The 42,230-nt window shown below is 70.0% G+C and carries 42 protein-coding genes and 1 pseudogene; 35 read left to right on the top strand and 8 right to left on the bottom strand.

Annotated elements, in window-relative coordinates:
- Window positions 1–87 precede the first annotated feature (87 nt).
- On the bottom strand, window positions 88–789 hold the full coding sequence (locus ACWDXC_RS44760) for a DUF5667 domain-containing protein (protein ID WP_449993105.1): 702 nt from the start codon (window positions 787–789) through the stop codon (window positions 88–90).
- Between the two features lie 71 nt (window positions 790–860).
- Entirely contained in the window at window positions 861–1,499 is a 639-nt protein-coding gene (locus tag ACWDXC_RS44755; RefSeq protein WP_219504424.1) for a sigma-70 family RNA polymerase sigma factor, read from the bottom strand.
- A gap of 178 nt (window positions 1,500–1,677) precedes the next feature.
- Between ACWDXC_RS44755 and ACWDXC_RS44750 the strand changes: the two genes are divergently transcribed.
- A complete protein-coding gene (locus tag ACWDXC_RS44750; protein WP_449993103.1) occupies window positions 1,678–3,132 on the top strand; it encodes a putative quinol monooxygenase in 1,455 nt (484 codons plus the stop codon).
- Here the strand turns inward: ACWDXC_RS44750 and ACWDXC_RS44745 are convergent.
- Window positions 3,129–3,365, bottom strand: coding sequence for a glutaredoxin family protein (locus ACWDXC_RS44745; RefSeq protein WP_219504426.1), 237 nt, complete (start codon window positions 3,363–3,365; stop codon window positions 3,129–3,131). The two genes, ACWDXC_RS44750 and ACWDXC_RS44745, sit on opposite strands and share 4 nt — an antisense overlap.
- Window positions 3,366–3,490: 125 nt before the next feature.
- Here ACWDXC_RS44745 and ACWDXC_RS44740 point away from each other — a divergent pair, with 125 nt between their 5' ends.
- The 7 genes from ACWDXC_RS44740 (at window position 3,491) to hemL (ending at window position 10,925) form a co-directional block, all read left to right on the top strand.
- Window positions 3,491–4,168: a redox-sensing transcriptional repressor Rex gene (locus tag ACWDXC_RS44740; RefSeq protein WP_219504427.1), complete on the top strand. Its 678-nt coding sequence runs from the start codon at window positions 3,491–3,493 to the stop codon at window positions 4,166–4,168.
- Window positions 4,165–5,421 (top strand): glutamyl-tRNA reductase, encoded by a 1,257-nt coding sequence (locus tag ACWDXC_RS44735; RefSeq protein ID WP_449993100.1) that lies wholly within the window; start codon window positions 4,165–4,167, stop codon window positions 5,419–5,421. The genes ACWDXC_RS44740 and ACWDXC_RS44735 overlap by 4 nt, the downstream gene beginning before the upstream one ends.
- Complete coding sequence (gene hemC, locus ACWDXC_RS44730; RefSeq protein ID WP_219504431.1) at window positions 5,418–6,338, top strand: hydroxymethylbilane synthase; 921 nt, start codon at window positions 5,418–5,420, stop codon at window positions 6,336–6,338. The genes ACWDXC_RS44735 and hemC overlap by 4 nt, the downstream gene beginning before the upstream one ends.
- Window positions 6,335–7,879 (top strand): bifunctional uroporphyrinogen-III C-methyltransferase/uroporphyrinogen-III synthase, encoded by a 1,545-nt coding sequence (locus ACWDXC_RS44725; RefSeq protein WP_357584707.1) that lies wholly within the window; start codon window positions 6,335–6,337, stop codon window positions 7,877–7,879. The genes hemC and ACWDXC_RS44725 overlap by 4 nt, the downstream gene beginning before the upstream one ends.
- Window positions 7,876–8,859 carry a porphobilinogen synthase gene (gene hemB, locus ACWDXC_RS44720; RefSeq protein ID WP_219504435.1) on the top strand — a complete coding sequence of 328 codons (984 nt, stop codon included), beginning with the start codon at window positions 7,876–7,878 and terminating at the stop codon, window positions 8,857–8,859. Before ACWDXC_RS44725 ends, hemB begins: the two co-directional genes overlap by 4 nt.
- Before the next feature lie 129 nt (window positions 8,860–8,988).
- Entirely contained in the window at window positions 8,989–9,618 is a 630-nt protein-coding gene (locus tag ACWDXC_RS44715; RefSeq protein ID WP_449993097.1) for a bifunctional DNA primase/polymerase, read from the top strand.
- A gap of 17 nt (window positions 9,619–9,635) precedes the next feature.
- The gene (hemL, locus tag ACWDXC_RS44710) at window positions 9,636–10,925 is read left to right on the top strand and encodes a glutamate-1-semialdehyde 2,1-aminomutase (RefSeq protein ID WP_219504446.1); all 1,290 of its coding nucleotides are present in this window, start codon (window positions 9,636–9,638) and stop codon (window positions 10,923–10,925) included.
- Window positions 10,926–10,987: 62 nt separating this feature from the next.
- On the opposite strand, the pseudogene ACWDXC_RS44705 reads toward hemL, so the two are convergent.
- A pseudogene (locus ACWDXC_RS44705) lies at window positions 10,988–11,683 on the bottom strand (EamA family transporter); the annotation flags it as partial.
- 249 nt (window positions 11,684–11,932) lie between these two features.
- Here ACWDXC_RS44705 and ACWDXC_RS44700 point away from each other — a divergent pair.
- The 6 genes from ACWDXC_RS44700 to ccsA all read left to right on the top strand — a co-directional run bounded on the left by ACWDXC_RS44700 (window position 11,933) and on the right by ccsA (window position 17,454).
- On the top strand, window positions 11,933–12,853 hold the full coding sequence (locus tag ACWDXC_RS44700; protein WP_219504448.1) for a LysR family transcriptional regulator: 921 nt from the start codon (window positions 11,933–11,935) through the stop codon (window positions 12,851–12,853).
- A gap of 128 nt (window positions 12,854–12,981) precedes the next feature.
- The gene (locus ACWDXC_RS44695) at window positions 12,982–13,623 is read left to right on the top strand and encodes a histidine phosphatase family protein (RefSeq protein WP_449993095.1); all 642 of its coding nucleotides are present in this window, start codon (window positions 12,982–12,984) and stop codon (window positions 13,621–13,623) included.
- Window positions 13,624–13,679: 56 nt separating this feature from the next.
- Window positions 13,680–14,246 carry a TlpA family protein disulfide reductase gene (locus ACWDXC_RS44690; RefSeq protein ID WP_364167882.1) on the top strand — a complete coding sequence of 189 codons (567 nt, stop codon included), beginning with the start codon at window positions 13,680–13,682 and terminating at the stop codon, window positions 14,244–14,246.
- The gene (locus ACWDXC_RS44685; RefSeq protein ID WP_449993093.1) at window positions 14,239–14,961 is read left to right on the top strand and encodes a cytochrome c biogenesis CcdA family protein; all 723 of its coding nucleotides are present in this window, start codon (window positions 14,239–14,241) and stop codon (window positions 14,959–14,961) included. Before ACWDXC_RS44690 ends, ACWDXC_RS44685 begins: the two co-directional genes overlap by 8 nt.
- Entirely contained in the window at window positions 14,961–16,520 is a 1,560-nt protein-coding gene (gene resB, locus ACWDXC_RS44680) for a cytochrome c biogenesis protein ResB (RefSeq protein ID WP_449993091.1), read from the top strand. Before ACWDXC_RS44685 ends, resB begins: the two co-directional genes overlap by 1 nt.
- A complete protein-coding gene (gene ccsA / locus ACWDXC_RS44675; RefSeq protein WP_449993089.1) occupies window positions 16,510–17,454 on the top strand; it encodes a cytochrome c biogenesis protein CcsA in 945 nt (314 codons plus the stop codon). Before resB ends, ccsA begins: the two co-directional genes overlap by 11 nt.
- A 148-nt stretch (window positions 17,455–17,602) precedes the next feature.
- Here the strand turns inward: ccsA and ACWDXC_RS44670 are convergent, their stop codons facing one another.
- The gene (locus ACWDXC_RS44670) at window positions 17,603–17,899 is read right to left on the bottom strand and encodes a PLD nuclease N-terminal domain-containing protein (protein WP_219504470.1); all 297 of its coding nucleotides are present in this window, start codon (window positions 17,897–17,899) and stop codon (window positions 17,603–17,605) included.
- A 123-nt stretch (window positions 17,900–18,022) separates the two neighbouring features.
- Between ACWDXC_RS44670 and ACWDXC_RS44665 the strand changes: the two genes are divergently transcribed.
- Complete coding sequence (locus tag ACWDXC_RS44665) at window positions 18,023–19,105, top strand: hypothetical protein (protein ID WP_449993087.1); 1,083 nt, start codon at window positions 18,023–18,025, stop codon at window positions 19,103–19,105.
- A 10-nt stretch (window positions 19,106–19,115) separates the two neighbouring features.
- Window positions 19,116–19,358, top strand: a complete 243-nt coding sequence (locus ACWDXC_RS44660; RefSeq protein ID WP_219504474.1) for a hypothetical protein — start codon at window positions 19,116–19,118, stop codon at window positions 19,356–19,358.
- 130 nt (window positions 19,359–19,488) lie between these two features.
- Here the strand turns inward: ACWDXC_RS44660 and ACWDXC_RS44655 are convergent, their stop codons facing one another.
- Window positions 19,489–19,710, bottom strand: a complete 222-nt coding sequence (locus tag ACWDXC_RS44655) for a BldC family transcriptional regulator (RefSeq protein ID WP_181616591.1) — start codon at window positions 19,708–19,710, stop codon at window positions 19,489–19,491.
- 257 nt (window positions 19,711–19,967) lie between these two features.
- Here ACWDXC_RS44655 and ACWDXC_RS44650 point away from each other — a divergent pair, with 257 nt between their 5' ends.
- The gene (locus ACWDXC_RS44650) at window positions 19,968–20,186 is read left to right on the top strand and encodes a DUF4229 domain-containing protein (RefSeq protein WP_449993084.1); all 219 of its coding nucleotides are present in this window, start codon (window positions 19,968–19,970) and stop codon (window positions 20,184–20,186) included.
- Here ACWDXC_RS44650 and ACWDXC_RS44645 read toward each other — a convergent pair.
- Entirely contained in the window at window positions 20,183–21,388 is a 1,206-nt protein-coding gene (locus ACWDXC_RS44645) for a hypothetical protein (RefSeq protein ID WP_449993083.1), read from the bottom strand. The genes ACWDXC_RS44650 and ACWDXC_RS44645 overlap by 4 nt on opposite strands.
- A 79-nt stretch (window positions 21,389–21,467) precedes the next feature.
- Between ACWDXC_RS44645 and ACWDXC_RS44640 the strand changes: the two genes are divergently transcribed.
- The 17 genes from ACWDXC_RS44640 (at window position 21,468) to ACWDXC_RS44560 (ending at window position 39,913) form a co-directional block, all read left to right on the top strand.
- Window positions 21,468–22,184, top strand: coding sequence for a demethylmenaquinone methyltransferase (locus ACWDXC_RS44640; protein ID WP_219504479.1), 717 nt, complete (start codon window positions 21,468–21,470; stop codon window positions 22,182–22,184).
- A gap of 149 nt (window positions 22,185–22,333) precedes the next feature.
- Window positions 22,334–23,578: a geranylgeranyl reductase family protein gene (locus ACWDXC_RS44635; RefSeq protein WP_219504481.1), complete on the top strand. Its 1,245-nt coding sequence runs from the start codon at window positions 22,334–22,336 to the stop codon at window positions 23,576–23,578.
- A 67-nt stretch (window positions 23,579–23,645) separates the two neighbouring features.
- Window positions 23,646–24,041 (top strand): NADH-quinone oxidoreductase subunit A, encoded by a 396-nt coding sequence (locus ACWDXC_RS44630; RefSeq protein ID WP_219504483.1) that lies wholly within the window; start codon window positions 23,646–23,648, stop codon window positions 24,039–24,041.
- 2 nt (window positions 24,042–24,043) lie between these two features.
- Window positions 24,044–24,595: a NuoB/complex I 20 kDa subunit family protein gene (locus ACWDXC_RS44625; RefSeq protein ID WP_219504486.1), complete on the top strand. Its 552-nt coding sequence runs from the start codon at window positions 24,044–24,046 to the stop codon at window positions 24,593–24,595.
- Window positions 24,592–25,287 carry an NADH-quinone oxidoreductase subunit C gene (locus tag ACWDXC_RS44620; RefSeq protein ID WP_449993080.1) on the top strand — a complete coding sequence of 232 codons (696 nt, stop codon included), beginning with the start codon at window positions 24,592–24,594 and terminating at the stop codon, window positions 25,285–25,287. The genes ACWDXC_RS44625 and ACWDXC_RS44620 overlap by 4 nt, the downstream gene beginning before the upstream one ends.
- Before the next feature lie 46 nt (window positions 25,288–25,333).
- Entirely contained in the window at window positions 25,334–26,659 is a 1,326-nt protein-coding gene (locus ACWDXC_RS44615) for an NADH-quinone oxidoreductase subunit D (protein ID WP_219504490.1), read from the top strand.
- Window positions 26,656–27,312, top strand: a complete 657-nt coding sequence (gene nuoE / locus ACWDXC_RS44610; protein ID WP_364167872.1) for an NADH-quinone oxidoreductase subunit NuoE — start codon at window positions 26,656–26,658, stop codon at window positions 27,310–27,312. The genes ACWDXC_RS44615 and nuoE overlap by 4 nt, the downstream gene beginning before the upstream one ends.
- A complete protein-coding gene (gene nuoF, locus ACWDXC_RS44605; RefSeq protein WP_375072580.1) occupies window positions 27,309–28,598 on the top strand; it encodes an NADH-quinone oxidoreductase subunit NuoF in 1,290 nt (429 codons plus the stop codon). Before nuoE ends, nuoF begins: the two co-directional genes overlap by 4 nt.
- Window positions 28,595–30,982: an NADH-quinone oxidoreductase subunit G gene (locus tag ACWDXC_RS44600; RefSeq protein WP_449993077.1), complete on the top strand. Its 2,388-nt coding sequence runs from the start codon at window positions 28,595–28,597 to the stop codon at window positions 30,980–30,982. The genes nuoF and ACWDXC_RS44600 overlap by 4 nt, the downstream gene beginning before the upstream one ends.
- Window positions 30,979–32,292, top strand: a complete 1,314-nt coding sequence (gene nuoH, locus ACWDXC_RS44595; protein WP_219504498.1) for an NADH-quinone oxidoreductase subunit NuoH — start codon at window positions 30,979–30,981, stop codon at window positions 32,290–32,292. Before ACWDXC_RS44600 ends, nuoH begins: the two co-directional genes overlap by 4 nt.
- A complete protein-coding gene (nuoI, locus tag ACWDXC_RS44590) occupies window positions 32,279–32,794 on the top strand; it encodes an NADH-quinone oxidoreductase subunit NuoI (protein WP_219504500.1) in 516 nt (171 codons plus the stop codon). Before nuoH ends, nuoI begins: the two co-directional genes overlap by 14 nt.
- Entirely contained in the window at window positions 32,787–33,545 is a 759-nt protein-coding gene (locus ACWDXC_RS44585) for an NADH-quinone oxidoreductase subunit J (RefSeq protein WP_219504501.1), read from the top strand. The genes nuoI and ACWDXC_RS44585 overlap by 8 nt, the downstream gene beginning before the upstream one ends.
- Entirely contained in the window at window positions 33,542–33,838 is a 297-nt protein-coding gene (gene nuoK / locus ACWDXC_RS44580) for an NADH-quinone oxidoreductase subunit NuoK (protein WP_449993074.1), read from the top strand. The genes ACWDXC_RS44585 and nuoK overlap by 4 nt, the downstream gene beginning before the upstream one ends.
- Before the next feature lie 73 nt (window positions 33,839–33,911).
- Window positions 33,912–35,765, top strand: a complete 1,854-nt coding sequence (gene nuoL, locus ACWDXC_RS44575; protein ID WP_219504694.1) for an NADH-quinone oxidoreductase subunit L — start codon at window positions 33,912–33,914, stop codon at window positions 35,763–35,765.
- Window positions 35,765–37,330, top strand: a complete 1,566-nt coding sequence (locus ACWDXC_RS44570; RefSeq protein ID WP_219504504.1) for an NADH-quinone oxidoreductase subunit M — start codon at window positions 35,765–35,767, stop codon at window positions 37,328–37,330. The genes nuoL and ACWDXC_RS44570 overlap by 1 nt, the downstream gene beginning before the upstream one ends.
- On the top strand, window positions 37,327–38,913 hold the full coding sequence (gene nuoN / locus ACWDXC_RS44565) for an NADH-quinone oxidoreductase subunit NuoN (protein ID WP_219504506.1): 1,587 nt from the start codon (window positions 37,327–37,329) through the stop codon (window positions 38,911–38,913). The genes ACWDXC_RS44570 and nuoN overlap by 4 nt, the downstream gene beginning before the upstream one ends.
- Window positions 38,914–38,923: 10 nt before the next feature.
- Window positions 38,924–39,913, top strand: a complete 990-nt coding sequence (locus ACWDXC_RS44560; protein ID WP_449993071.1) for a polyprenyl synthetase family protein — start codon at window positions 38,924–38,926, stop codon at window positions 39,911–39,913.
- On the opposite strand, the gene rarD is transcribed toward ACWDXC_RS44560, so the two are convergent.
- Entirely contained in the window at window positions 39,881–40,807 is a 927-nt protein-coding gene (rarD, locus tag ACWDXC_RS44555; protein WP_449993069.1) for an EamA family transporter RarD, read from the bottom strand. The genes ACWDXC_RS44560 and rarD overlap by 33 nt on opposite strands.
- 114 nt (window positions 40,808–40,921) lie before the next feature.
- On the opposite strand from rarD, the gene msrA reads away from it, so the two are divergent.
- Complete coding sequence (gene msrA, locus ACWDXC_RS44550) at window positions 40,922–41,581, top strand: peptide-methionine (S)-S-oxide reductase MsrA (RefSeq protein WP_449993067.1); 660 nt, start codon at window positions 40,922–40,924, stop codon at window positions 41,579–41,581.
- Window positions 41,582–42,230: the final 649 nt, after the last annotated feature.

The following is a 42,230-nucleotide window of genomic DNA, read 5'->3' as shown; positions in this document are numbered from 1 at the left end:
GGTGTTCAGTTCTGTCGTCACAAACGGATCTTGAACGCCCTCGCTTCATGTCCGCAGCCGAACAGCTGATCTCCCCCTTGGAATCAATCATCTAGGCGGGACGAGCCCCTCGATGTAGTCCAGGTAGCCGACCGCCTGGTCCTGCTGCGGGCCGTCGAGGCGTTCGAGCATCGGCCCGACCATGTTGCGCTGGTCCTCGGCGAACTTGTCGATCTTGGGGGAGCGCGGCTCGGCGCGGCGGAGCCTGCTGATGCCGGCCCGGGTCGCGCGCTCCATGTCCTTGAGCGTCCTGCTGACGAGCGGGCCGGCCTCCGACGAGCCGAGGAGCTGGGCGACCTCCTCGGCGCGCGTCTTGGCCGACACCAGCTCGCGCTCGCCCCGTACGACGTCGTCGGTGCTGAGGCGGACCAGCGTGCTCTCGGCGGCCCGCTTGAGCGGGTAGAGGGCGTCGCCGGGCACCGAGTCGTACGTGACGACCGCGGTCAGCATCATCGCGGTCACCAGCCCGAACGAGACCAGCGCGGAGGCGGGCGAGCGCCGCCGAGGGCGCGGTCTGCGGCGGGAGTGACGCCCGCCGGCCCGGTTCGCCGAGCGCGGCCGGGATGCGGCCCCGGCGGCCCTCGCGGTGGCTGCTGTGGTGGCCGCCGGGGCGGTCGCGGCGCGGGCGGCGGCGAGCTCGTCACGCAGGCGGGAGCGGAAGGCCGGGTCCGGGCCGCCACCCAGCGGGGTCCTGCCGAGCTCGGCGAGATGCTCCAGCACCCGCTCCTGCGATCTGCGCGCCCTACTCATGGCGGCCCCCTGACGCCCCCGCGGCTCGGTCCTGTGGTGATACCTGCCTAACGACGTTCCGTGGCGAAAGGTTACGCAAGGTCGTGTTTGAGCGCCCTGGCCAGCGCACGGACGGCACGGAACTGCAGCGCTTTGATCGCTCCACTCTTCTTCCCCATGATCAGCGCGGTTTCCGCGAGCGACAGGCCGTGCAGGAATCGCAGGACGACGCACTCCTGCTGTTCGGGGTTGAGATCCCGGACGGCGCGCAGCACCCGGTCGTTGATGATGGCGGTGACCACGGCGTTCTCGGGGATGTGCGAGCCGTCCAGGGGGACGTCGAGCACCTCGCCGGTCGGGACCTCCAGGCGGTAGCGTCCGGACTTGAAGTGGTCGGTCACCAGGTTTCTGGCGATGGTCACCAGCCAGGCGCCGAAGTCCCGGCCCTGCCAGGTGAAGTCGGCGATGCGCCGCAGCGCCCGCAGGAAGGTCTCGCTGGTCAGGTCCTCGGCGAGCGGGTGGGAGCCGACCCGGAAGTAGATGTAGCGGTAAACGAGGTCCACGTAGCGGTCGTAGAGCGTGCCAAAGGCGTCCGAGTCGCCGGTCTTGGCGTGCAGGACGAGGGTGCGCAGGTCGTCGGGGAGGTCTTCGCGCACGGCAGGCTCGGTCGCCGGAGCGGGGCCAGCGACTGCTGGCGCGAGCAGCCCGGCGAACGGCCACGAGTCAGGCATCCGTTATCCCTAGGGCGAAGGGGTGCGGCGTGCTCGAACACTCTAGAAATCAACCGGAAATTCCACAATCCGCATCCTGTTGGTAAGACTCCCCGCAATCGGCAGATACGGTGTGGACGCACCCGTTCCCTTTTCGGCTACCGGTTGAGAGGCGTAGTCCGGCAGCATTGGAGTCACCATGGAGATCCTCGTTGCTGTCATCGCCTTCGCCGGAGCCATCCTGGCAGGAGTCGCCTCGGGCGCCCTGGTCAGCCGGTTGCGTGAGGAGCCCGAGGGCTGGCTGATCGCCTGGACCGTTTCAGCGGCGGCGCTCTGCCTCGCGCTGGGCGTGGCGGGATTCGGCCACCTCATGGGGTTCGGGACCGTCACGTTCAAGCTCGTCCAGATCACCGGATCGCTGCTGGCGCCGCTCTGGCTGGCGATCGGGCTGATCCAGCTCCTGGCGGAGAAGACGCCGCCGAAGTTCCTCGGCTGGCTGTTCGGCATCGCCTACACGTTCGTCGCCCTGGTCATCATGGTCGTCGACCCGCTCGTCAGCGACGAGATGGGCAAGTCGCTGCCCGACGCGTCGGCGCACTGGGCGCTCATCCCGTCGTCGCTGCTGACCGGCGTGCACGCGATCGCCGCGCTGATCATGCTGGCGGCGGTGGTGGTCGCCGCGCTGCGCTGGCGCAACGGCGACGAGTACGACACCGACAACCTGCACGCCACCGTCATCATCGCCCCCTCGGGGCTCGCGCTGATGGGCGCGATGCAGTTCCTGAGCAACGGGTTCTTCATCGTCGTGCTGCTCCTCGTCGCCGCCGCGGCGATCTGGTACTGCGTGCTGCGCCCGCTCGCCCCGTACGAGGACGACGACGAGGACGACGAGCTCGCGGCGGCGGAGAGCCGGCGCGCCGAGCGGGCGGCCGGCCACCGTGACGACCGGCCGGTGGCCGGGCACCGCCAGGAGCCGGTGGGCCGCCGGAAGGCGCCGGAGCCGATCGCCGAGCCGGTACGGCCGCGCAAGTCGGGGCTGGGCGACCTGGTGGCCGAGTACCGGGCCACCGACGACGTCGACTACGCCGCCCGCATGTCGCCGCCGTCCGACCCGGGCCCGTCGACCGGCTACATCATGAACGGCGAGCGCGCCGACTACGCCATGCCCGCGCCGAGCGAGCGGCCCGACCCCACGATGCCGTCCACCGGCTCGATGCCCGCCGCCGGCGCCGCCTTCTCGGGCGCCGAGCTGTTCTCCCCGCGCACCGGCCCCCAGTCGGTGCCCCAGCCGGTCGTGCAGCCCGCCCCGCAGACCGGCAGGCTGTCGCCCAGCATCTACGGCATGCTCACCGTCTTCACGCTCATGGACGGCTCGGGCGCGGCCTTCGACCGGCTCGCCGAGCAGACCGTCGAGGCGGTGCGCCGGGGCGAGCCCGACACGCTCGTCTACGCCTGCCACTCGGTCAAGTCGGCGCCGCTGCAGCGCATCGTCTACGAGCTCTACCGCGACGAGGTGGCCTACCGCGACCACCAGCGGCAGCCGCACATCGAGCGCTTCATCGCCGACCGGCAGTCGATGGTGCTGGCCACCAACATCATCGAGCTCAACGTCAACGCCGCCAAGGTCGTGCCCCTGCCGACCGCCATGTTCTAGCCGGTGAGCGCGGCCCGCAGGCGCTCCTCGGACACCCGCCAGAAGTCGTGCTGCTCCCCGTCGATCAACGTGACCGGGATCATCTCCCAGTAGCGTTCGCGCAGCTCGTCGGAGGAGTCGATGTTCACTTCCTCCCACGGCACGCCCAGCTCGCCGGCCACGCGGGCGATGATCTCGCGCGCGTCGTCACACAGGTGGCAGCCAGGCTTTCCGAGCAGGGTGATGCGGTGCATGGCCTCCACGGTAGCGCTCGCTGGAAGGTGACTTTGTGCATCGGTTCACAAAAGGATTAACCTGAAAGACGGTTCTAATCCACTCACGCGGCCCGAGGCCGCCCGTTCCCCTGGAGCTCCGGCACGTGAAGAGCCCGTCCCACCCCCGTGATCGCGGCATCCCCGAGGCAACGGTCGCCCGGCTGCCGCTCTACCTGCGGGCGTTGCACGGGATGGCCGAGCGCGGGGTGGCGACCGTGAGTTCGGAGGACCTCGCCGTGGCCGCCGGCGTCAACTCGGCCAAACTCCGCAAGGACCTGTCACACCTGGGCTCCTACGGCACCCGTGGCGTCGGCTACGACGTCGAGTACCTCGTCTACCAGATCTCCCGTGAGCTCGGTCTCACGCAGGACTGGGCCGTCGCCATCGTCGGCGTCGGCAACCTGGGCCGCGCGCTCGCCGGGTACGGCGGGTTCGTGTCGCGGGGATTCCGCATCGCCGCGGTGTTCGACGCCGACCCCGAAATCGTGGGCGACGACATCGCGGGGTTGAATGTGGAGCACATCGACGAACTGGAAGCCGTGATCAAGCGGCGTGGAGTCTCGATCGTGGTTCTGGCGACACCGGCGGCGGCCGCACAGGAAGTATGCGATCGTGTGGTGGCCGCCGGGGTGACCAGCATCCTCAACTTCGCCCCGGTCGTGCTCACCGTTCCGGACGGCGTCGATGTCCGTAAAGTCGACCTATCCATCGAACTGCAGATCCTTGCGTTCCACGAGCAACGCAAAGCTGGGGGGCCACTCATGGCAGTGGACAGTCAATGAGTGTTCTGGCGATCGGGCTCAGCCACCGCACGGCGCCGGTGGCCCTGCTGGAGCGTGTCTCCGTAACGGGTGACGCGCTCGTCAAGCTCCTGCACGACGTGCAGCAGGACCCCTGCGTGGCCGAGGCCTTCGTGGTCTCGACCTGCAACCGGGTCGAGGTCTTCGTCGCCGTGGACCGCTTCCACGCCGCCGTCAACGCCGTCACCGGGATGCTCAGCCTCCACTCGGGCGTGCCGGTCGACGAGCTGACCCCGCACCTGTACGTGCACTACGAGGAGCGGGCCGTCGAGCACCTGTTCTCGCTGGTGTGCGGCCTCGACTCGATGGTCGTGGGCGAGGGCCAGATCCTCGGCCAGGTCCGGCGGGCGCTCAAGCTGGCGCAGAAGCAGGGCACGGTCGGCGCGACCCTCAACGAGCTGGCGCAGCAGGCGCTGCGCGTGGGCAAGCGCGCCCACACCGACACCGGCATCGACCAGGCGGGCGCCTCGCTGGTGACCGCCGGGCTGGCGCTGGCGGGCGACCTGACCGGCCTGCGCGCCCTGGTGGTCGGCGCGGGCTCGATGAGCTCGCTGGCCGCCGCCACGCTGGCGCGCGCCGGCGTCACCGACATCGTGATCGCCAACCGTACGTTCTCGCGCGGCGCGCGGCTGGCCGAGACCGTCGGCGGCCGGGCGGTGGAGTTCGCCGCGGTCGCCGGTGAGCTGGCCGAGGCCGACCTGGTGATCACCTGCACCGGCGCCGGCAAGCACGTGATCACCGCCGACATGGTCACGCGCGGCGCGTTCCTGCTGGACCTGGCGCTGCCGCACGACGTCGACCCGGCTGTGCGCGCCGTCCCCGGCGTGACGCTGGTCGACCTGGAGACGATCCAGGAGTCCGGCATCGGCTCGCGCGAGGGCGACGCGGTCAGGGCCGTGCGCGCGCTGGTCGCCGAGGAGCTGACGGCCTACCTCGACGCCGAGCGGGCGGCCCGGGTGACCCCCACCGTGGTGGCGCTGCGCAGCAAGGCGGCCGGCGTGGTCGAGTCGGAGTTGGGGCGCCTGATGATGCGGGTCCCCGAGCTTGACGGCAAAATCAAGGACGAGGTGACGCTCACCGTGCAACGGGTCGTTGACAAACTGCTCCACGAGCCGACCGTGCGTGTCAAGCGGCTCGCCACCTCGCCCGGAGGCGATCATTATGCCGAGGCGCTGCGCGAGCTGTTCGACCTGGATCCGAAGATGCCCGAGGCCGTGAGGGAGGTGGAGCTGTGACTCCGCAGACGGGGCCGCTGCGGCTCGGCACGAGGCGCAGCCTGATGGCGACGACGCAGTCCCAGATGGTCGCCGACGCCTACACCGAGCGCACCGGCAGGGCGATCGAGCTGGTCGGCGTCACCACGTTCGGCGACGTGAGCAAGGCCCACCTGGCCCAGCTCGGCGGCACCGGCGTGTTCGTCAGCGCGCTGCGCGACAAGCTGATCGAGGGCGAGGTCGACTTCGCCGTCCACTCGCTGAAGGACCTGCCCACCAAGCCCGACCCGCGCATCGCGCTGGCCGCGCTGCCCGCCCGCCACGACCACCGCGACGCGCTGGTCGGCCGCTGCTCCTTCGCCGACCTCCCGGCCGGCGCCAAGGTCGGCACCGGCTCGCCGCGCCGCGTCGCCATGCTCCGGGCCATGCGCCCCGATCTGGAGTACGTGCCGATCCGCGGCAACGCCGACACCCGGATCGGCAAGGTCACCTCCGGCGAGCTCGACGCCGTCGTGCTGGCCTCGGCCGGCCTCACCCGGATCGGGCGGACCGCCGAGATCGCCCAGATCTTCGAGGTCGAGGAGCTGCTCCCGGCCCCCGGCCAGGGCTCGCTGGCCGTGGAGTGCCTGGCCGACCGCGACGACCTGGTCGCCTTCCTCGGGCAGCTCGACGACCCGCGGACCCGCTCCGCGGTGGCCGCCGAGCGGTCGGTGCTGGCCGCCCTGGAGGCAGGCTGCTCGGCGCCCGTGGGTGCGTTCGCGCTCGATGACGGGCACACTCTGAACCTGACCGCTGCGGTCGTCGCCATCGACGGCGCCCGCGCGGTGCGCAAGTCCACCGCCGGCTCTCCTTCGGAGGCGGAAGATCTGGGTCGCCGGCTCGCGGCCGAGATGCTTCACGAAGGGGCCGACAGATTGATGGGGGAGCATTCCCATTGAGCTCCGATAGTCCGACCTCCGGTTTCGTCGCGTTCGTAGGCGCGGGGCCCGGCGACCCGAACCTTCTCACGCTCCGCGGCGCCGAGCTGCTGGGCAAGGCCGACGTGGTGATCCTCGACGAGGACCTGCACGGCCCCCTGCTCAAGCACTGCCGCCCCGGGGTCGAGGTCGCCGCCGACGACCTCGTCAAGCACGCCAAGTCAGGCCGGCTCGTGGTGCGGCTGTGCGAGGGCGACCCGATGCTGTTCTCCTCGATCACCGAGGAGGCCGCGGCGCTCGCCGCGGCGGAGGTGGACTTCGAGATCGTGCCCGGGGTGCCGCCCGCGACGGCCGTGCTCGGCTACGCGGGCATCCCGCCGGCGTCGTCGGTGCCCGAGTTCCGGGTCGTCGACGCCGCGCAGGACCAGGACTGGTCCTCGCACGCGGCCTGTCCCGGCACGCTGGTGATCTACAACGGCATCACCGAGGCCGTGGCGATCGGCAAGGCGCTGATCGCCGGCGGCAAGCCCGACAGCACCCCGGTGGCCGTCAGCAGCGGCGGCACCACCACCGAGCAGTACACGGTCGTCTCCTCGCTCGGCAGGCTGCAGGCCGACCTCAAGCACGCGGGCTTCACCGAGCCGGCGCTGATCGTCGTCGGCGAGGCCGTGGGGCTGCGCGACAAGCTGTCATGGTTCGAGACCAAGCCGCTGTTCGGCTGGCGGGTGCTGGTGCCGCGCACCAAGGAGCAGTCCAAGAGCCTGTCGGAGCAGCTCACCTCCTACGGCGCGGTGCCCGAGGAGGTGCCGACCATCTCGGTCGAGCCGCCGCGCACCCCGCAGCAGATGGACCGCGCGATCAAGGGCCTGGTCACCGGCCGCTACGAGTGGGTGGCCTTCACCAGCGCCAACGCGGTCAAGGCGGTGCGCGAGAAGTTCGAGGAGTACGGGCTCGACGCGCGGGCGTTCGCCGGGCTCAAGGTGGCCGCCGTGGGCGACGCCACCGCCCGGGCGCTGGTCGAGTTCGGCGTCAAGCCCGACCTGCTGCCGTCGGGCGAGCAGTCGTCGGAGGGCCTGGTGGCCGAGTGGCCGCCCTACGACTCGATGCTCGACCCGATCAACCGGGTGCTGCTGCCGCGCGCCGACATCTCCACCGACACGCTCGTGGCCGGGCTGACCGAGCTGGGCTGGGAGTGCGACGACGTGACGGCCTACCGCACCGTGCGGGCCGCGCCGCCGCCCGCGCCGATCCGCGAGGCCATCAAGGGCGGCGGGTTCGACGCGGTGCTGTTCACCTCGTCCTCCACGGTCCGCAACCTGGTGGGCATCGCGGGCAAGCCGCACAACGTCACCGTGATCGCCGTCATCGGGCCGCAGACGGCCAAGACGGCCGAGGAGTTCGGGCTGCGCGTCGACGTGATGGCCGACAAGGCGTCCGCGTCGGCGCTGGCGGCCGCGCTCGCCGAGTACGGCGCCAAGCAGCGCAGCGCCGCGCTGGCCGCCGGTGACACGCCGCGCAGGCCGTCGCAGAACCGCAGAGGAGCCAGGAGGAGAGCCAAGTGAGTGCCGAGTTCCCCGTCGCCCGTCCGCGACGGCTGCGCCGCTCCCCGGCGCTGCGCCGGATGGTCGCCGGCACCCGCCTGCACCCCGCCGACCTGATCCTGCCGATGTTCGTCAAGGAGGGCATCGACGAGCCGAGTCCGGTCGCGTCGATGCCCGGCGTCGTCCAGCACACCCGTGACTCGCTGCGCAAGGCCGCCCACGAGGCCGCCGAGGCCGGGGTCGGCGGGCTGATCCTGTTCGGCATCCCGGCGGTCAAGGACGCGCGCGGCTCGGCGGGCGACGACCCCGACGGCATCCTCCAGGTGGCGCTGCGCGAGGTGAGCGCCGAGGTGGGCGACGCCATCGTGGTGATGGCCGACACCTGCCTCGACGAGTTCACCGACCACGGGCACTGCGGGATCCTCACCGAGTCCGGCGACGTCGACAACGACCTCACGCTGGAGCGCTACGCCTCGATCGCGGTCGCGCAGGCCAGGGCGGGCTCCCAGGTCGTGGCGCCGAGCGGCATGATGGACGGCCAGGTGGGAGTGATCCGGGCGGCGCTCGACGCGGAGGGCTTCTCCGGGGTGCCGATCCTCGCCTACTCCGCCAAGTACGCCTCCGCCTTCTACGGGCCCTTCCGCGACGCCGCCGAGTGCGCGCCGCAGTTCGGCGACCGCAGCACCCACCAGCAGGACCCCGCCGGGCCGCTGGAGGAGGCGCTGCGCGAGGTGCGGCTCGACCTGGCCGAGGGCGCCGACGCCGTCATGGTCAAGCCCGCGCTGGCCTACCTCGACGTCATCCGCGCCTTCCGCGACGAGGTGGACGTGCCGGTGGCCGCCTACCAGGTGAGCGGCGAGTACGCGATGGTCGAGGCCGCCGCCGCCAACGGCTGGATCGACCGCGAGCGCACGATCATGGAGTCGCTGGTGGCGATCAAGCGCGCCGGCGCCGACCTGATCCTCACCTACTGGGCGACCGAGGTGGCGCGCCGCCTCTAACAGGGGGTTTCCCGTCGGGTCCTGGGACCTGTGCGTTAGAGTGCCATGACAAGTGCTGGTGTGTCCCGCGTGGCTATTGAGCCCGGAGAGCCGGGGCCTCCTCAGGCACCGAATCGACGGGAGACACCAATGGTGGGGGTACCTCTGGCTCGGCGTACCAGGAAACGGTCCCGGCCGACGCGGATCGACGCCGTGCTGGGCTACGCCGCACTGGGCTGGCCGAGCGTGCCGGGAGCCTTCCCGCTGCGGCGGGGCACCCGAGCGTGTTCCTGTGACCGGCTCGGCTGTCCCGACCCGGGCGCGCACCCCATCTCCCCCGCCTGGAGCCTTCAGGCCACCACCGACGCCACCCAGCTCACCCGCTGGTGGCAGCGCGAGCCCGAGGCCAACGTCATCCTGCCCACGGGGCGGGTGTTCGACGTCTTCGACGTGCCCCTCGCGCTCGGCCTGTCGGCCCTCACCCGGATCGACAACGCAGGCGCGGACTCCGGCCCGGTCGCCGCCAACGGCGACCGGGTCTTGTTCTACGTGGCCACGCGCGGCAACCCGGAGGACGAGGACGAGTGGTGGTCGTGCCAGCTCGACTGCGACCCGGCCACGATCGAGGACACGCCGGGGCTGCGCTGGCACTGCCGCGACAGCTACGTGCTGGCCCCGCCCTCCACGCTGCCCACCGGACAGCCGGTCTCGTGGCTGCGCCCGCCCGACGGCCGGCCGCTGCCCGACCCGCTCCGCCTGCTTGAGTGGCTGGCCGACTAGGGGACTAACCTGGTCTGGTGAGCCGTACACGCATCTCCGAGGACCTGTTCGCCCGCGCCAGCGCCGTCGTGCCGGGGGGTGTCAACTCGCCGGTCCGCGCGTTCGGAGCGGTGGGCGGCACTCCGCGTTTCATGGCCTCCGGGCAGGGCCCGTACATCACGGACGTCGACGGCAACCGCTACGTCGACCTGGTGTGCTCGTGGGGCCCGATGATCCTGGGGCACCGGCATCCGGCCGTGGTGGAGGCCGTGTCGCAGGCGGTGGCCCACGGGTTCTCGTACGGGACGGCCACGCCGGGCGAGGTGGAGCTGGCGGAGGAGATCGTCCGCCGGGTCGCGCCGGTGGCGAAGGTGCGGCTGGTGAGCTCCGGCACCGAGGCGACGATGAGCGCGGTGCGGCTGGCGCGCGGGTTCACCGGACGGTCCAAGGTGATCAAGTTCGCCGGGTGCTATCACGGGCACGTCGACGCGCTGCTGGCCTCGGCGGGGTCGGGCGTCGTGACGTTCGGGCTGCCGGACACGCCGGGGGTGACGGGGGCGTCGGCGGCCGACACGATCGTGCTGCCCTACAACGACGTCAAGGCGGTGGAGGAGGCGTTCGCCTCGGCCGAGATCGCCTGCGTCATCACCGAGGCGTGTCCGGCCAACATGGGCATCGTGCCGCCGCTCGACGGGTTCAACGCCCGGCTGCGTGAGCTGTGCACGGCCAACGGGGCGCTGCTCATCGTCGACGAGGTGCTGACCGGCTTCCGCGTCTCGCCGTCGGGCTGGTACGGGCTGGACCCGGTGGAGGCCGACCTGATGACGTTCGGCAAGGTGATGGGCGGGGGGCTGCCGGCGGCGGCGTTCGGCGGCCGGGCCGAGGTCATGGCCCATCTGGCGCCTGAGGGTCCCGTCTATCAGGCGGGCACGCTGTCGGGCAATCCGCTGGCCTGCGCGGCCGGGCTGACCACGCTGCGCACGCTCGACGCCGACGCCTACGCGAAGGTCGGCGCGGCCGCTTCGGCGGTGGCGCGGGCGGCCACCGAGGCGCTGTCGGAGGCGGGGGTGCCGCACCGGCTGCAGACGGCGGGCAGCCTGTTCTCGATCTTCTTCACCGACCGGCAGGTGACGAACTTCGCCGACGCCCAGACGCAGAGCACGGCCGCGTACAAGGCGTTCTTCCACGCGATGCTCGACCGGGGCGTCTACCTGCCGCCGTCGGCGTACGAGGCGTGGTTCCTGTCGGCGGCGCACGACGAGGAGGCACTGGAGCGGGTCGCCGACGCGCTGCCCGCCGCCGCCAAGGCGGCCGCCGCGGTCCTCTGATTGGCGAACAGCACCCCGGCCACGATGAGCACGGCCGCCACCGCCTTGAGCCAGGTCAGCGGCTCACCGGTGAAGAGGGCGGCCGACGACATGCCGAAGACCGGCACGAGCAGCGTGTACGGGGCCACGGTCGAGGCGTCGTAGCGGCGCAGCAGATAACCCCACACGCCGAAGCCGCCGAGCGTCGAGACGAACGCCACGTACGCCAGCGACAGCCAGCCCTCGGCCGGGGCGGCGAGCGACGGGACGCCCTCGACCAGCAGCGACAGCAGCAGGAGCGGGGGCGCCGACAGGGCGCTCACCCAGACCATGAAGCGCAGCGAGTCGGGCGGGGCGGCCTTGCGCTGGGCGACGTTGCCGAGGCCCCAGGCGGCGGCCGCGGCCACGCAGAGGGCGAAGGCGCCTGCCGGGCCGGACAGGCCGAAGTCGACGGCGACCAGGGCCAGGCCGCCGAAGGCGACGGCCAGGCCGGCGACGCGACGGGCGGTGAGCCGCTCGCCGAGGAGCGTCACCGCGAACACGATGGTGAACAGGACCTGCGCCTGCAGGACCAGGGAAGTCAGCCCGGCCGGCATCCCGGCGCGCATGCCGATGAGCAACAGCCCGAACTGGCCGACTCCGAGAGTGGCAGCCACCGCGCCGACCCATCGCCAGGGAACTCCGGGCCGCCCCACGAGGAGCAGCGCGGGCAACGCCGCCAGCGCGAACCGCAGGCCCGCGTACAGCAGGGGCGGGAAGTGCTCCAGCCCCACCTGCATGACGACGAAGTTCACTCCCCAGACGGCCGCGAGGCCGACGGCGAGGGCCAGGTGGCCGGGTCTCACGCGGCGGACGTCTTGCGGTAGCGGATGCGCTGCTCGCGGGCCTGCTCGGCGAGGGCCTTCAGGTAGGAGGTGGTCTGGTGGGTCTGCTTCTTCGTCTTAAGGATTCGCATGCATATATTTTCCAACGCTACACCTTTAACGACAAGCGAGACTTTCTATGCTTAACCCTTTAGACTGGCTTACATGTTGGACTTGAACCGGCTCAAGGCTCTACATGCCGTGCACGTCTACGGCTCGGTCGGCGCCGCCGCCGACGCGCTCATGGTCACGCCGTCGGCCGTCTCGCAGCAGATCGCCAAGCTGGAGCGCGAGACCGGGGCCAGGCTGGTCGAGCGCAACGGGCGCGGCGTGCGGCTGACCGATGCCGCCGGGCTGCTCGCCGAGCACGCCGAGCGCATCCTGGCCCTGGTCGAGACCGCCGAGGCCGACTTCGAGGCGCTGCGCGGCCAGGTCGTCGGCCGGCTCAACGTGGGCGCGTTCCCCACCGCCGCGCGCGGCTTGATGCCCGCCGCGCTCGCCGAGCTGCGCGAGCGCCACCCCGACCTGCTCATCCAGCTGTACGAGCGCGAGCCCGAGCGGGTGATCCGCGAGGTGGCCAGGGGCGAGCTCGACCTGGTCATCGTCCAGGACTGGCTCAACCGGCCGATCGCCATCCCCGAAGGACTGTCCAGGAAGTCGCTGCTCGAAGACGTGGCCGACGTGGCCGTCCCGGCCGACCACCCGCTGGCCGGCCACAAGGAGATCGCGCTGTCGGCACTCCAGGGCGAGCGCTGGATCAGCTCCACGCCCGGCACGATCTGCCACGACTGGCTGGTGTTCACGCTGCGCAGCGCCGAGGTCGAGCCGGAGATCGCCTGCATGGCCGACGAATACCCGACCCACCTCGCCCTCGTGGCCGCCGGGCTGGGCTGCGCGATCGTGCCCAGGATGGGCCGCGACCCGGTGCCCGACGGCATCCGGTTCATTCCGATCCGCCCTGGCCAGAGCCGCCGCATCTACGCGCTCTGGCGCACCGACGCCGCCCGCCGCCCCGCGATCCGCGCCACCGTCGAGGCGCTCGTACGCTCCAGCAGCCGCCACGAGAACGCCTGGGCGGTCACCTAGGACAGGGCGATGGCCACCAGGCCGCCCAGAATGACCCCCGCGGCCAGCAGCCGGTGGTCTCCTTCCGACCGGCCAGACTCCATCCACCCGCGAGCCGGGCCCGGCGAGCGGCTAAGCTGAAGCCCACCATGGCTGAAACCACTGTCGTTCACCTTTTGCGCCACGGTGAGGTGCACAACCCTGGCGGCATCCTCTACGGCAGGCTCCCTGGTTACCACCTGTCCGAGACCGGCCAGCTGATGGCCAAGACCGTCGCCAAGTCCGTGGCGGGGCGCGACATCGTCGCCCTCTACAGCTCGCCGCTGGAGCGCGCGCAGGAGACCGCCGCGCCGCTGGCCGCCACGCTCGGCCTCGACATCGTCAGCGACGACCGGCTGCTGGAGGCCGGCAACCTGCTGGAGGGCCGGATCTCCGGGCCCGGCCTGCAGTTGCTGCGCAGCCCGCGCAACTACCGCTACTTCTGGAACCCGATGCGGCCCTCGTGGGGCGAGCCCTACCCGGTGATCGTCGCGCGGATGAAGTCGATGGTCGAGGACGCCAGGGAGGCGGCGCGCGGGCACGAGGCGGTGCTCGTCAGCCACCAGCTCCCGATCTGGGCGATCCGGATGGCGGCCGAGGGCCGGCGCAGGCTCTGGCACGACCCTCGCCGCAGGCAGTGCGCGCTGGCCAGCCTCACCACGTTCACCTTCGACGGCAACCGGCTCGTCAGCGTCGGCTACAGCGAGCCGGCGGGGTCGCTGTACCGGGGACCCAGCGTCCCGGGCGCATGACAGCGCCGGTAGAGTTGCAAGCTCTACCGCTTGTAGTACAAGGAGATCATCCTCCCGTGCGCGCGACGTCAATCTCACTGGCCCTCATCGCCGTCCTGGCCGCGGGCTGCGCGGGCGACCAGGGCGGTCAGCCCGCGGCGGGTGACACCCGCTTCGTCGCCGGCGACGGGAAGATGCAGGTGTTCGCGGCGGCCGAGCGCGAGCCGGCGCCCGCCGTCGAAGGGCCCACGCTGGAGGACGGCACCGCCTCCCTGGCCGCCCACAAGGGCAAGGTCGTCGTGCTCAACTTCTGGGCCTCCTGGTGCGGGCCCTGCCGGGCCGAGGCGCCCGTGCTCAAGGAGGTCGCGGCCAAGACCAAGGGCACCGGCGTGGAGTTCATCGGCATCGACTTCAAGGACCGCAAGGCCGACGCGCTCGCCTTCGAACGCACCGAGAAGACCGGCTACCCGAGCATCTTCGACCAGCCCGGCAAGATCGCGCTCGCCTTCCAGGGCACGGTGCCGCCCGCGGCCATCCCGTCCACGCTGATCATCGACAAGCAGGGCCGGATCGCCGCCCGGGCGCTCGGCGCCGTCCGCTACACCGACCTGATGGACACGGTGACCAAGGTGCGCGATGAGTGACGTGGTCGCGTCCGGCTCGCTGCTGCTGGCGGTGCCGATCGCGGTGCTGGCCGGCGTGGTCTCGTTCCTGTCGCCGTGCGTGCTCCCGCTCGTCCCCGGCTACCTGTCGTACGTCACGGGCATGAGCGCCGACCCCAAGCGGGGGCGGCTGGTGCTGGGCACGCTGCTGTTCGTGGCCGGGTTCGCCGCCGTGTTCGTCGCCAGCGGGGCGCTGTTCGGCGGGCTCGGCGCGGCGCTGCTCGGCAACGCCGAGATCATCACGCGGGTGCTCGGCGTGCTCACGATCCTGCTCGGGCTGGCGTTCCTCGGGGTGGTCCCCGGGCTGATGCGCGACGTGCGCATCCACAGGATGCCCTCCGCCGGGCTGGCCGGCGCGCCGCTGCTCGGCGTGGTGTTCGGGCTCGGCTGGACGCCGTGCATCGGCCCCACCCTGGCCGTCGTCCTCACCCTCGGACTCAACGAGGGCAGCGCCTCGCGGGGCGCCCTGCTCGCCGTGGCCTACGCGCTCGGGCTCGGGCTGCCGTTCGTGGCCGCCGCCCTGGCCTACAGCAAGGCGCTGCACACGTTCCGGGCGATCCGCAAGCACTCGCGCCTGATCACCCGGATCGGCGGCGGCATGATGGTGGCCGTCGGCATCGCGCTGGTCACCGGCCTCTGGGGAGAGATGATCGCCACCATGCAGGGCCTGATCGGCAACTTCCGGCCGGTGATCTGATGAGCGTCGACGAGCTGGAGCGGGAGCGCGCGGCCAAGCCCGCGGGCATGGGCCTGACCGGCTGGCTGCGCTGGTGCTGGCGCACGCTCACCTCGATGAAGACCGCGCTCATCCTGCTCTTCCTGTTCGCGCTGGCCAGCGTGCCCGGCTCGCTGATCCCGCAGCGCAGCGTCGAGCCCGACAAGGTCGCGCTCGTCTACAAGGACAGTCCGGCGCTGGCCGAGTGGTACGACCGCTTCCAGCTCTTCGACGTCTTCACCTCGGTCTGGTTCGCGGCCATCTACCTGCTGCTGTTCACCTCGCTGATCGGCTGCATCATCCCGCGCACCGCCACCTACCTGCGCGAGCTGCGCCGCAAGCCGCCGGCCGCGCCGCGCAACCTGACCAGGCTGCCGCACTCCGCCTCCTTCGACGGCGACCTCACGGTCACCGAGGCCGCCAGGCGGCTGCGCAAGCTGCGCTTCCGCGTGGAGACCGGCGACGGCTGGGTCGCCGCCGAGAAGGGCTACCTGCGCGAGACCGGCAACCTGCTCTTCCACATCGCGCTGCTCGGCGTGCTGGTCGCCGTCGGCTTCGGCTCCCTGTACGGCTACCGGGGCAACGTGCTGGTCGCCGAGGGCGACGGGTTCGCCAACACCGTGGCCGCCTACGACCGGTTCATCCCCGGCCCTCAGGTGTCGGCCGAGTCGCTGGAGCCGTTCAGCTTCGAGATGACCGACTTCCAGGCCACCTACCAGGTCGAGGGGGAGAAGCGCGGGCAGGAGCTCGACTACTCCGCCTTCCTCAAGGTCACCGACGCTCCCGGGGCCGCGCCGCGCGACTACGAGCTCAAGGTCAACGAGCCGCTGGAGGTCAACGGCACCCAGACCTACCTCATCGGCCACGGCTACGCCCCCGTCTTCCGCGTCACCGACGCCAAGGGGCACGTCGCGTTCGAGGGGCCGGTGCCGTGCATCATCGCCGACAAGCCCACGCTCACCTCCGACTGCGTGGTCAAGGTGCCCGACGCGCAGCCGACGCCGCTCGGCTTCCTGATGCGCTTCCTGCCCACCAGCGTGCCGCTGACCGACGGCAGCTACGCCTCGGCCTTCCCCGGGGCCATCCAGCCCGGCGTGCAGGTCCTGGGGGCGTTCTCCGGCGACCTCGGCATGCGCTCGGGGGAGCCCAGGTCCGTCTACGAGCTGGCGCCGCCCGAGCTGATGAAGAAGCTCAAGCCGCTGGTCATGGGCAAGGACGTGCCCGCGCCGCTGGCCCCCGGCCAAACGCTCGACCTGCCCGACGGGGCGGGCAAGCTGGAGTTCGTCGAGGTCAAGGAGTGGATGACGCTCCAGATCGCCTACGACCCCGGCCGGCTGCCCGCACTCATCGCCGCCTCGACGGCCACCGTCGCCATCGTGCTCTCGCTGGTCATCCGGCGCCGGCGGGTGTGGGTGCGGGTCAAGGACGGCACCGTCGACGTGGGCGGGCTGACCCGCACCGAAGGGTCCGCGGCCGGGTTCGCGGAGGAGTTCGACGACATCGTCAAGGTTCTAGCAGCAGGAGACAAGGATGAGCGCTGAACCACTCGCGGAGCTGAGCGACCTGTTCGTGGTCGCGGCAGTGCTGCTCTATCTGTTCGCGATGGTGGGCTTCGCGCTCGAGCTGGCCTTCGGCCGCGCCCGTGCCGACGCGCCCGTCAAGGGCCGCGCACGCACCCCCGTGACGGTGGGCGCCGCCTCCTCCTCGGAGGCGGAGGCGGACGGGCCCTCCGACGACGCGCCGCAGCAGCCCGTCCCCGCGTTCGCCCTGCGCGGCGGCATCGCCGGGCTCGTCCTGGCCTGGCTCGGCTGGGCGGCCAACCTCGGCGCCATCGTCACCCGCGGCCTCGCGGTCGACCGGTGGCCGTGGGGCAACATGTACGAGTTCATCGTCGCCATCTGCTTCGCCGCCGTCTCCGCGTTCCTCATCACCCAGACGCGCACCAACATCCGCTTCCTCGGCGGGTTCGTCATGGTGCCTGCGGCGCTGGGGCTGGGGCTCGCGTCCAAGGTCTTCTACACCTCGGCCGGGCCGGTCGTGCCCGCGCTCAACTCCTACTGGATCGCCATCCACGTCACCGCCGCCATCATCGCCAGCGGACTGTTCGTGCTCGCGGGCGTGGCGGGGGTGCTCTTCCTGGTGCGCGGCGACGGGCTGTCGCGGCTGCCCGCCAAGGCCGAGCTGGAGAAGGCGGCGCACCGGGCGATCGTGCTGGCGTTCCCGCTGTGGACGTTCGCCGTCATCGCGGGCGCGCTGTGGGCGGACCGGGCGTGGGGCCGCTACTGGGGCTGGGACCCCAAGGAGGTGTGGTCGTTCATCACCTGGGTCGGCTACGCGGCCTACCTGCACGCCCGGGTGACGGCCGGGTGGCGTGGCCGGGCGGCGACCGTCGTGCAGCTCGTGGCGTTCCTGGCGCTGCTGTTCAACCTGGTCGGCGTCAACATCTTCATCGAGGGCCTGCACAGCTACGCCTGAGGCTGAGAGCGCCGTGGAGGCGCTCCGGGCGGTTCCCTCCGCCCGGAGCCTCGCTCCGCCTGCTGGGGGCGTCTGCGGCGCTCCCAGGAGGCGGTCGCTAAAAAAGATTTACCTGAAAGAGTAGGTGACAGGCGTTTCGGAGGGGCGGTTACTTCTCTTCGCCGCGCATGCGACGGTCGAGTTCGCGAAGGAAATCGGGGTCGTCGTCGGGGCCCTTGGGGATGCCCGCGGTCGAACGCGGCTGCACCGGCCAGGACTCCTGGATGGGCCGGGGACGTCCGCGCAGCATCCAGAACAGCCCGCCGATGAGGGGAAGCACGGCGACGACGATGAGCCACACGGCTTTCGGGGAGTGCCTGACCTCTTCCTCGGGGGTGGTGATGACGTCGAACAACGTGAACAGCCAGAAGGCCAGCAGAGCCAGGCCGACAATGACACCTGCCATGCCCCGAACTGTAAGCCATCTCCAGCGTGTTCGTGCCACCTGATGTCGCATTTCGGATGACTGGCGAAGATCAGCGTCGTACCGTGGAACCCGATTCGGCGCCACGGGGCGGTGAGGGGTGCGATGGCCATTTCCAACGACAAGGGGCGCCATCGGCGAGGTCGCTGGTGGCGGCGCGGGTCGTACCTCTTCTCGCGCCGCACCGAGGCCCCGCCCGACGCGGACCGGTCCTTCTGGGCCAACGCGCGGGGAGCCTATCGGCGAGGCCACAGTGAGGTGGGCCGGGCCGCCGGGGAGGGCACGGAGACGCCGGGCTTCCGCCGGCGCGAGCGCGAGCGCCGCGACCAGCCGGCACGCCGGGCCGACGCCGACCGCCGCGACCAGCCGGCGCGCCGGCCCGACGCCGACCGCCGTGACCAGCCGATGCGCCGGACCGACGCCGACCGCCGTCCCTGGGAGGGCGGGGGACCGGACGAGCAGGCGAGGCGGCGGCCGGAGCGGACGCCCGCCACGGCCCCGGAGCGGCCCCGCTACACGTGGCAGGACTTCGAGCTCGACGGCTCCCACGCGCGGGCCCGGCCGCATCCGCCCGACGTGCCGCCGCTGGGCGACGGGCTGCGGCACTGCGGGAAGCTGGAGGCGATCCTGCACCGCCAGTGGGACGCCCGGCTGGGGCCGCCGCCGCCTGATCTCGTCCGGGCCGTGGAGAGCCTGGCCAGGCTGCCCGACCGGCTGAAGGAGCGGCTGGCCGAGGGGCTGGAGGGCATCTACGTCGGGCCGGGCGGCGTGCCGGACCTGGACGACATGGGCTATCTGCGCGGCGCGCCGCTGCCGTCGGGCCGGGCCACGTGGGACGTGTGCGCGGGCGCGTACGGGGACCGGAAGGTCGTGGTGGGGGACCGGCCCTCGCCGACGCCGGACGTGATGATGCACGAGGTCGGGCACGCGATCGACGACATCGATTCGGTGTTCGGCGTATGGGTGTCGGACACGCCGGAGTTCGTGGCACTGTTCGAGAGGGTCACGCCGCTGCTGGCGTCGTCGTTCCACCGTCAGGGCGGGGGGCTGGGCCGCAAGGAGTTCTTCGCCGACGCGTTCGCCGCCATCGCCTCACGGCAGCGCCCCGCGCTGGTCGACATGCTCGGCGGCAACACGCGGATGGCGCTCGACGTCATGCTGTTCTTCAACCGGCGCTACGGAATCTAGGTGATCGGCCATGTACGTCATCCGGCTCGCTGACGGGACCCTGCGGGTGCCGAGGAGCCTGGCCAGCGAAGACGGGCGCCTGATCGGGAACGCGTATGTCGAGGTTGAGCCCGGCGAGCCCGGTTACGACGAGTGGTTGCAGGAGTCGTTGACCGAGGAGGAGGCGGCCGAGCGGCGGCGCCGCTGGGCGGAGGAGAACGACGAGCTGGAGCGGGAGTTCCTGGCATACAAGGCCGACCAGGACGGCGACTGAGAGGCAGGATTCCGCCAAGGCGCCAGCCACGGTCGGCGGATGGCGCCTTCCCGCGCTCGCCTTACGGATGGGCCGGCGAGCACGCCGTCTCGGTGATCCTGGCTGGCAGGATCACCGACTGGGCGGTACGTCAAACACGCGGGGACTCCCCTGTCGGCCTGTCGGCCGTCAGAACGTCCTCGCCTCGAAGAAGGGCGTGCACTTCCGATTCACGGAAGCGCCGGTGCCCTCCGGGGGTGCGGATACTGCTGATGCGGCCTGCCGCAGCCCAGCGCGTAACCGTCTTTGGGTCTACCCGGAAGAGGGCGGCAACCTCTCCAGGGGTCAGCAGACGCTCGCTGCTACTCTCCACCAATCTCTCCCCCTCGCATCCCGCTTCCTGCCAGCGGGCGGACAGGTAACCAGTGTGTCGAGCGAAGCCTGATTTATCCGTGGTTTTCTGCAAAGATCACGGGTTGTTATCAGCTGACTGCCCGATTGTTATATGATAGAGCCTCTTTGGGGCTCTCGTGGGTGTTTCTTTACGAAACACCCTTACTGGGCACAGTAGCAGCGCTCGTGCCCGATGCGAAGAGCGACCGGAGGCATGGGCCGAGTAATCTCGAACCCGTGCATCCCGTTCTCGTTTACACGTTGTCCAGGATCGGCCTGTTCATCATCGCCTTCGGAGTGCTCTGGCTCCTCGGCGTGCCGAACCTGCTGGTCCTGCTGGTGGCCGCGTTCGCGATCAGCGGCATCGCCAGCTATGTCCTGCTCTCCAAGCAGCGCGACGCCATGAGCGCGCGCATCAGCGGCAGGATCGACCGCGCCAAGCCGCAGGACGACTAGGGCAGAGGGAACATGCCAATCCGGGCATGGTACTCCCGCCCGAGTCGGGTTGTGTCGCTACCGACTAGTAGTCCTGTCCTGTTCGCCAGAAAAGCCTTGACGCCGATCCCGCGTTCGCGGCCGGGATTCCAACTGAGCGCCTTTCCCGTCCGTGGATGAATGGCCCCGATGCCCTCGCGCGGCACCGCCCCCGGGCCGGCCGAGTCATGGCCCTGCGGATTGTCCAGCCAGCGCTGATGCCCTCCGACGTAGACCGCGCTGCCCGTGACCGACACCGCGTAGAGCGAGTCGCCGCCTGTCTTGTTGACCCAGGTGGGCTTGACGTTGCCGCCGGTGGCGTACGTCTCGAACCTGGCCGCGCTGTCGCACGTCCCGCGCCTGGGCCCGCCGGTGGTGACGACCACGAAATAGCGGCCGTCGGGCGCGAAGTCGAGGCCGCGCACGTACCACGGGAAGACGTCCATGCACTTGCCCGTGTACGCGTCGGTCCGCCACGGGGCGAGCTTGGGCGCCGGGCCGCCGATGTCGATGAGGCCGAGCTGCGGCCGTGACTGCCCGTCGAGCGTGGTGAAGCTGCCGTCGACCGCCAGCCGGTCGGCCGTGGCGGCGATCGCGTGCACCCGGACCCGCCGGCTCAGCGGATCGCCCGGCGTGATGGTGAAGGCGGGGTCGGCGCGGCCGGTCGTGGCGTCGAGCCGGGCCAGCGCGGTGCGCGGGCGGGTGAAGTCGCCGCCGGCGTAGAGGTGGGCGCCGCGCCTGGCCAGGGTCGCGACCGCGCCTCCGGAGACGGCAGGGCGGAACGAGGGCACCGGCCGGCCGGTCGCCAGGCTCACCTGTGCCAGCGACCTGGCGCGGTGGCCGTCGACCTCGTGGAAGTCGCCGCCGACGTAGACGGTGCCGTCGTCGCCGGCGGCCAGGCTGTGCACGGGCCCGCCCACGCCGGGGGCGAAGCGGGGCAGCACCCGCCCGGTCGTGAGGTCGAAGGCGAACAGGTTGTCGCGCCGGTAGGTGGTGGTCCTGGTGGCGTCGGCGACCGCCGAGAACGAGCCGCCGACCACCACGGTGTCGCCGACGAGCGTGATGGCGTTGACGATGCCGTCGAGAACGTGCGGGGTGTGGTCGACCGGGTCGGCCGAGACCACGCGAGGGTGCGCGGCGGGGGCCGCTGCGATGATCGCCGCAAGGGCGACTCGGGCAAGCATTTGCCCATTCTTAGCAGACGCAATGTAGTCGTGCCGCTACTTTCCGTTGATTGTCGGGAATGGCCCTAGGCTGTTCTGCATGACGCGCGCTCAGTTGGACAAGCAGCCGGACGAGGTCGCCGCGATGTTCGATCGCACCGCCCGGCGCTACGACCTCGTCAACGACGTGATCTCGATGGGCCAGGTCAGGGTGTGGCGCAAGGCCGTCGCCGCGGCCGTCGACGCCGGGCCGGGGGAGGTCGTGCTCGACCTCGGAGCCGGCACCGGCACCTCGACCGACACGTTCACGACGCTGGGCGCGCGGGCGATCGCCTCCGACTTCTCGCTCGGCATGCTGAGCACCGGCGTGCGCCGCCGCGGGCGCAACGCGCTCACGGGCGAGGGGGTGCCGTTCGTCGCGGGCGACGCGATGCGGCTGCCGTTCGCCGACGACGTCTTCGACGCGGTGACGATCTCGGTGGCGCTGCGCAACGTTCAGGACACCGGCCAGGCGCTGCGCGAGATGCTGCGGGTGACCAAGCCGGGCGGCCGGCTGGTGATCCTGGAGTTTTCGCACGTGACGTTCGCGCCGTTCGATCTGGTCTACCGCGAATATCTGATGCGGCTGCTGCCGAAGGTGGCCAAGATTTTCGGCTCCAACGATGATTCGTACGAATATCTGGCCGAGTCGATCCGTGACTGGCCGGACCAGGCGACGCTGGCGCGCATCATCCAGGACGCCGGATGGCGGCGGGTCGCCTGGCGCAACCTCGACTTGGGGATCGTGGCCATGCACCGCGCGTTCAAAGCCGCGTGATCTACTAGGCTCTGACGGCCCCCCGGCTGCCACTTTGTCCAGGAAAAGGGTTAGACTGCGGGCCGACAAGTTTGTGAAGGGGTTCACAAAGGAACGAAGGCGAGACACCCCGAGGCCAGGCCTTCGAGCGTGTAGGACAGGACAGTCCAGTGACCGTGCCAGCAGTTGACGCTGACGTCATCGTCGTCGGCGCCGGTCCCGCCGGTTCCGCGACCGCCTTCTACCTGGCCCAGGCGGGTCTCGACGTGCTCGTCCTGGAGAAGACCCGCTTCCCCCGGGAGAAGGTCTGCGGTGACGGCCTGACCCCGCGAGCCGTCAAGCAGCTCCTCAACATGGGCGTCGACGTCGACGCCCCCGGCTGGGTGCGCAACAAGGGCCTGCGCGTCGTCGGCGGCGGCCTGCGCTTCGAGCTCGACTGGCCCAAGCTGGAGCGCTTCCCCGACTTCGGTCTCGTACGGACCCGCCAGGACTTCGACGAGATCCTGGCCGCCCACGCGGTCAAGGCCGGCGCGCGCCTGATGGAGGGCGTGACCGTCACCGGGCCGGTCCTCGACGACCGCAGCGGCCACATCACCGGCGTCACCACCAAGGACGGCACGGTCTACCGCGGCCGGCTGGTCGTGGCCGCCGACGGCAACAGCACCCGGCTGGCTCTCGGCATGGGCCTGCAAAGGCGCGAGGACCGCCCGATGGGCGTGGCCGTGCGCACCTACTTCACCAGCCCGCGCCACGACGACGACTACCTGGAGACGTGGCTGGAGCTGTGGGACGACCAGACGCTGCTGCCCGGCTACGGCTGGGTGTTCGGCGTCGGCGACGGCACCGCGAACGTGGGGCTCGGCCTGCTCAACACCAGCACCCACTTCAAGAACATCGACTACCGCGACCTGCTGCGCCGGTGGTGCCGGTCCATGCCCGCCGAGTGGGGCTTCACCGAGGAGAACATGACGGCCCCCATTCGCGGCGCCGCGCTCCCGATGGCCTTCAACCGGCAGCCGCACTACACGCGCGGCCTCCTGCTCGCCGGCGACTCCGGCGGTTCGATCAACCCGTTCAACGGCGAGGGCATCGCCTACGCCATGGAGACCGGCGAGATCGCCGCCGAGGTCGTCGCCAAGGCCCTCAAGGGCACCACCCCGGCGCAGCGAGAACGTGTCCTGCGGACGTATCCTCAGACGTTGAAGGACGCCTATGGCGGATATTTCACGCTGGGCAGGTTGTTCGTGCAGGCGATCGGGAAGCCGGGTGTGATGAGCTTCGGCACCAGGCACGGGCTTCCCCACCCGAGGCTGATGCGCTTCGCGCTCAAACTCCTTGGTAATCTCACCGACCGGCGAGGCGATGCGTCGGACAAGATCATCAACGCACTCTCGAAGGTCGCGCCACGAGCATGAATCCCACACCCATCCATAGATCAGGCTGCGCGCCCGCGCGCGCGGCGACTCCGGAGGAGGCGTAGCGATGGACCTGTACGTGCCCATCCTGGTGCTCGCCGTTCTCGCGGGGGGCTTCGCGATCTTCTCGGTCGCCATCGCCCCCTTCACCGGTCCCAAGCGCTGGAACCGCGCCAAGCTTGACGCCTACGAATGCGGCATCGAGCCGACGCCCCAGCCTGTCGGTGGCGGACGGTTCCCGCTCAAATACATGATCACGGCGATGCTCTTCATCGTCTTCGACATCGAGATCATCTTCCTCTACCCGTGGGCGGTCTCGTTCGCTCCGCTCACCAACGACGCGGGCAGCGTGATCTCCTCCGGCCTCGGGGTGTTCGCGCTCGTCGAGATGCTGCTGTTCATCGTCACCGTGCTCGTGGCCTACGCGTACGTGTGGCGCCGCAAGGGTCTGGACTGGGACTGAAAATGGGACTTGAAGAGAAACTCCCCAGCGGGTTCATCCTCAGCACGGTCGAGCAGGCCGCGGGCTGGGCGCGCAAGAACTCCGTATGGCCCGCCACCTTCGGGCTCGCCTGTTGCGCCATCGAGCTGATGGCCACCGGTGGCCCCCACTACGACCTGGCGCGCTTCGGCATGGAGCGCGCTTCGGCGTCTCCCCGGCAGGCCGACCTGATGATCGTCGCCGGCCGCGTGTCGCAGAAGATGGCTCCCGTCCTGCGGCAGATCTACGACCAGATGGCCGAGCCCAAGTGGGTCATCGCCATGGGCGTGTGCGCCTCCAGCGGCGGCATGTTCAACAACTACGCCATCGTGCAGGGCGTCGACCACATCGTGCCCGTCGACATCTACCTGCCCGGCTGCCCGCCGCGCCCGGAGATGCTCATCGACGCGATCGTCAAGCTGCACGACAAGATCCAGAACATGAAGTTCGGCGCGCACCGGGCCAAGCAGATCGAGGACCTCGAGCTCAAGGCGCTGCGCACGCTGCCGCTGATCGACCAAGGGGCCGCCAAGTGACCTCCCCTGACAACCTCCCCGAGGTCCCCGGCGCCGAGGTGCCCGAGGTCGCCAAGACCCCCGAGGCGCCCGTCGCCCGGCGCGGCATGTTCGGCGCCGCCGACTCCGGCGACACCTCCGGCTACGGCGGCCTCGTCGTCCGCCGCGCGCCGCAGATCTCCACGCCGCGCCCGTACGGGGGCTACTTCGACGAGCTCGTCGACGCCCTCGGCCTCGACGACGCCATCGAGCGCGTGGTCGTCGACCGCGGCGAGCTGACCCTGCACGTCAAGCGGGAGCGGCTGGTCGAGGTCTGCCAGAAGCTGCGCGACGACGCGGCGCTGCGCTTCGAGCTGTCGCTGGGCGTCACCGGCGTGCACTACCCGCACCTGGCGGGCGAGGAGCTGCACTCGGTGATCCACCTGTGCTCGATCACCCACAACCGGCGCGTCCGCGTCGAGACGAGCTGCCCCGACGCCGACCCGCACATCCCGTCGACCGTCGGCGTCTACCCGGGCCACGACTGGCACGAGCGCGAGGCGTACGACTTCTTCGGGATCATCTATGACGGCCACCCGGGCCTGACCCGGATCATGATGCCGGACGACTGGGACGGGCACCCCCAGCGCAAGGACTACCCGCTGGGCGGCATCCCGGTCGAGTACCGCGGGGCGACCATCCCCTCGCCCGACCACAGGAGGTCGTACGCGTGAGCGAGTTCTTCGAGCAGCGCGTTGACGACCGGAGGGAGGATCACTCGTGAGCACCGCATATGACGAGGCGACCGAGGGCAAGGTCTACTCGGTCACCGGCGCCGACTGGGACGAGGTCGTCAGCGGGGTCCGCGACTCCGACGACGAGCGCCTGGTCGTCAACATGGGCCCGCAGCACCCGTCCACGCACGGCGTGCTCCGCCTGGTCCTGACCCTCGACGGTGAGACGGTCACCGAGGCGCGCGGCGTCATCGGCTACCTGCACACCGGCATCGAGAAGAACATGGAGTACCGGACGTGGACGCAGGGCACCACGTTCGTCACTCGCATGGACTACCTGTCGCCGATCTTCAACGAGACGGCCTACTGCCTGAGCGTGGAGAAGCTGCTCGGCATCGAGGACCGCATCCCGGACCGGGCGCAGGCCATCCGCGTCATGATGATGGAGCTCAACCGGATCGCCTCGCACCTGGTCGCGATGGGCACGTTCGGCATGGAGCTCGGCGCCACCACGCCGTTCCTGTTCGGCTACCGTGACCGCGAAATGGTCATGGAGCTGTTCGAGTACATCACCGGACTGCGCATGAACCACGCCTACGTGCGGCCGGGCGGCGTCAGCGTCGACCTGCCCGCCGGAGCCGTGGACAAGGTCGGCGAGTTCCTCAAGGAGATGCCCAAGCGGATCAAGGACATCCGCAAGCTCCTCGACGAGAACCCGGTGTACGTCCGCCGCACCAAGGACGTCGCCTACCTCGACCTGACCGGCTGCATGGCGCTCGGCATCACCGGCCCCATCCTGCGGGCCGCCGGCCTGCCGTGGGACCTGCGCAAGTCGCAGCCCTACTGCGGTTACGAGACCTACGAGTTCGACGTGGCGACCCAGCGCGGCTGCGACGTCTACTCCCGCTACCTCGTGCGCATGCAGGAGATGGAGGAGTCCCTAAAGATCATCGAGCAGGCCCTGGACCGGATCGCCGGCCCGCTCAAGGGCGACCCGGTGATGATCGAGGACAAGAAGATCGGCTGGCCCGCGCAGCTCGCGCTCGGCCCCGACGGCTTCGGCAACTCCCCCGACCACATCGCGCACATCATGGGCAGCTCCATGGAAGCCCTGATCCACCACTTCAAGCTGGTGACCGAGGGCTTCCGCGTGCCGGCCGGCCAGGCCTACGCGCCGATCGAGTCGCCCAAGGGCGAGCTCGGCGCGCACGTCGTCAGCGACGGCGGCACCCGGCCCTACCGCGTCCACTTCCGCGAGCCGTCGTTCTGCAACCTGCAAAGCTTCCCCGCCATGGCGGAGGGCGGCCAGGTCGCCGACGTGATCGCCGCGGTGGCTTCTATCGACCCCGTCATGGGAGGTGTGGACCGGTGACTTATTCACCGGAAGTCCGCGAGCGTCTCGAACGCGACGCCAAGGAGATCATCGGCCGTTACCCGAAGACGCGGTCGGCGCTGCTTCCGCTGCTGCACCTGGTGCAGTCGGAGGACGGCTACGTCTCCGACGACGGGCACGAGTTCTGTGCGGAGATGCTGGGCCTGAGCAAGGCCGAGGTCGTCGGCGTCTCGACCTTCTACACCATGTACAAGCGCAAGCCCGCCGGCGAGTATCACGTCGGCGTCTGCATCAACGCGCTCTGCGCCGTCATGGGCGGCGACGAGATCTGGGACGAGCTGTCCGAGCACGTCGGCGTCGGCCACGAGGAGACGACCGGCGACGGCAAGATCTCGCTGGAGCGCCTGGAGTGCAACGCGGCCTGCGACTTCGCCCCGGTCATGATGGTCAACTGGGAGTTCTTCGACAACCAGACGCCCGAATCGGCCAAGCAGCTCGTCGACGACCTGCGTGACGGCAAGGACGTGCGGCCCACCCGCGGTCCGAAGAAGCTGTGCACGTTCAAGGAGGCGTCGCGGGTGCTCTCCGGCCTGCCCGACGAGCTGGCGGGCGACGGCCCCTCGGCCGCCGGCCCCTCGCTGGAGGGCCTCAAGCTGGCCAAGGCCAACGGATGGAAGGCCCCCGAGGCATGAGCACGACCCTGACACCGGTCCTGACCGCCAACTGGGACCGCCCCGACTCCTTCACCATCGACGGCTACGGGCCGTACGAGGCGGCCAAGAAGGCGCTGGGCATGGACCCGGACGCCGTCATCCAGGCCGTCAAGGACTCGGGCCTGCGCGGCCGCGGCGGCGCCGGCTTCCCCACCGGCATGAAGTGGGGCTTCATCCCGCAGGGTGACGGCAAGCCGCACTATCTCGTCGTCAACGCCGACGAGTCGGAGCCGGGCACCTGCAAGGACATCCCGCTCATGATGGCCAACCCGCACTCGCTGGTCGAGGGCGTCATCATCACGGCGTTCGCGATCCGCGCCAACCACGCCTTCATCTACGTGCGCGGCGAGGTGCTGCACGTCATCCGGCGGCTGCACGCGGCCGTGCGCGAGGCGTACGAGAAGGGCTATCTCGGCAAGGACATCTTCGGCACGGGCTACGACCTGGAGCTCGTCGTGCACAGCGGCGCCGGGGCGTACATCTGCGGCGAGGAGACGGCGCTGCTGGACTCGCTGGAGGGCTTCAGGGGTCAACCGCGGCTCAAGCCTCCGTTCCCGGCCGTGGCGGGCCTTTACGCCTCGCCTACTGTCGTGAACAACGTCGAGTCCGTGGCCAGTGTTCCCTCGATCATCGCCAACGGGGCCGACTGGTTCGCCGGGATGGGCACCGAGAAGTCCAAGGGCTTCGGCATCTTCTCGCTGAGCGGCCACGTCACCAGGCCCGGCCAGTACGAGGCTCCGCTCGGCATCACGCTGCGCGAGCTGCTCGACATGGCGGGCGGCATCCGCGCCGGGCACCGGATCAAGTTCTGGACCCCGGGCGGCTCGTCCACGCCGATCTTCACCGACGAGCACCTCGACGTGCCGCTCGACTTCGAGGCGGTCGGCGCGAAGGGCTCCATGCTCGGCACCCGGGCGCTGCAGATCTTCGACGAGACCACCTGCGTGGTCCGCACGGTGCTGCGCTGGACCGAGTTCTACGCCCACGAGTCGTGCGGCAAGTGCACGCCGTGCCGTGAGGGCACCTACTGGCTCAAGCAGGTGCTCAAGCGCCTGGAGAAGGGTCAGGGCACGGAGGAGGACCTGTCGACGATCACCGACATCGCCGACAACATCCTGGGCCGCTCGTTCTGCGCGCTCGGCGACGGCGCCACCAGCCCGATCCACTCCTCGGTGAAGTACTTCCGCGAGGAGTACCTCAAGCACTTCGAGGTCGGCGGCTGCCCGTTCGACGCGAAGAAGTCCACTCTGTGGGGTGACCAGTGACCGTGACAGAAACTGAGACCACCCTGGTGACCCTCACGATCGACGGGTTCCAGGTCAGCGTCCCCAAGGGCACGCTGATCATCAGGGCGGCCGAGCTGCTGGGCATCCAGATCCCCAGGTTCTGCGACCACCCGCTGCTCGACCCGGCGGCCAACTGCCGCCAGTGTCTCGTCGACATCCCCGACGCGGGCAACGGCCGCGGCTTCCCCAAGCCGCAGCCGTCGTGCGCGATCGAGGTCGCCGAGGGCATGGTCGTGCAGACCCAGCTGACCTCGCCGGTGGCGGAGAAGGCGCAGCGGGCGGCGATGGAGTTCCTGCTCCTGAACCACCCGCTCGACTGCCCGGTCTGCGACAAGGGCGGCGAGTGCCCGCTGCAGAACCAGGCCATGTCCAACGGCCAGGGCGAGTCGCGCTTCCAGGAGCAGAAGCGGACGTTCGCCAAGCCGCTGCCGCTGTCCACCCAGGTGCTGCTGGACCGCGAGCGCTGCGTGCAGTGCGCGCGCTGCATCCGCTTCTCCGACCAGATCGCCGGTGACCCGTTCATCGAGTTCTTCGAGCGCGGGGCCAAGGAGCAGGTGGGCGTCGCCGACGGCGAGCCGTTCCAGTCCTACTTCTCGGGCAACACGGTGCAGATCTGCCCGGTGGGCGCGCTGACCGGCGCCGCCTACCGGTTCCGTGCCCGCCCGTTCGACCTGGTGTCCACGCCGAGCGCGTGCGAGCACTGCGCCTCCGGGTGCAGCCTGCGCACCGACCACCGGCGCGGCCGCGTCACCCGCCGCCTGGCGGGCAACGACCCGCAGGTCAACGAGGAGTGGAACTGCGACAAGGGCCGCTGGGCGTTCACCTACGCCACGCAGCCCGACCGGCTCAGGACGCCGCTGGTCCGCAACGAGGAGGGCGTGCTGGAGCCCGCCTCCTGGCCGGAGGCGCTGAGCGTCGCCGCCCAGGGCCTCGCGGCCGCCCGCGGCAAGGCCGGCGTGCTGGTCGGCGGCCGGGTCACGGTCGAGGACGCCTACGCCTACGCCAAGTTCGCCCGGCTCGCGCTCGGCACGAACGACGTCGACTTCCGCGCCCGGCCGCACTCCGCCGAGGAGGCCCGCTTCCTCGCGCACGCGGTCGCCGGCAAGGGGATCGAGGTCTCCTACGCCGACCTGGAGAGCGCCCCCGCGGTGCTGCTCGTCGGGTTCGAGCCCGAGGAGGAGTCGCCGATCGTCTTCCTGCGCCTGCGCAAGGCGTGGCAGAAGCGCGGCCTCAAGGTCACCGCGATCGCCCCGTTCGCCACCAACGGCCTGGCCAAGATGGGCGGCACGCTCATCCGCACCGCGCCGGGCGGTGAGGCCGACGCGATCGGCGACCTGGTCGGCACGCTGGCCGAGGGCACGATCGTGCTCGCCGGCGAGCGCCTGGCGACCGTCCCCGGCGCGCTGTCGGCGCTGGTCCGGCTGGGCGCCGCCTCCGACGCCCGCATCGCCTGGGTCCCGCGCAGGGCCGGCGAGCGCGGCGCGGTCGAGGCGGGCGCGCTGCCCAACCTGCTGCCGATCGGCCGCCCGGTCGACGACGAGAGCGCCAGGGCCGAGATCGCCCGCGCCTGGAACGTGTCCTCGCTGCCCGCCACCCCGGGCCGCGACACCGACGCGATGCTCGCCGCCGCCCGTGACGGGGAGCTCGACGCGCTGGTCGTGGCCGGCGTCGACCCCTACGACCTGGCCAACCCGGTCGCCGCGCTGGAGGCGCTGGAGAACACGCCGTTCATCGTCAGCCTGGAGACGCGCGCCAGCGCCGTCACCGACCGGGCCGACGTGGTGCTGCCGGTCGCCACCGTGCAGGAGAAGGGCGGCACGTTCGTCAACTGGGAGGGCCGGGGCCGCTCGTTCGAGGCCCCGCTCAAGGTGCCCGGCCTGCGCAGCGACCTCGCGGTCGTCGGCGACCTGGCCGACCGCATGGACGTGCACCTGGGCCTGCCGGACGCCAAGGCGGCCCGGCGCGAGCTGTCGGGCATCGGCTCCTACCGGGGCACCCGCGTCGCCGCGCCGAGCGTCAGCGCCGGTTCGCCCGCCACCCCCGCCGCCGGCGGGGCCGTGCTGGCGACCTGGCACCTGCTGCTCGACGACGGCCGCCTCCAGGACGGCGAGCCGTACCTGGCCGGCACCGCGCGGGCGGCCGAGGCGCTGCTGTCGGAGAGCACGGCCGCGGAGATCGGCGTCGCCGACGGTGACAAGGTCGTCGTCGGCGGGCCCGGCCCGAACGCGGTCACGCTGCCCGTCCGCATCGCCGACCTGCCCGACCGCGTGGTCTGGGTGCCGTCGAACTCGGGCGGCTGCTCGGTCACGCGCGACCTCGGCGCGGTGGCCGGCGACATCGTCACCATCGGGAGCGCCTCATGACCTTCGTTCTCGCGGCCAGTCCGACCGTCGAAGACTTCGGCAAGGACCCGCTCTGGATCACCATCATCAAGGCGGTCATGCTCTTCGCCTTCCTGATGCTGGGCATCCTGTTCGGCGTCTGGTTCGAGCGCAAGCTCATCTCCCGGATGCAGAACCGCTACGGCCCCAACCGGGCGGGCAAGTTCGGCCTGCTCCAGTCGGTGGCCGACGGTCTGAAGATGGGCCTGAAGGAGGACATCTTCCCGCGGACCGTGGACAAGGTGCTCTACCTGCTGGCCCCGGTCATCATGGTGATCCCGGCCTTCCTGGCCTTCTCCATCGTGCCGTTCGGGCCGATGGTGAACCTGTTCGGCGTGCAGACGCCGCTCCAGCTCGTCGACCTGCCGGTGGCCGTGCTGTTCATGCTGGCCATGGGCGCCGTCTCGGTCTACGGCGTGGTGCTGGCCGGCTGGTCGTCGCGCTCGCCGTACGCCCTGCTCGGCGGCCTCCGGTCGGCGGCGCAGGTGGTCTCGTACGAGATCGCGATGGGCCTGTCGTTCGTGGCGATCTTCCTGTTCGCCGGGACGCTGTCCACCTCGGAGATCGTCGGCGCGCAGCAGCAGACCTGGTACGCCGTGCTGTTGCTGCCGTCGTTCCTGGTCTACGTGGTCTGCATGTTCGGCGAGGCCGCGCGCATCCCGTTCGACCTGCCCGAGGGTGAAGGCGAGCTGGTCGGCGGGTTCCAGACGGAATACTCCTCGTCGCTGAAGTTCGCCCTGATCATGATGGGCGAATACCTGCACACCTTCACCGCCTCGGCCATCGCCGTGACGCTGTTCATGGGCGGCTGGCGGGCACCGCTCCCGATGAGCTGGGAGTGGGCGCACACGGGCTGGGTTCCGGTGCTCTGGTTCTTCATCAAGTTCGTGCTGACGTTCTGCTTCATCGTCTGGGTGCGCGCCTCGCTGCCGCGTGTCCGGTACGACCAGCTGATGTCGCTGGGCTGGAAGGTCCTGATCCCGGTCAACCTGGCGTGGATCCTTCTCGTCGCCGCCGTTCGCAACATCATCTACGTGAACAACGGCACGTTCGAGGGGAGCATCTACGTCTCCGCCGGGCTCGGCGCGATCGTCGTCATCGGGGCGCTGGCCATCTGGATGCGGTTCGACACCGTGAACCAGCGGCGCAAGGAAGCCAGGAAGGCGGAGGTCGAAGCCGAGTTCGAGGAGCTGTCCAACGAGCCGACGGCAGGCGGCTTCCCTGTGCCGCCGCTCGATCTGCCGCACTACCACGGGGTGCAGCACAAGGAGATTCCCAGTGGGACTAACTGATTGGCTGAACCCCGTCAAGGGCTTCGGGGTCACCTTCCACACGATGTTCAAGAAGCCCGTCACGACCAACTACCCGGAGGAGAAGAAGCCGACGGCTCCGCGCTTCCACGGGCGGCACCAGCTCAACCGCTGGCCTGACGGGCTGGAGAAGTGCGTCGGCTGCGAGCTGTGCGCGTGGGCGTGTCCGGCCGACGCCATCTACGTGGAGGGCGCGGACAACACCGACGAGGAGCGCTTCTCGCCGGGCGAGCGCTACGGGCGCACCTACCAGATCAACTATCTGCGGTGCATCCTGTGCGGCCTGTGCATCGAGGCGTGCCCGACCCGGGCGCTCACCATGACCAACGAGTACGAGCTCGCCGACAGCAACCGCGAGAGCCTCATCTACACCAAGGAGATGCTCCTCGCGCCGCTCACCCAGGGCATGGAGCAGCCGCCGCACCCCATGCGGCTCGGCGAGACCGAAGAGGACTACTACCGGCTGGGACGGACCAATGGGTGAGACCATCACTTTCTGGGTGCTCGCCGTCGTGTCCGTCGGCGCCGCGCTCGGCGTGGTCTTCAACCGGAAGGCCGTCTACTCGGCGCTGATGCTCGGCACCGTGATGCTCTGCCTCGCGGTCCTCTACGCCGTGCAGGACGCGCCCTTCCTGGCCGCGGTGCAGATCATCGTCTACACCGGCGCCGTCATGATGCTGTTCCTGTTCGTGCTCATGCTGGTCGGCGTCGACTCCTCGGACTCGCTCGTGGAGACGCTCCGCGGCCAGCGGTTCTGGGCGATCATCGCGGGCGTCGGATTCGCCGCGCTGATCATCCTGGCCGTGGGCAACGCGATCTTCGCGCCGCAGACGGGCCTGGCGATGGCCACCGGTCAGGGCGGCTACATCCGCTCGATCGCGCTGCTGCTGTTCACCAAGTACGTCTTCGCGTTCGAGGTCACCTCGGCGCTGCTCATCACCGCCGCGCTCGCCGCGATGGTGCTGGCGCACCGCGAGCGGCTGGCCAAGAAGGCCACGCAGAAGGACCTGTCCAAGGCCCGCTTCCTCGGTGACCGCCCGTCGCCGCTGCCCGGCCCGGGCACGTACGCGACCGGCAACGCCATCGACATGCCGGCGCTGCTGCCCGACGGGTCCGTGGCCGAGTCCTCGGTCAACCGCTACATCGCCCGCTACGACGTGGAGCATGGGCACCTGCCCGAGGACCCCAAGCTCGCCGAGGCCATCAAGCACCGGGCCGAGGAGGAGTCCAAGTGACGACGCATTACCTCATCCTGTCGGGCCTGCTGTTCGCGATCGGCGCCATGGGCGTGCTGATCCGGCGCAACGCGATCGTCGTGTTCATGTGCGTCGAGCTCATGCTCAACGCCTGCAACCTGGCGTTCGTCACGTTCGCCAGGCAGGTCGGCAACCTCGAAGGCCAGATCATCGCGTTCTTCGTGATGGTGGTGGCCGCGGCCGAGGTCGTGGTCGGCCTGGCAATCATCGTGACGATCTTCCGAACCCGCAGGTCCGCGTCGGTCGACGACGCCAGCCTGCTGAAGTACTAAGAGGTGACTGGTGGAATCTCCTGCTGAGATCATCCAGCACACCGCTGGTGGCGCGATCGGCGTGTCCTGGCTGATGATCGCCCTCCCGCTGCTGGGGGCGTTCATCCTGCTGGTGTTCAACCGGTTCACCAACCGGTGGGGCCATCTGCTGGGCGTGGCCATGTCCCTCGCCTCGTTCGCCGTGGCGGTGCTGGCGTTCGTCGAGTTGCTCGGACTCGGCGAGGATCAGCGCCGCAGGGCCGTGCGGCTGTACGAGTTCATCCCCAGCCTGAAGCTGGACATGGGGCTGCTCGTCGACCCCCTGTCGGTCAGCTTCGCGCTGCTGATCACCGGTGTCGGATCGCTGATCCACATCTACTCGATCGGCTACATGTCGCACGACCCCGACCGGCGCAGGTTCTTCTCCTACCTGAACCTGTTCGTGGCCGCGATGCTCCTGCTGGTGCTGTCCGACAACTACGTCGGCCTGTTCATCGGCTGGGAGGGCGTCGGCCTGGCCTCGTACCTGCTCATCGGGTTCTGGCAGTTCAAGCCGTCGGCGGCGGTCGCGGCGAAGAAGGCGTTCGTCGTCAACCGCGTCGGTGACTTCGGGCTGCTGGTCGGCATGTTCATCATCTGGACGTCGTTCGGCTCGCTGGCCTTCAAGGACCTGGGCGCGCAGCAGATCGGCACCGCCTCCGACGGCACGCTGACCGCGATCGGCCTGCTGCTGCTCCTCGGCGCGTGCGGCAAGTCGGCGCAGCTCCCGCTGCAGTCGTGGCTCCTGGACGCGATGGAGGGCCCGACCCCGGTCTCGGCCCTCATCCACGCCGCGACCATGGTCACCGCCGGCGTCTACCTGGTGGTCCGCTCGGGCGCGTTCTTCGAGGCGTCCGACGTGGCCTCGCTCGTCGTCACGATCGTCGGTGTGGCCACGCTGCTCGCCGGTGCGATCATCGGTTGTGCCAAGGACGACATCAAGAAGGGCCTGGCCGGCTCGACGATGTCGCAGATCGGCTACATGATGCTCGGCGCGGGCCTCGGCCCGGCGGGCTACGCCTTCGCCATCGCGCACCTGATCGCGCACGGCTTCTTCAAGGCCGACATGTTCCTCGGCGCCGGCTCGGTCATGCACGGCATGAACGACGAGGTCGACATGCGCAAGTACGGCGGTCTCCGCAAGTACATGCCGATCACCTTCGCCACGTTCATGGTCGGCTACCTGGCCATCATCGGCTTCCCGTTCCTGTCCGGCTTCTACACCAAGGACGGGATCATCGAGACGGCCATGGAGCACGGCGCCTGGATGGGCTGGCTGGCCGTCCTCGGCGCGGGCATCACCGGCTTCTACATGTCCCGCATGATCTTCATGACGTTCTTCGGCGAGAAGCGCTGGGAGAAGGACGCGCACCCGCACGAGTCGCCCTCGGTGATGACCGTGCCGCTGATCCTGCTGTCGATCGGCTCGATCGTGCTCGGCTACTTCCTCATCATGGACAACAGGCTCATGCACTTCCTGGCGCCCGCGGTGGGCATGCCGGAGCACGCGCCCGTCCCGCACGTGTTCAGCACCACCACGGTGGGTCTGTCCACGCTGGCGCTGGTGGCCGTCGGCGCGGCGATCGCGTGGATGAAGTACGGCCGCGCCCAGGTGCCGGCCGTGCAGCCGCGCGGCTCGTTCCTCACCACCTTCGCCCGGCGTGACCTGTACGGCGACGCGCTCAACGAATCGCTGTTCATGCGCCCCGGCCAGTGGCTGACCCGCATCGCGGTGTACTTCGACAACCGCGGCATCGACGGGCTGGTCAACGGCCTGGCCGCGGGCATCGGCGGGAGCTCAGGGCGCCTGCGGCGGCTCCAGACGGGCTTCGCCAGAACGTACGCGTTGTCCATCCTGATCGGCGCCGCCCTGCTGACCGGCGCCCTGCTCCTCGTTGGGAACATCTGATGTCGTCACTCTGGCTCCCGATACTCATGGCGGTGCCCGTGCTGGGCGCCATCGTGGTAGCGCTGCTTCCCAAGGGCAGCGACAAGCTGGCCAAGCAGGTCACGCTGCTGGTCTCGCTGGTCGTGCTGGCGCTGACGCTCGTCATGGCGTTCCAGTTCACCGGCGCCCCCGGTGACCGGTTCAAGTTCGCGGCCACGTACGACTGGATCCCGAGCTTCGGGGTGCACTTCGGGGTGGGCGTCGACGGCATCGCGCTGGTGCTGATCGCCCTGTCGGCCGTGCTGGTGCCGATCGTGGTGCTCGCCTCGTGGCACGACGCCTCCGGCGTCAAGGCCGCCGACGGCACCGTGGTCGCGCCCAAGCGGTCGGTCAAGACGTACTTCTCGCTGCTGCTCGTGCTGGAAGCGATGATGATCGGCGTCTTCGCGGCGACCGACATCTTCCTGTTCTACGTCTTCTTCGAAGCCATGCTGATCCCGATGTACTTCATGATCGGGTCCTATGGCGGGGCGCAGCGGTCCTACGCGGCGGTCAAGTTCCTGCTGTACTCGCTCTTCGGCGGCCTGCTCATGCTGGTCGCGGTCATTGGCCTGTACGTCGTCGCGGGCAAGGGGACGTTCATGTTCCCCGAGCTCGTCGGCGCCATCCAGGACCCGGTGACGCAGAAGTGGCTGTTCGCGGGCTTCTTCATCGCCTTCGCCATCAAGGCGCCGCTCTGGCCGGTGCACACCTGGCTGCCCGACGCGGCCGCGCAGGCTCCGGCCGGCGCCGCGGTGCTGCTGGTCGGCGTGCTGGACAAGGTCGGCACGTACGGAATGCTCCGGTTCTGCCTGGAGCTGTTCCCCGACGCCGCCAAGGCGTTCACCATGCCGATCATCGTGCTGGCGGTCATCAGCATCATCTACGGCGCGATCGTGGCCATCGGCCAGACCGACATGAAGCGCCTGATCGCCTACACGTCGATCTCGCACTTCGGCTTCATCGTCATGGGCGTGTTCGCGATGTCGCAGGTGGCCCAGGAGGGCGCCGCCCTCTACATGGTCAACCACGGCTTCGCGACCGGCGCGCTGTTCCTGGCGGCCGGGTTCCTCATCGCCAGGCGCGGCTCTCCGCACATCGCCGACTACGGCGGCGCGCAGAAGGTCACGCCGCTGCTGGCCGGCTTCTTCCTGGTCGCCGGTCTGGCCGGGCTCTCGCTGCCGGGGCTGTCCTCGTTCGTCAGCGAGTTCATGGTGATGATCGGCACCTACTCCAGCCCGGCGTTCGGGTCGGGGGCGCTGACCGTCGCGGCGATCGTCTCCGCGCTGGCCGTCATCCTGGCCGCCGTCTACATCCTGTGGATGGTGCAGCGGACGCTCAACGGGCCGACCGCCGAGCCGGTCAAGGCGTTCAAGGACCTGAACGCGCGCGAGGTGTGGGTGCTCGCGCCGCTGGTCGCCCTGATCATCGGCTTCGGGTTCTTCCCCAAGCCGCTGCTCGACGTGATCACACCCGCGGTGACCAGCACGCTGTCCAACGTGCAGGTCGACAACCCGGCTATCGCTGAGAAGGGAGCCGGTCAGTGAACAACGTCATCGAGGCGCCGACGATCGAGTACGGCACGCTGGCGCCGCTGCTGCTCGTGTTCGCGGCCGCCGTCGTCGGCGTGCTGGTGGAGGCGTTCGCGCCCCGCTACCTGCGCAGGTCCATCCAGGTGCCGCTGACGCTGCTCAGCCTGGTCGGCGCGTTCGCGCTGGTGCTCGTGACCGTCGTCGGCGGCGGCGTGCCGACCGAGCCGGTCGCGATGGGGGCGCTCGCGGTCGACGGGCCGGCGCTGTTCATCTGGGGCGTCATCCTCGTCCTGTCCATCGTCTGCGTGCTGCTGATCAATGACGAGGGCCACTTCGTCGCCTCGGCGGCGTCGGTGCCCGGCAGCGCCGACGAGGAAGAGGCCGAGCGGGCCGGCAGCGCGCACACCGAGGTCTACCCGCTGGCGCTGTTCGCGGTGGGCGGCATGCTCATGTTCCCCGCCGCGAACGACCTGCTGACCATGTTCGTCGGCCTCGAGGTCATGTCGCTGCCGCTGTACCTGCTGTGCGGCCTGGCCCGGCGTCGCCGCCTGCTCTCGCAGGAAGCCTCGCTGAAGTACTTCCTGCTGGGCGCGTTCTCCTCGGCGTTCTTCCTGTACGGCATCGCGATGCTGTACGGCTACGCCGGGACCGTGTCGCTGGCCGGGATCGGCCAGGCCATGACGACCGGGGCCGCGCTGGACCCGCTGCTGCTGATCGGCTTCGCGCTGGCCGGCGTGGGCCTGCTGTTCAAGATCGGCGCGGCGCCGTTCCAGGCGTGGAAGCCGGACGTCTACCAGGGCGCCCCGACGCCCATCACCGCCCTCATGGCCTCCGGCACGCTGGTGGCCGCCGTGGGCGCGCTGCTGCGCGTCTTCTGGGTGGCGCTGGGCAACCTCGACTGGAACTGGCGTCCGGTCATCTGGGTCATCGCGGCCCTGACGATGATCGTCGGCGCGGTGCTGGCGATCACGCAGACCGACATCAAGCGGATGCTCGCCTACTCCTCGATCGCGCACGCCGGCTTCCTGCTGGTGGGCGTCATGGCCACCTACTCGGCCGCCGAGGGCAACGCGGTGTCGCTGCAGGCGATCCTGTTCTACCTGCTCGTGTACGGCATCACCACGGTCGGCGCGTTCGCCGTGGTCACGCTGGTGCGCGATCCCGGCGGCGAGGCCAACCACCTCTCCCGCTGGGCCGGGCTGGGCAAGCGGTCGCCGATCCTGGCCGGGGTGTTCGCCTTCTTCCTGCTGGCGTTCGCCGGAATCCCGCTCACGAGCGGCTTCTTCGGCAAGTACGCGGTCTTCACGGCGGCGCTCGGCAGCGCCTCCGAGGCCGGCGACTCGCTGGGCGGCTGGATGACCGGACTGGTCGTGGTCGGCGTCATCGCCTCGGCGATCGCCGCGTTCTTCTACGTCCGCGTCATCGTGCTGATGTTCTTCAGCGAGCCCGCGGCCGACGGCCCGGCCATCGCGATCCCCAGTGCGGGGACCGTGGCGGTCATCGCCGTCTCGCTGCTGGTTACGGTAGGAGTCGGGCTGTACCCGGAGCCCGTGCTCGACCTTGCCCAGCAGGCTGCATCTGGCCTTTTCGTTAGATAGGGGATCCCATATGTCCGCGCCTCCCGTTGTTGACCTTCCCATCGAGGACGAGCGGTTGGCGCAGGACGTGTCCAACGGGCTGGCCGCGGTGGAGAAGCTGCTGCGCTCGTCGGTGGAGAGCGAGGACGCCTTCGTCACGGAGGCGTCCAAGCACCTCATCGAGGCCGGTGGCAAGCGTTTCCGCACGCTGATGGTGCTGCTGGCGGCCCAGTTCGGCGACCCGTCGGCGCCGGGCGTGGTGCCCGGCGCCGTGGTGATCGAGCTGACCCATCTCGGGTCGCTCTACCACGACGACGTGATGGACGAGGCCCCGGTGCGCCGGGGCTCCCCGTCGGCCAACGCCCGGTGGGACAACACCGTGGCCATCCTGACCGGCGACTACCTGTTCGCCCAGGCTTCCGACCTGCTCGCCGACCTCGGCCCCGAGCTGATCCGGGTCCAGGCGCAGACGTTCTCCCGCCTCGTGCAGGGGCAGATCCGCGAGACCATCGGCCCTCAGGCCGGTGACGACCCGGTGGCCCACTACATCAGCGTGCTGGCCGACAAGACCGGCTCGCTCATCGCGGCCTCGGGCCGCTTCGGGGCGCTGCTGTCCGGCGCTCCCGCCGACGTGGAGGAGCGGCTGAGCCGGGCCTGCGAGGCGATCGGCGTGGCCTGGCAGCTCGGCGACGACCTGCTGGACGTGGCCTCCTCCTCCACCGAGTCGGGCAAGACGCCCGGCACCGACCTGCGTGAGGGCATCAAGACGCTGCCGGTGCTCTACGTGCTGGCCTCCGACCCGTCGTCGCGGCTGGCCGAGCTGCTGTCGGGGCCGGTGGCCGAGTCGGACCTGGACGAGGCGCTGACGCTGCTGCGGGCGCACCCGGCGATGGCTCAGGCGCGGGCCGAGCTGGACGCGTGGGTGGACCGGGCTCGGCACGACATCTCCGGCCTGCCTGACATCCCGGCCAAGTCCGCCTTTTTGGCGCTATGTGACTACGTGGTCGAGCGGTCGGGCTGACGCCTTCTTCTTCGGCCGCCGTGCCCGTGCCGCACGGAAGCTGTCGTACGTGAAGATCGCCAGCGCGATCCACACGATGGCGAAGCCGGCCCACCGGCTCGGCGGCATCGTCTCCTTGGCGATCAGCACCCCGACCAGGAACTGCAGCACGGGCGCGATGTACTGAAGCAGCCCGATCGTGCTGAGCGGCACCCGGATCGCCGAGGCGGTGAACGCCAGCAGCGGCAGCGCCGTGATCACCCCCGCCCCCACGAGCAGCGCGACGTGCCCCGCCCCCAGGGTGCCGAACGTCGACTGCCCCTGCTGCTGCAGGAACGTCAGATACACCAGCGCCGGCACCAGCAGCACGAGCGTCTCCACGGTCAGGCTCTCGGCCGCCCCGACGTTCGCCTGCTTCTTGACCAGCCCGTACACCGCGAAGCTCACCGCCAGCACCAGCGCCATGTACGGCGGCCGCCCGTAGTTGACAGTCAGCACCAGCACCGCCAGCGCCCCGAACCCCACGGCCGTCCACTGCAACGGCCGCAGCCGCTCCTTCAGCAGCAGCACCCCGAACAGCACGCTGACCAGCGGGTTGATGAAGTACCCCAGCGCGCTCTCGACCACATGGCCGGTGTTGACCGCGTAGATGTACGTGCCCCAGTTGACCGTGATCACCACCGCGGCCACGGTCAGCAGCCCGAGCTTGCGCGGCTGCCGTACCAGCTCCTTGACCCACGACCAGTGCCGGCGCACGAGCAGCACCGCCACGACGGCGACCAGCGACCAGACGATGCGGTGCGCGAGGATCTCCACCGCCCCGGACGGCTTCAGCAGCGGCCAGTAGAGGGGGAACAGTCCCCACATGGCATAAGCGGCCACCCCGAACAGCACACCGCGTCGCAAGTCAGGCATGTCCCCCATCTTCGGGCATTACCATGCTTAAACACAAATGTGCACATCTATACGGGACTATGTAGAAGGTGTTAAGCGTTGTGCCGTCTGTAGAGTGAACCGTGGAGGTGCGCTATGGGTTGGCTGTTCGGAACCAAGACATCGATGGTCAGTCGCGAGGACGCCCTGCCGGGCCGCCCCGACCCGATCCCCGTCCCCGCCCGCCACGCCGTCCTCGACGCCCCGCTGGCCCCGCCCTACCCGCCGGGCGTGGAAGTCGCGGACTTCGGCCTGGGCTGCTTCTGGGGCGCGGAGCGCAAGTTCTGGCAGACGCCCGGCGTCGTCACCACGGCCGCCGGCTACCAGGGCGGCTACACCCCCAACCCGACGTACGAAGAGGTCTGTAGCGGGCGCACCGGACACACCGAGGTGGTACGCGTCGTCTTCGACCCGGCCGTGACCTCGTACGAGGAGCTGCTGAAGGTCTTCTGGGAGGCGCACGACCCCACCCAGGGCATGCGCCAGGGCAACGACGTCGGCACCCAGTACCGGTCGGCCGTCTACTACCACTCGCCGGAGCAGCAGAAGGCCGCCGAGACCTCGCGCGACGCGTACCAGAAGGTGCTGACGGAGGCGGGCTACGGCGCCATCACGACAGAGGTGGCACCGGCGGGACCGTTCTACTTCGCGGAGGACTATCACCAGCAGTACCTCCACCGCAACAAAAACGGGTACTGCGGGATCGGTGGGACCGGCGTGGCCTGTCCGGTGGGTCTGACTTCCGGCGAGGCGTAGACCTGCGGAGATAGCTAGATCCTGGCCCTTGATCGCCCCAGTAGGTCTGGTGTTGATCATGGGCCAGAGCCGTCTTCGGCGACAACCTTCACTACAGGGTTAAAGGCGAGCCGTCTTCGGCGTCTCGCCGCGCGTCGGGCGGTCGCTGGCCGCGCTGCGGCCTGGGGGCCGGTCGCGGCCAGCACCGCCCACGCGCTGGTGTAGCTGGGTGGGAGCGCACTCCGCTATTCATCACCGGGTGGAGGTGCGCCGAGAGACCATGCGGTAACTGCCGAGAGCTTCACGCGCCACGGCATGGGGTTCAGGTTGTTGCCACCTGTGAGTAGTGTGGCATCCCAAAGGTGAAGGTATTGCCCCACGTGGTCGATCACTGACCCATCGGGTGTGACCAGACCAGATGCGGAGGTAATGGCCCGCAAGATGGCGGCCGCTTGTGCTGCTCCTTCGCTAGCCCGTTCCAGCCCTTGGAGCCACTGATTGTGCCACTTTGCGCGACTGATTAGGCGGCCGTGGAGTATGCCGCCAGGGAAGGCGACTAAGACGTCCATCTCGGTGCCTAGTGCTGTGACCGGAAACGATCACCGGGTTGGCGTGTAGGACGGTCCTGCCGATTGGATGAGCTGATCACGCTCGTTCCAGCAGCTGGGAG

It is taken from the genome of Nonomuraea sp. NPDC003214 (assembly GCF_053590035.1).
The sequence above is the reverse complement of the archived record's forward strand: the minus strand, read 5'-3'. Positions and strand labels throughout refer to the sequence as shown.

Bases quoted from the DNA above. Each gene is read 5' to 3' on its own strand.
- ACWDXC_RS44760 (WP_449993105.1), bottom strand. From the start codon at position 789: ATGAGTAGGGCGCGCAGATCGCAGGAGCGGGTGCTGGAGCATCTCGCC.
- ACWDXC_RS44755 (WP_219504424.1), bottom strand. From the start codon at position 1,499: ATGCCTGACTCGTGGCCGTTCGCCGGGCTGCTCGCGCCAGCAGTCGCT.
- ACWDXC_RS44750 (WP_449993103.1), top strand. From the start codon at position 1,678: ATGGAGATCCTCGTTGCTGTCATCGCCTTCGCCGGAGCCATCCTGGCA.
- ACWDXC_RS44745 (WP_219504426.1), bottom strand. From the start codon at position 3,365: ATGCACCGCATCACCCTGCTCGGAAAGCCTGGCTGCCACCTGTGTGAC.
- ACWDXC_RS44735 (WP_449993100.1), top strand. From the start codon at position 4,165: ATGAGTGTTCTGGCGATCGGGCTCAGCCACCGCACGGCGCCGGTGGCC.
- ACWDXC_RS44715 (WP_449993097.1), top strand. From the start codon at position 8,989: ATGGTGGGGGTACCTCTGGCTCGGCGTACCAGGAAACGGTCCCGGCCG.
- ACWDXC_RS44700 (WP_219504448.1), top strand. From the start codon at position 11,933: ATGTTGGACTTGAACCGGCTCAAGGCTCTACATGCCGTGCACGTCTAC.
- ACWDXC_RS44695 (WP_449993095.1), top strand. From the start codon at position 12,982: ATGGCTGAAACCACTGTCGTTCACCTTTTGCGCCACGGTGAGGTGCAC.
- ACWDXC_RS44685 (WP_449993093.1), top strand. From the start codon at position 14,239: ATGAGTGACGTGGTCGCGTCCGGCTCGCTGCTGCTGGCGGTGCCGATC.
- resB (WP_449993091.1), top strand. From the start codon at position 14,961: ATGAGCGTCGACGAGCTGGAGCGGGAGCGCGCGGCCAAGCCCGCGGGC.
- ccsA (WP_449993089.1), top strand. From the start codon at position 16,510: ATGAGCGCTGAACCACTCGCGGAGCTGAGCGACCTGTTCGTGGTCGCG.
- ACWDXC_RS44670 (WP_219504470.1), bottom strand. From the start codon at position 17,899: ATGGCAGGTGTCATTGTCGGCCTGGCTCTGCTGGCCTTCTGGCTGTTC.
- ACWDXC_RS44665 (WP_449993087.1), top strand. From the start codon at position 18,023: ATGGCCATTTCCAACGACAAGGGGCGCCATCGGCGAGGTCGCTGGTGG.
- ACWDXC_RS44660 (WP_219504474.1), top strand. From the start codon at position 19,116: ATGTACGTCATCCGGCTCGCTGACGGGACCCTGCGGGTGCCGAGGAGC.
- ACWDXC_RS44645 (WP_449993083.1), bottom strand. From the start codon at position 21,388: ATGCTTGCCCGAGTCGCCCTTGCGGCGATCATCGCAGCGGCCCCCGCC.
- ACWDXC_RS44640 (WP_219504479.1), top strand. From the start codon at position 21,468: ATGACGCGCGCTCAGTTGGACAAGCAGCCGGACGAGGTCGCCGCGATG.
- ACWDXC_RS44630 (WP_219504483.1), top strand. From the start codon at position 23,646: ATGGACCTGTACGTGCCCATCCTGGTGCTCGCCGTTCTCGCGGGGGGC.
- ACWDXC_RS44625 (WP_219504486.1), top strand. From the start codon at position 24,044: ATGGGACTTGAAGAGAAACTCCCCAGCGGGTTCATCCTCAGCACGGTC.
- nuoF (WP_375072580.1), top strand. From the start codon at position 27,309: ATGAGCACGACCCTGACACCGGTCCTGACCGCCAACTGGGACCGCCCC.
- nuoH (WP_219504498.1), top strand. From the start codon at position 30,979: ATGACCTTCGTTCTCGCGGCCAGTCCGACCGTCGAAGACTTCGGCAAG.
- ACWDXC_RS44585 (WP_219504501.1), top strand. From the start codon at position 32,787: ATGGGTGAGACCATCACTTTCTGGGTGCTCGCCGTCGTGTCCGTCGGC.
- nuoL (WP_219504694.1), top strand. From the start codon at position 33,912: ATGATCGCCCTCCCGCTGCTGGGGGCGTTCATCCTGCTGGTGTTCAAC.
- ACWDXC_RS44570 (WP_219504504.1), top strand. From the start codon at position 35,765: ATGTCGTCACTCTGGCTCCCGATACTCATGGCGGTGCCCGTGCTGGGC.
- ACWDXC_RS44560 (WP_449993071.1), top strand. From the start codon at position 38,924: ATGTCCGCGCCTCCCGTTGTTGACCTTCCCATCGAGGACGAGCGGTTG.
- rarD (WP_449993069.1), bottom strand. From the start codon at position 40,807: ATGCCTGACTTGCGACGCGGTGTGCTGTTCGGGGTGGCCGCTTATGCC.
- msrA (WP_449993067.1), top strand. From the start codon at position 40,922: ATGGGTTGGCTGTTCGGAACCAAGACATCGATGGTCAGTCGCGAGGAC.